General features: G+C 39.7%; 49 protein-coding genes (1 of these 49 only partly in view). 27 read left to right on the top strand and 22 right to left on the bottom strand.

All coding sequences use genetic code 11. From position 1 onward, the window contains the following. Positions 1–8 precede the first annotated feature (8 nt). Positions 9–863 (bottom strand): cupin-like domain-containing protein, encoded by an 855-nt coding sequence (locus IEE83_RS00475; protein WP_194118685.1) that lies wholly within the window; start codon positions 861–863, stop codon positions 9–11. 435 nt (positions 864–1,298) lie between these two features. Here IEE83_RS00475 and IEE83_RS00470 point away from each other — a divergent pair, with 435 nt between their 5' ends. From IEE83_RS00470 to IEE83_RS00435, 8 genes are all read left to right on the top strand, one after another. Next, positions 1,299–2,108: a helix-turn-helix transcriptional regulator gene (locus tag IEE83_RS00470; RefSeq protein ID WP_194118684.1), complete on the top strand. Its 810-nt coding sequence runs from the start codon at positions 1,299–1,301 to the stop codon at positions 2,106–2,108. 67 nt (positions 2,109–2,175) lie between these two features. Further along, on the top strand, positions 2,176–2,559 hold the full coding sequence (locus IEE83_RS00465; protein WP_194118683.1) for a VOC family protein: 384 nt from the start codon (positions 2,176–2,178) through the stop codon (positions 2,557–2,559). A 52-nt stretch (positions 2,560–2,611) separates the two neighbouring features. Next, entirely contained in the window at positions 2,612–3,178 is a 567-nt protein-coding gene (locus IEE83_RS00460; RefSeq protein WP_194118682.1) for a DUF1003 domain-containing protein, read from the top strand. A 29-nt stretch (positions 3,179–3,207) separates the two neighbouring features. Further along, entirely contained in the window at positions 3,208–3,546 is a 339-nt protein-coding gene (locus IEE83_RS00455) for an avidin-fold protein (RefSeq protein ID WP_194118681.1), read from the top strand. Between the two features lie 33 nt (positions 3,547–3,579). Beyond that, a complete protein-coding gene (locus tag IEE83_RS00450) occupies positions 3,580–4,110 on the top strand; it encodes a YceI family protein (protein ID WP_194118680.1) in 531 nt (176 codons plus the stop codon). A gap of 447 nt (positions 4,111–4,557) precedes the next feature. Beyond that, positions 4,558–6,825, top strand: a complete 2,268-nt coding sequence (locus tag IEE83_RS00445) for a TonB-dependent receptor (RefSeq protein WP_228101615.1) — start codon at positions 4,558–4,560, stop codon at positions 6,823–6,825. Positions 6,826–6,857: 32 nt separating this feature from the next. Next, a complete protein-coding gene (locus IEE83_RS00440; protein WP_194118679.1) occupies positions 6,858–8,255 on the top strand; it encodes an HmuY family protein in 1,398 nt (465 codons plus the stop codon). A gap of 84 nt (positions 8,256–8,339) precedes the next feature. Further along, a complete protein-coding gene (locus tag IEE83_RS00435; RefSeq protein ID WP_228101614.1) occupies positions 8,340–8,939 on the top strand; it encodes an HmuY family protein in 600 nt (199 codons plus the stop codon). Positions 8,940–9,031: 92 nt separating this feature from the next. Here the strand turns inward: IEE83_RS00435 and IEE83_RS00430 are convergent, their stop codons facing one another. Together IEE83_RS00430 and IEE83_RS00425 are read right to left on the bottom strand one after the other, a co-directional pair. Beyond that, entirely contained in the window at positions 9,032–9,649 is a 618-nt protein-coding gene (locus tag IEE83_RS00430) for a YdeI/OmpD-associated family protein (protein WP_194118678.1), read from the bottom strand. A gap of 91 nt (positions 9,650–9,740) precedes the next feature. Continuing rightward, a complete protein-coding gene (locus IEE83_RS00425; protein WP_194118677.1) occupies positions 9,741–10,781 on the bottom strand; it encodes a GNAT family N-acetyltransferase in 1,041 nt (346 codons plus the stop codon). Between the two features lie 282 nt (positions 10,782–11,063). Between IEE83_RS00425 and IEE83_RS00420 the strand changes: the two genes are divergently transcribed. From IEE83_RS00420 to IEE83_RS00395, 6 genes are all read left to right on the top strand, one after another. Beyond that, positions 11,064–12,803, top strand: a complete 1,740-nt coding sequence (locus tag IEE83_RS00420; RefSeq protein ID WP_194118676.1) for an ABC transporter ATP-binding protein — start codon at positions 11,064–11,066, stop codon at positions 12,801–12,803. Then, entirely contained in the window at positions 12,800–14,617 is a 1,818-nt protein-coding gene (locus tag IEE83_RS00415) for an ABC transporter ATP-binding protein (RefSeq protein WP_194118675.1), read from the top strand. The genes IEE83_RS00420 and IEE83_RS00415 overlap by 4 nt, the downstream gene beginning before the upstream one ends. A gap of 183 nt (positions 14,618–14,800) precedes the next feature. Continuing rightward, positions 14,801–15,220, top strand: a complete 420-nt coding sequence (locus tag IEE83_RS00410) for a hypothetical protein (RefSeq protein WP_194118674.1) — start codon at positions 14,801–14,803, stop codon at positions 15,218–15,220. Positions 15,221–15,436: 216 nt separating this feature from the next. Further along, positions 15,437–16,588 carry an efflux RND transporter periplasmic adaptor subunit gene (locus IEE83_RS00405; protein WP_194118673.1) on the top strand — a complete coding sequence of 384 codons (1,152 nt, stop codon included), beginning with the start codon at positions 15,437–15,439 and terminating at the stop codon, positions 16,586–16,588. Between the two features lie 29 nt (positions 16,589–16,617). Further along, on the top strand, positions 16,618–19,773 hold the full coding sequence (locus IEE83_RS00400) for an efflux RND transporter permease subunit (RefSeq protein WP_194118672.1): 3,156 nt from the start codon (positions 16,618–16,620) through the stop codon (positions 19,771–19,773). Between the two features lie 72 nt (positions 19,774–19,845). Further along, positions 19,846–21,288 carry a TolC family protein gene (locus IEE83_RS00395; protein WP_194118671.1) on the top strand — a complete coding sequence of 481 codons (1,443 nt, stop codon included), beginning with the start codon at positions 19,846–19,848 and terminating at the stop codon, positions 21,286–21,288. A gap of 259 nt (positions 21,289–21,547) precedes the next feature. Here IEE83_RS00395 and IEE83_RS00390 read toward each other — a convergent pair whose 3' ends face one another. Continuing rightward, a complete protein-coding gene (locus tag IEE83_RS00390; protein WP_194118670.1) occupies positions 21,548–23,671 on the bottom strand; it encodes a carboxy terminal-processing peptidase in 2,124 nt (707 codons plus the stop codon). Between the two features lie 18 nt (positions 23,672–23,689). Next, complete coding sequence (gene bamJ, locus IEE83_RS00385) at positions 23,690–24,448, bottom strand: BamJ family beta-barrel-assembly machinery protein (protein ID WP_194118669.1); 759 nt, start codon at positions 24,446–24,448, stop codon at positions 23,690–23,692. Positions 24,449–24,736: 288 nt separating this feature from the next. Here bamJ and atpA point away from each other — a divergent pair, with 288 nt between their 5' ends. The 7 genes from atpA (at position 24,737) to IEE83_RS00350 (ending at position 32,023) form a co-directional block, all read left to right on the top strand. Further along, positions 24,737–26,311 (top strand): F0F1 ATP synthase subunit alpha, encoded by a 1,575-nt coding sequence (gene atpA, locus IEE83_RS00380; RefSeq protein WP_194118668.1) that lies wholly within the window; start codon positions 24,737–24,739, stop codon positions 26,309–26,311. Positions 26,312–26,398: 87 nt separating this feature from the next. After that, positions 26,399–27,286: an ATP synthase F1 subunit gamma gene (atpG, locus tag IEE83_RS00375; RefSeq protein ID WP_194118667.1), complete on the top strand. Its 888-nt coding sequence runs from the start codon at positions 26,399–26,401 to the stop codon at positions 27,284–27,286. 355 nt (positions 27,287–27,641) lie between these two features. Continuing rightward, positions 27,642–28,379: an outer membrane lipoprotein-sorting protein gene (locus IEE83_RS00370; RefSeq protein WP_194118666.1), complete on the top strand. Its 738-nt coding sequence runs from the start codon at positions 27,642–27,644 to the stop codon at positions 28,377–28,379. Positions 28,380–28,530: 151 nt separating this feature from the next. Continuing rightward, positions 28,531–29,067, top strand: a complete 537-nt coding sequence (locus tag IEE83_RS00365) for a YceI family protein (protein WP_194118665.1) — start codon at positions 28,531–28,533, stop codon at positions 29,065–29,067. 219 nt (positions 29,068–29,286) lie between these two features. Further along, positions 29,287–30,282 carry a mevalonate kinase family protein gene (locus tag IEE83_RS00360; RefSeq protein ID WP_194118664.1) on the top strand — a complete coding sequence of 332 codons (996 nt, stop codon included), beginning with the start codon at positions 29,287–29,289 and terminating at the stop codon, positions 30,280–30,282. 163 nt (positions 30,283–30,445) lie between these two features. Further along, positions 30,446–31,309: a UTP--glucose-1-phosphate uridylyltransferase GalU gene (gene galU, locus IEE83_RS00355; RefSeq protein WP_194118663.1), complete on the top strand. Its 864-nt coding sequence runs from the start codon at positions 30,446–30,448 to the stop codon at positions 31,307–31,309. A 24-nt stretch (positions 31,310–31,333) separates the two neighbouring features. Continuing rightward, entirely contained in the window at positions 31,334–32,023 is a 690-nt protein-coding gene (locus IEE83_RS00350; protein ID WP_194118662.1) for an SDR family NAD(P)-dependent oxidoreductase, read from the top strand. A gap of 73 nt (positions 32,024–32,096) precedes the next feature. On the opposite strand, the gene IEE83_RS00345 is transcribed toward IEE83_RS00350, so the two are convergent. Beyond that, on the bottom strand, positions 32,097–32,453 hold the full coding sequence (locus IEE83_RS00345; RefSeq protein ID WP_194118661.1) for a hypothetical protein: 357 nt from the start codon (positions 32,451–32,453) through the stop codon (positions 32,097–32,099). Positions 32,454–32,565: 112 nt separating this feature from the next. Between IEE83_RS00345 and IEE83_RS00340 the strand changes: the two genes are divergently transcribed. Beyond that, positions 32,566–34,917 carry a PDZ domain-containing protein gene (locus IEE83_RS00340; protein WP_194118660.1) on the top strand — a complete coding sequence of 784 codons (2,352 nt, stop codon included), beginning with the start codon at positions 32,566–32,568 and terminating at the stop codon, positions 34,915–34,917. Between the two features lie 110 nt (positions 34,918–35,027). Here the strand turns inward: IEE83_RS00340 and IEE83_RS00335 are convergent, their stop codons facing one another. Then, a complete protein-coding gene (locus IEE83_RS00335) occupies positions 35,028–36,317 on the bottom strand; it encodes a hemolysin family protein (protein WP_194118659.1) in 1,290 nt (429 codons plus the stop codon). 151 nt (positions 36,318–36,468) lie between these two features. Further along, positions 36,469–36,714 carry a DUF1456 family protein gene (locus IEE83_RS00330; protein ID WP_137344076.1) on the bottom strand — a complete coding sequence of 82 codons (246 nt, stop codon included), beginning with the start codon at positions 36,712–36,714 and terminating at the stop codon, positions 36,469–36,471. Positions 36,715–36,820: 106 nt separating this feature from the next. On the opposite strand from IEE83_RS00330, the gene IEE83_RS00325 reads away from it, so the two are divergent. Further along, complete coding sequence (locus IEE83_RS00325) at positions 36,821–38,026, top strand: DUF763 domain-containing protein (protein WP_194118658.1); 1,206 nt, start codon at positions 36,821–36,823, stop codon at positions 38,024–38,026. Positions 38,027–38,046: 20 nt separating this feature from the next. Here IEE83_RS00325 and IEE83_RS00320 read toward each other — a convergent pair whose 3' ends face one another. From IEE83_RS00320 to IEE83_RS00275, 10 genes are all read right to left on the bottom strand, one after another. Beyond that, positions 38,047–39,444: a TonB-dependent receptor gene (locus IEE83_RS00320; protein WP_194118657.1), complete on the bottom strand. Its 1,398-nt coding sequence runs from the start codon at positions 39,442–39,444 to the stop codon at positions 38,047–38,049. Between the two features lie 18 nt (positions 39,445–39,462). Further along, positions 39,463–39,807 carry a heavy-metal-associated domain-containing protein gene (locus tag IEE83_RS00315; RefSeq protein ID WP_194118656.1) on the bottom strand — a complete coding sequence of 115 codons (345 nt, stop codon included), beginning with the start codon at positions 39,805–39,807 and terminating at the stop codon, positions 39,463–39,465. 31 nt (positions 39,808–39,838) lie between these two features. Further along, entirely contained in the window at positions 39,839–40,099 is a 261-nt protein-coding gene (locus tag IEE83_RS00310; RefSeq protein ID WP_194118655.1) for a heavy metal-binding domain-containing protein, read from the bottom strand. A gap of 32 nt (positions 40,100–40,131) precedes the next feature. Then, positions 40,132–40,713 (bottom strand): helix-turn-helix domain-containing protein, encoded by a 582-nt coding sequence (locus IEE83_RS00305; protein WP_194118654.1) that lies wholly within the window; start codon positions 40,711–40,713, stop codon positions 40,132–40,134. 61 nt (positions 40,714–40,774) lie between these two features. Then, positions 40,775–43,009, bottom strand: coding sequence for a TonB-dependent receptor (locus tag IEE83_RS00300; RefSeq protein WP_194118653.1), 2,235 nt, complete (start codon positions 43,007–43,009; stop codon positions 40,775–40,777). A gap of 85 nt (positions 43,010–43,094) precedes the next feature. Continuing rightward, entirely contained in the window at positions 43,095–43,559 is a 465-nt protein-coding gene (locus IEE83_RS00295) for an HYC_CC_PP family protein (protein WP_194118652.1), read from the bottom strand. Positions 43,560–43,609: 50 nt separating this feature from the next. Continuing rightward, the gene (locus IEE83_RS00290; protein ID WP_137344068.1) at positions 43,610–43,819 is read right to left on the bottom strand and encodes a heavy-metal-associated domain-containing protein; all 210 of its coding nucleotides are present in this window, start codon (positions 43,817–43,819) and stop codon (positions 43,610–43,612) included. Between the two features lie 137 nt (positions 43,820–43,956). Continuing rightward, complete coding sequence (locus tag IEE83_RS00285; RefSeq protein WP_194118651.1) at positions 43,957–44,544, bottom strand: Uma2 family endonuclease; 588 nt, start codon at positions 44,542–44,544, stop codon at positions 43,957–43,959. Between the two features lie 129 nt (positions 44,545–44,673). Further along, positions 44,674–46,911 carry a heavy metal translocating P-type ATPase gene (locus IEE83_RS00280; protein ID WP_194118650.1) on the bottom strand — a complete coding sequence of 746 codons (2,238 nt, stop codon included), beginning with the start codon at positions 46,909–46,911 and terminating at the stop codon, positions 44,674–44,676. 87 nt (positions 46,912–46,998) lie between these two features. Next, positions 46,999–47,337 carry a tRNA-binding protein gene (locus tag IEE83_RS00275; RefSeq protein WP_194118649.1) on the bottom strand — a complete coding sequence of 113 codons (339 nt, stop codon included), beginning with the start codon at positions 47,335–47,337 and terminating at the stop codon, positions 46,999–47,001. A 102-nt stretch (positions 47,338–47,439) separates the two neighbouring features. On the opposite strand from IEE83_RS00275, the gene IEE83_RS00270 reads away from it, so the two are divergent. Then, a complete protein-coding gene (locus IEE83_RS00270) occupies positions 47,440–48,543 on the top strand; it encodes a lactonase family protein (protein WP_194118648.1) in 1,104 nt (367 codons plus the stop codon). 65 nt (positions 48,544–48,608) lie between these two features. Here the strand turns inward: IEE83_RS00270 and IEE83_RS00265 are convergent, their stop codons facing one another. Continuing rightward, on the bottom strand, positions 48,609–50,018 hold the full coding sequence (locus IEE83_RS00265; protein WP_194118647.1) for a TlpA family protein disulfide reductase: 1,410 nt from the start codon (positions 50,016–50,018) through the stop codon (positions 48,609–48,611). Positions 50,019–50,124: 106 nt separating this feature from the next. Here IEE83_RS00265 and IEE83_RS00260 point away from each other — a divergent pair, with 106 nt between their 5' ends. Continuing rightward, positions 50,125–50,898, top strand: coding sequence for a YdcF family protein (locus IEE83_RS00260; RefSeq protein ID WP_194118646.1), 774 nt, complete (start codon positions 50,125–50,127; stop codon positions 50,896–50,898). A 100-nt stretch (positions 50,899–50,998) separates the two neighbouring features. Here IEE83_RS00260 and pfkA read toward each other — a convergent pair whose 3' ends face one another. Next, positions 50,999–51,973 (bottom strand): 6-phosphofructokinase, encoded by a 975-nt coding sequence (pfkA, locus tag IEE83_RS00255; RefSeq protein WP_194118645.1) that lies wholly within the window; start codon positions 51,971–51,973, stop codon positions 50,999–51,001. A gap of 318 nt (positions 51,974–52,291) precedes the next feature. Here pfkA and IEE83_RS00250 point away from each other — a divergent pair, with 318 nt between their 5' ends. Continuing rightward, the gene (locus IEE83_RS00250) at positions 52,292–54,769 is read left to right on the top strand and encodes a hypothetical protein (RefSeq protein WP_194118644.1); all 2,478 of its coding nucleotides are present in this window, start codon (positions 52,292–52,294) and stop codon (positions 54,767–54,769) included. Positions 54,770–54,863: 94 nt separating this feature from the next. On the opposite strand, the gene IEE83_RS00245 is transcribed toward IEE83_RS00250, so the two are convergent. Both IEE83_RS00245 and IEE83_RS00240 read right to left on the bottom strand, forming a co-directional pair. Further along, entirely contained in the window at positions 54,864–55,721 is an 858-nt protein-coding gene (locus IEE83_RS00245; RefSeq protein WP_194118643.1) for a prephenate dehydrogenase, read from the bottom strand. 63 nt (positions 55,722–55,784) lie between these two features. After that, positions 55,785–56,942, bottom strand: coding sequence for a pyridoxal phosphate-dependent aminotransferase (locus IEE83_RS00240; RefSeq protein ID WP_194118642.1), 1,158 nt, complete (start codon positions 56,940–56,942; stop codon positions 55,785–55,787). A gap of 334 nt (positions 56,943–57,276) precedes the next feature. Here IEE83_RS00240 and modA point away from each other — a divergent pair, with 334 nt between their 5' ends. Beyond that, positions 57,277–57,671, top strand: partial view of a molybdate ABC transporter substrate-binding protein gene (gene modA, locus IEE83_RS00235; RefSeq protein ID WP_194118641.1) — the 5' portion only. The gene runs 358 nt beyond the window's last position; the window shows 395 of its 753 coding nt (coding positions 1–395); its start codon is at positions 57,277–57,279; its stop codon lies beyond the right edge, outside the window.

Raw genomic sequence — 57,671 nt, 5'->3', positions numbered from 1 at the left:
AGATTCCTCTATGCTTCCTGAGCGATAAGTTGCTGTGCTTTTTCAACCGCTTTTTTCTCTTTCCAATGCTGCCATTCAATTCCTAAAAGAGAAGCCATTCCCTTATCCACCACCGTGTGACGAACAAGATTCATACCACCTCGAACGGCAGTAAAAACAGAATTATTAGCTCTCAAAGCAAGACTGAATCCTCCATCAATATATCGGATATAGTGCCACCAGAGTGAAGGAATAAATATCGTTTCGCCGTGAAGTAAAGTCGTTTCATAACCCACCGCACCTTTCATTGCCGGGAAGCGCTCGTAATCCGGATTAATCGGATCCACTTTGCTCATTACCGTAAATGGATGCTGATAAAGTCTTGTGCTTTCTTCTGGTGAGAATAAAATAACCTGTTTGCGTGTATGGAACTGCGTCAAAAATACATTTGAGCAATCCATATCATAGTGCAGGTTTGTAATGGAACCTTCACCACCAAAAAATACAAATTTATAATATTTCAAAAATCCGTCCATAATCGTTGGAAAACGGATATCTTCTGTCAGAGAAGGTGCTTTTTTGAAAATATCAAAAAGGAAAAGTCTTAAATCTGTCGGGCCCTTTTCGATTAATGAAAGGTATTCCCCAAATTTCATCGTTTTGGCGATCTGGAAATACTTATCGGCATCGTGCATGTGGTTATCCACCAATGGAATTTCAATTTGTCCGTGGTTTTCACGAAGCCATTCAAATGTCCATTTTTGCATCGCCGGCCAATCTTTTGCCAAATCTGTGAAAACAACCGGGCGACTTGGTTTAAGATAATTTTCAATAAATTCTTCACGGGTAAGTCCCGTACGCTTTTCTATTGGCACTAATTTCATGACAGAAACTGAGTATAATTAGTAATCGACTGAGTAAAGAAAACTGATTTTAATTTCTTCCGGCAAAGTTACCAGTTGTTATTAATAACAATTCTAATTTGGATAATAGTTCTAAAAAATCAGCATTTCAAAATTCCAATACTGCAAACACGCAGCTTTTGTTATTTGTTTTATCTGATCAATTTAAAATATTACCATGAATTATGATTCAAATGTATCAAAGGAATTTGGAAATGTACCTATTGATTTTTAGTACAAAAGTAATCATACTTTTCCATCCGTCTTATTTTACAGATAGTTATCTTTATATATTACCGTCAAAATTATAGCTATCAAGAACTATAAAAAATGACAGGAATCATTTCCAGCGTAATTCATAAACGTATCTTCTATTTCAAATATTGAAGGTTTCGGTTAACATCAACTTACGGACTTATGAAATATTTAACCATTTCTCCATCATCAAAACTTTCCGGATTTGTCAGATGCTTCTGGGTTTTGGAAGACGAAGTAAGTACGGAAAAACCCTACATTCATCGGGTTATGCCGGATGGATGCGCAGAAATGATTTTTCATTACCAAACTCCTTTTGATGAAATTTTCTCAAAAGATAAGATTGAAACATCCTTCAGCTCCGGTCTGCATGGTCAGTCTCAAAATTTTCGTCGTTTTATCGTACACCGAAATTTTGGGATTTTTGGCGCTTATCTCTATCCTTTTACGCTGCCACTATTGTTTTCAATGCCATCAGATGAATTAAGCAACGAAATGCCGGATCTTCCAACTTTGATGGGAAATGAGGGCAAAATTCTTGAAGAAAAAATGATGCTGGCAAAAACCAATGAAGAAAGAGTTATTATTATTTCGGCATTTCTTGAAGAAAAGATAAGCCGGAATTACAGACATGAACCTGCCGTATTTGCATCGATTTGCAATATCATTCAGTCAAGAGGCACTACGAATGTTCAACAAATGGCCGAAGAAAGTTTTTTATCAACCCGACAATTTGAAAGAAAATTTAAAGCGTTTTCAGGTTTCAGTCCCAAGTTATATGCCAGAATTGTCCGCTTTCAATCCGCATTAAATATGTATGGAGATTCTCAGAAATCACTTACTAAAATTGCCTACGAATGCGGATACTATGATCAGTCACATTTTATTCACGACTTCAAAGAATTCTCCGGTCAGCATCCGCGATCTTTCTTTTCCGGTAAAGCAGAAGGTGCTGAATATCGGGATGCATAATGTCGTGTTTTTCCAATTTCAGGTTTTTGAAGCTTATTACATTTGCCTAAACATAAATCAAAAAGCTATGAGCACTATAAAAATTCCAAACGGGCATCAAACGATAATGCCCTATTTAATGCTGGAATCAGCTGAAAAATTTATTGACTTTACCACCAAAGTTTTTAGCGCAGAAGTAACTTTCAAGAAAATGCGGGATGATACGGACGTTGTGATGCATTCCGAAATCCGGATCAATGGAAGTACAATCATGTTTTGTGACAGTACTGAGAAATGGAAAACGGAGACAGCCAATCTTTTTATTTATGTTGAAGATGCGGATGAGTCGTATCAAAAGGCACTTTCAGAAGGCGCAACAACGATTATGGAACCGGCAGACCAGGATTATGGAAGAAGCTGCGGAGTGACAGATCCGAGTGGAAATGTTTGGTGGGTTACTTCGGTGAAATAATTTGTAAGCCATCTTTAATTCGTACTTTTAAAATAAAACATCCGAATTAAAGATGGCCGAAGTTATTAATGAAGTTGACGACATTCTTGCCAACCAAAGCGAGCAGATTAAAAAATTACATGATATTGTCAACAAAGCGTTTCAGGAAGAGGAGCTCATTGTTGATAATCTGGCACATCCTCCACAAGAAATCCTGACGCAGGGACAGCGCGTTTCCGATAAGGTTGCCCGGTTTGGCGGCAGCTGGACATTCATTATTATTTTCAGCGTCATCCTTTTTATCTGGATCGTCTACAATTCATTTCTTCCCAAAGCGGAACAATTTGATCCATATCCTTTTATTTTGATGAACCTGGTACTTTCCTGCGTGGCTGCTATGCAGGCTCCTATCATTATGATGAGCCAAAATCGGCAGGAAGAAAAAGACAGAATCCGGGCAGAAAATGATTATCTGATCAATATGAAGGCGGAACTTGAAGTGCGTAGTTTGCATCAGAAAATGGATCTGCTTCTGGAAGAACAGATTAAAACTTTGTTTGATGTTCAGGCAAAACAACTTGATTTGTTGAAAAAACTAACTGAACGGGTGGACAGTTTGTGTGTAAAAAACAACCTTTAAACAATTGATTAATATACAATTAAGAAAGAATGATTAATTACGACGGCAAAATTTTTATTCCACTTTCCAACTCTGAAAACGGTGAAGTAGATTTGGGAATGCAGTTTCATTACAAACAATCGGGCAACCTTTTGACATCAGAATACGTAGGTGCTAATATCCGGCTGGGACATTTAATTGCTCTTGTTGACGAGAATGGTTGTCTGGATATGCGCTATCATCAAATAAATGATCGCGGAGAAATCACGACTGGCATTTGTAAATCAACACCAGAAATAAAATCTGACGGAAAGATACGTTTGTATGAAAAATGGCAATGGACATCGGGAGATTTATCGAAAGGAGATTCAATTCTTGATGAATTATAAAATCGTGTTGCCGTAAACTTTAAAGATTCGCTTATGAAATTTAAATTCGCAGTTTTAATCTTCGCAGTTCTGGCTTTTTACCAGGCTCACGCACAAACCTCGAAAGTGGTTTCCGGTTCAACTGATTTTAGTGTCAAGTTTATTCTAGGAACCTGTAAAGGTACGTTTGACGCCCCAAAAGGAGGAGCAATTTTTGATCCGAATAACCTGAATGCTTCGGCTTTTAATTTAACAATTGCTGCAAATTCTTTTAAAACCAATAGCGATGGAAGGGATAAGGACATGAAAAGTGATAAATATTTTGATGTTGCTAAATATCCCAATATTCATTTCAAATCGTCAAAGGTTGAAAAGAAAGGTGATCAATACCAGGCGATAGGAACGTTGACAATCAGAGACGTTTCCAAAACCGTTACGCTTCCATTTGATGCAAAGAAAAATGCTGATGGCAGTTATGCTGTTTCCAGCACTTTTGAAATTAACCGTCTGGATTATAAGGTTGGTGAAAGTAACTGGAAATTGAAAGATGTTGTTACTGTGACGATTAAGGCGGTGATTAACTAATATCCGGTAATAATAATATTTATCGATCGTGCCACGCATCCCCGGGTTAAAACCCGGCGCTACAATGTCGGTCGTGCCAATGGCACTGGTTCTTAAATTATAAATTTCGTTTTGTTGGATTTCGATTCCCAATATATTTCTGTTGGGAAAGCGTTTCCAACGCAGATATTTTAAAATGCCATCGGCATGACCAATTTAATAACCCCGGGTTTCAACCCGGGGAAAAGCCATTCCCAACCCAGATCTAAAATGCCGTAGGCATGACCGACATTGTAGCGCGGGGTTTCAACCCCGGGGAAATGTGTTTCCCAAATTAACCCCACAATTTCATCCGTAAATCAATCGAAACAGACGCAATAAATTATTTCTTCAAAAATTACTTTGTAATTAGTCTAATTAACCATTTATTTGCAAAATATAATTGGTCTAAATTGATATACCCTTCGAATGAAACATCTATTTACACTCATTTGGATTCTTTCCTTACTTGGCGCCAGTACGGTAATGGCTCAAAATGGAGAAATCAGAGGAAAGATTTTAACCCAGGACAATAAGTCTTTTGAAGGTGTAAACATTACTTTGAAAGACACCAAATATGGTAATATTACAAATGCTGACGGTAAATTTCAGTTAAAAGCTCCCAAAGGAAATTACACGCTTATCGTTAGCGTGTTGGGGAATGAGAAGAAAGAATTACCTGTTGAAATAACCGCTGGAAAAATCCTGACTCTCGAAAATATACAACTTCAGGAAAATGGAATTTCTCTTCAGGATGCAGTAGTTACCGGCCAATTTGGCAAACAATCGCTACGCAACTCAGTGTATCAAGTCCGCACAATTGATAGTGAACGCATCCGGGCGCGAGGAGCAACAAATATTCAGACAATCCTGAACACCGAATTAGGAATCAGATTTTCCAACGATCCGACTTTGGGAACTACCGATATCCAGCTGATGGGTATGACGGGACAAAGTGTAAAAATACTGCTCGATGGAATTCCATTAGTAGATCGTGGTGCAACACGTGAAAGTCTTGGACAAATTGATATAAATACCATTGAACGTATAGAGATCGTCGAAGGCCCAATGTCTGTGATTTATGGTACGGATGCTTTGGCAGGTGTTATCAATATTATTACAAAAAAAGGTGATGGAAGCGATAACTTATCCGTTTCCGCACGTCTTCAGGAAGAAACTGTTGGTGATGAGTATAACGCTTTTGACAAAAAAGGTACTCACAATGAAAACATTGGCATAACCTGGCAAAAAAACGGTTTTCAGCTAAATGGCGGCGTGACACGGAACAATTTTGGCGGCTGGCAAGGAGATTCCACAGGTCGGGTAAAAGCCTGGATGCCAAAAGAACAAATGTTGTTCAACGCTGGTATTGGCTATACAAAAGAAAAATGGAACGTTTGGTACCGATTTAACGGGACTGATGAAACCATTAAATATCTTGGAAATATTAACGTGGCAAACACAGCCGGCGACAAAGATTATATTACCAAAAGATGGTTTCACCAGGCTCAAGGCGAGTATCATGCAAGTGATAAACTGGGTTTTACTGGCGCACTTTCTTACACAGATTACAGCCGGAAAACACTAAGTACCAACATTGATTTCAATACCGGAAAACGTACACTTTCTCTGGATCCAGCGGCTCAGGATAAATCCATTTTCACTACTGTTTTTTTCAGAGGAACTGCTCTTTACAAAGTTTCGCCTAATGTATCTCTGCTGCCAGGAATTGAAATAAATAACAACAACGCCAGTGGGGCCAGGATAAAAGGTTCGCCGACAATCAACGAATATGCGTTTTTTGTTTCATCCGAATTGAAAGTAACGCCAGCTATTAAATTGAGTCCAGGTGTCCGTTTTATCAAAAATTCAGTTTATGATGCACCTCCGGTGATCCCGTCTTTGAATGCTAAAATCACGTTGAACAATGTTCTCGATTTGCGTATGGGTTATGCGCGCGGTTTCCGCTCGCCAGCTTTGCGTGAATTATATTTCGATTTTCATGACGCGTCGCACTCTATTAATGGTAATGAAAACCTGAAAGCTGAATATTCGAATAGCTTCAATACGTTTCTGGTTTGGCAGGTAAAACAACAATCTTCTTTAAAAGTTACTTCCACGCTGGGTGGTTTTTACAACATTTTCCATAACAGAATCGATACCGGATTTGACCCAAATAACCCGTCACAAACTACCTATCTGAATATCAGTTTATTCAAAACAACTGGTGTTAGCCTTGACAATAAATTTTACTGGAAAAATATTCAGGCGACTTTGGGAGCTACTTACATCGGAACTTATAACGACATTCTGGATGAGTCGGAAGGTGTAACAGAGGATTTGCCGGAATTTGTATGGTCGCCGGAAATCAATGCCAATTTTCTTTACAACTTCTCAAAAATTGGAGCAAGCATAAATTTCTTCTATAAATATACTGGCAAAAAACCTGCTTATGCACTCATCAGCGGCACACCGGTTACTGCAAGTTTGAGACAAATCAGCGGTTACAATATGGCTGATCTTACCGTCACCAAAACATTAGGAAAATACATCAACCTGATTGGCGGGGCGAAAAATCTTTTTGATTTAACATCGATCAAAAATACAACTATCGGTTCTGGTCATGATGCCACCGGACCAGGATTTAACGGTCGCTCTTACTTCCTCGGCATGAATATCCACTGGTCAAAAAAATAAGTTATTACCCTTTTAAATTAATCAAATCAATTATGAACAAATTATTCAAGCCTCTACTCATCATTGCCCTGTTGGGTATTTTCAATGCCTGTTCAGATGACGATCCTGCGTTGCCGGACAATACTGCCGCTTTTGAATCAACTGCGCAAGGATTTGACGGAGAATCTGTTGACGTTAAAATTGTATTGAGCAGAGCAGCGGAAACAGCAACAGCTATTTCGGTTTCATTGACACCTACTTTGGTAACTTACGGCACACAATTCACTACAACTCCTGCCGCTACTAATAACACATTGGCACTTACTGTTCCTGCCGGAGCAAGCAGCGTTACGTTTAAAGTACTTAAAACAGCAGGCGTACTTTTAAATGGTGATGAAAGTATCCAGTTCAAAATAACATCTGTTGCTTCACCCGTTTTGGTTGGTACAAATACTGACTTGAAACTTAGTTTCAAAGCCATCGTTTCAGACGGAACGAGCATTCAGCTAAACGGGATTGCGGGAACAGAAGCTGGATCAAGTGCTGCAAATTCAGTTTTTCTTGACCTTAGCGCGAACTTGCAAACACCTGTTTTACGTGATAGCTGGGATCTTGGATTTTACTCAGGAACTGATTTCAGAGTTACAATTAATACGAGTAACGGTGCTTCTGCCATTGCACTTGATAAATCTGATCTTACAACTGTAACTGCGGCCGATATTGACCTTACAAAACTGGCAATCGGACAAGGACAGGGAACGTTGGCATTATCGGATGGTTATTCAGGCAAACTTTCAGAAACACTTATTAAAGAAATTTCAGCAACCGATGCCGACAATAAAGTTTATATACTAAACCGTAAAGGTGGTTCTGCAACTGTTTTGCCTGCCGACCAGATTTACAAAATTCGTATCATCCGCAAAGGAACTACGGGTTACACTTTGCAATATGCCTTGTTGAATGACACTACTTTCAAAACACTTGATATTACGAAAGATGCGACCTACAACTTCCAGTTTGTTTCACTTGTAAAAGGTGCAACTGTTGCGGTTCAGCCTGCAAAAGCACGTTGGGATCTTGAATGGGGATATAGCATGTACTATACTGCCTCAGGAACAACAAATATTCCTTACGGATTCTCGGATCTTGTTTTCATCAATCACTTGGCTGGTGTAACAGCGGCAGAAGTTTTGACAACAACTGCAACGTACGATGCTTACGCAGAAAGCAATATCACTACAACGACTTTCAGTGCTGACCGTGACGTAATCGGTTCGAAATGGAGAGTAACATCTGGTGGTACTGTTGGTGTAAAAACGGACCGTTTCTATGTCATCAAAGATGCTGGCGGAAATGTTTACAAACTTAGATTCATAAGCTTCACATCGACAGATGGCGGAGAAAGAGGAAAGCCGAAACTGGAATACAAACTGGTTAAAAAAGGAGCTTAATCATTCCCTAATTATTTTATAGATCAGAGGGAACGGCCACAACGCCGTTTTCTCTGATCTATAGATTTAAACAGAATCTTAATCATGCTTACATCTCTTTTATTTATTTCAACATTAGTAACTTCGGTACCAGACGGGTCATCTTTTAGCCAACCTACTAAATTCGAATCCAATATGCGTAACGAAATTTCAAAAGCTGAGATCCATGTCATCAAAGATTTCAGTGCAGTAACACAAGCGAATACATACAATTATTTCAGCCTCACCAGCGAAAGCGAAGTAGCTGCGGCGGATGCTAAAACCACCAAATGGGATCTGGCTTTCAGTGGGACAACTATCCTGACAAACGGCGGAACCAGCGGATCAGGACAAGGCGGTGCAATTGTTGTTGAAAAACCATTTGATACCATTACCGAAGCCCCAAAAGATGGTTACAAAGTAGATGGCGGAAGCGGAAACGCCATTGCAAGCGGGAGTGGAAATTCCTGGTACAAATATGATATGAGCGTCCATGCAATCCTTCCGATTGTCGGCAGAACGATTATTGTAAAAACAGCAGAAGGCAAATTCGCCAAAATCGAATTTATAAGTTATTACAAAGGTGCGCCGGAAGATGTGCCAACGGAAGAATCAAAATACTATACTTTCAGATATGTACTGGCCGACGAAAACGGCAAATTCTAATTTTGGCTATCAGCTTTCGGCAGTCGGCTATCAATTAATTGACCAGATTTAATTCTGGCAAGTTCTGAAGGCCGACCGCTGACAGCCGATAACTATCTTTGATATTTCCAGTTCCTTGTCTTCCCCTCTTCTATCCATTCCACAGCTCGCTCCATTCTTTTCACTCTGGTCGTTTCGCTTTTTGCTTCAACAATCCAGTCGACATATTCCTTTTTTTGCGATAGCGTAAACTTTTTAAAATTTTCCAGCGCATCAGGGTTATCATCAATAGCTTCCAGAATATAATCCGGTATCACCAACTCCTTCACAACTTTCTTTGCGGGGTCTTTGGTAATTTTCACACCATTATCAATTAAAGACATGGCGTCGTGTATAAGGGCAATAATCTGCTCTTCTGATGGCAGTTCCTCAATTTTTGTAATCTTACCAAACTGTCCCATACCACTGTTTTCTCCATCTACTGAAAACAATTTATCCGGATCTTTCATCTTGGAGTAAAGCCAGAAATGGAATCCGCAATGATACTTAAAAGACGCCATACTACACAAATTGCCATTTTTGTACTCAAAAAATGGCATACTCCATTTCATGACTTCTTTGACATCCGGACAGGCTGCATGAACAAGTTCACGCCAATAATCTAAAATCGGAATTGCGAATTCAGCCGATTTAATAATATATTCATCTATTCGTGGTAGTCTGGTACCCATTTCAGATTGCTATTTTGTAAGAATTTTTTTTTGTTTGAAAGCAAAGAATATGTTGGTGAACATTCATAAATTCTTAGTAGAAACCAGAATACTATTTTTCCAAAATCTCTTTCAAGTTCTTCAATCCATTGGAAAAATCACTGCCTACAGATTTTTCCATACCCATAAACGGCAGCATCGCATTCATCGGATACGGCATTTTTCCTGAAAATCCCCATTTTACTTTTGTCTGGTTTTCGCCGGCATTTTCAGTAATCATGTAAGCATCATTCTTAGATTCAAAAGGTTCAATAAACCGTAATTCAGTATCAATGCGCTCTCCTTCGTCAATCTTTTTTATTTCCTGCTCCCCTTTCCCAACATCATCATTTCCCTCCCACATAGACGTAAAACCTATTGTCCCATCCGTGCCTTTATATGTCTTTTTTATATTAGGATCCATCCGCATCCAAACACTCCAGTTATCCTGATTTTTCAAGGATTTCAAATATTCGAAAACTTCGGCTTTCGGTTTATTAACCACTATTTCTCGTTCAACTGCATAATCTTTTGGCATAATGAAGGCTGCAATCAGGAAAATCCCGATGAGTCCAAGTAGAATGTAGAGCGCTTTTTTCATGATCGAGTTCGTTTTAGGTGAATAACTGAATTTGAATTTTTCTTCATCAATGTCTTCAATGCTTTCAACGTTTTCCATCCCGGCCTTTTCCAAAACTCTTATCGAAGCAGCATTGTGAATGTTCACAAATGCGATTACAGCAGTCGGATTAAATGTTTTAAGTGAAAACCGAATCAAGGATTTCGCTATGGAAGTGGCCACGCCTTTGCCCCAATATTCTTCCATAATCCTATATCCAATCTCCACTTCGGTTCCGTAAGGTTCCAGTTTTGCGGCGCCTACCAAAGCTCCTGTTTTTATTTCTTCAATTAAATATCTTCCAAAATAATCGTTGGTACCATTTTCCCGAAGAATCTGCGCCAGCATCTTGTCCGATTCCTCACGGCTTAGCGCAGCACCGGTCACAAATTTCATTACCTTATCGTTGTTACTCAGTCTGTAATATTTGTCGCTGTCAGCGCTCGTCATTTTTGTTAAAATGAACGTCGGGGTTTTAATCTGAAATACTTTCATAAAAATAGGAGTCCCTAAAATTAACGATTAACCATCGGATTTTCAATTCATTAACCTATCCGGAAATCGTTTTCGAAATATACATTTTCTATCTAAAAATATGAATTAATATACCATTATTTATTGATAAGTGACATTAACAAATTATTAGAAAAAACCAGGGCAGGATATTTGTAGCATCCGTAAAAAATTAAATATCTATTTTGCATACCTGTACACGCATAGCCAACAACGTCCGGTACTCTCTTTTCAAATTACCCAAAATCTGATGCATTTGTTCTGATGAAAAGATATCTTCAGTTTATAAAAAAATACCAGACGGCAATGATTCTCGGCCCATTCCTGGCCATCATTGATGTTTTTGGAGAAATTGTCCAGCCAATGCTGATGTCAGACATTGTGGATGTCGGAATAAAGAATCAGGACACGCATTACATACTGAAAATGGGTGCGCTCATGATTGGTTTGTCTCTGGTAGCAATCGTTGGCGGTATCGGAAATGTTTATTTTTCTTCCAAGTCATCCGTCGGTTTTGCCAGTGAATTACGACAAGGTTTGTTCAAAAAGATTCAGGAATTTTCTTTTTCAAATATTGATACTTACAGCAGCGCATCGTTGGTAACACGGTTAACAAATGACATAAATACCTTACAACAGGTAGTAATGATGTCTTTACGTTTGTTAATCCGTGCTCCGTTAATGCTGGTTTGCGCTGTAATTTTTGCTTTACAGATTAACCATCAATTAACCCTTATTATTGCCGTAGCGATTCCGGTTTTAAGTCTTGCCATTTTCATTATCATGAAAAAAGGCATTCCTTATTTTACCAAAATGCAGAAAAAACTGGATCGCGTTAATGCCGCAATTCAGGAAAACCTCACCAATATACGCGTTGTCAAATCTTTCGTCAGAAGTGATTTTGAAGAACAAAAATTTTCAGTCGCTAATAATGATCTTATGGAAATGTCAGTCAAGGCGTCAACAATTGTCATTTTGATCATGCCGGTGATGATGCTGATCATGAATGTTTCGATTGTCGCGGTTGTCTGGTTTGGCGGAAATAAAGTTATGACAGGCGATTTGCAGGTTGGGCAGCTAATGTCTTTCATAAGTTACATTACCCAGATCCTGATCGCGCTGATGTTACTTTCCATGACAATTATGATGTTTTCCCGTGCAAGTGCTTCCTCAAAAAGAATCATTGAAGTGCTTGATACCAAAATTGATATCAACGATACGCCATCCGCATTAGGCCAGAATTTACAAATTCATAAGGGAAAAGTGGAGTTCCGGGACGTGTGTTTCAAATATAAAACTGAAAGTGATCTTTTTGTTTTGAAAGACATCAGTTTCACCGCAGTTCCTGGTGAACTGATCGCTATTATCGGTGCGACAGGTTCTGCCAAAACAAGTCTGGTCCAGCTTATTCCAAGATTGTATGATGTTACCGAAGGGCAAGTTTTAATTGATGGCGTGGACGTCCGGGATTATTCGCTGAAACATTTGCGGGAAGCGACGGCAACGGTACTTCAAAAAAACGTTTTGTTTTCAGGAACAATAAAAAGTAATCTGAAATGGGGAAAGCCTGATGCCAGTGATGAAGAACTCATTTCAGCTGCAAAAGATGCCCAGGCGCATGACTTCATTATGTCGTTCCCTTTACAATACGAAACGATTCTCGGACAAGGTGGTGTAAATCTTTCCGGCGGTCAGCAGCAGAGATTATGTATCGCCCGAGCACTTTTGAAAAAACCAACCATTCTCATTCTGGATGATAGTACAAGTGCCGTTGATACAGCTACGGAGGCAAAAATCCGGACGGCTTTGCAGGAAAATCATAATAATACAACCACGTTTATCATCGCACAAAGAATCAGTTCCATCGAGTCTGTCGACAGGATTATTATTCTGGACGACGGACGGATTATCGGCGTCGGAACGCATGATGAACTGATGAAAACCAACGCGGTTTATCAGGAAATTTACCAGTCTCAACAGCAAAATGAAGCCATAGCCTCATGAGCGAAAATAACAAATCACAACCTTCGGCAGCTCCGGGCGGAATGCCGGGATCGGGTTCAGTAAGACGGTTTTCAGCAGAAAAACCAAAAAATATTAACCTGACGATGCGTCGGCTTTGGGGATATTTGCAAAAAAATAAACTGGGACTGCTCACTGTGGTTTTATTTATTTTGATCAATACATCCGCTTCTCTAACCGGATCTTATCTGCTTCGCCCGCTGATCAATGATTACATTATTCCAAAAGACGTAAACGGACTGATTCACATGCTCGGGATCATGCTGGTGATCTATGTAGCGGGCGCAACAGCAGCTTATCTGCAAAGTCGTTTCATGATTATTATTTCTCAAAAAACGGTTAACGAAATGAGAAATGATCTGTTCAAAAAGCTGCAATCGCTTCCTTTACAGTTTTTTGACACAAATAGTCATGGTGATTTAATGAGCCGTTTCACCAATGATGTAGATCTGATCAGCGAATCATTAAATAACAGTTTGACCCAGATTTTCACCAGCATCATTACGCTTACAGGAACATTTCTGCTCATGTTATACATTAGTCCGCTGCTGACTTTGGTAACGTTGGTGATGGTTCCGCTTATGCTTTTCCTGGCTTCCCAGGTTATCAAAAGAAGTAAAAATTATTTCATTGCCCAGCAAAAGGCAGTGGGGATAACGAATGGTTATATTGAAGAAATCATTACCGGAATCAAAGTCGTGAAAGTATTTGGTTATGAAGAAAAAGCAGAAGCCGATTTCGAAAAACTGAATTTCGATCTTCGTGATAAAGCAACAAAAGCACAAATGTTTTCGGGTATGATGATGCCGATTATGATCAACATGAGTACGATCAATTACGCTTTAACAGCGACAATCGGTGGAATTCTGGCCGTAACACGAGGTTTGGATATTGGCGGACTCGCTTCATTTCTTCAATATTCACGACAATTTGGAAGACCGATTAATGAATTATCCAGTCAGTTAAACAGTTTACAAGCTGCATTGGCCGGAGCTGAACGTGTTTTTGAAATGATGGATCAACTGCCAGAACCGGCAGATTCCGAAAACGCCGTAACACTTTCAAAAGTGCAAGGCGAAGTTCGTTTTGAAAATGTGACCTTCAGTTATAGCCCGGATAAGGTGATTTTGCACGATATAAACTTGTCCGTAAAACCAGGACATAAAATTGCTTTTGTAGGTTCTACAGGAGCAGGAAAAACAACGATCATTAATTTACTTCCAAGATTTTATGACATCCAATCAGGAAAAATCACGATTGATGGCATTGATATAAAAGACATTTCAAGAGAAAGTTTAAGAAAATCACTCGCCATCGTTTTACAGGATACGCATTTATTTACCGGAACCGTGATGGAAAATATTCGCTACGGAAGATTAACGGCTACGGATGAGGAAGTAATTCATGCGGCTGAACTTGCCAATGCACATTCTTTCATATCCAGGATGCCGCAAGGTTATAATACCGTTTTGGATGGCGATGGAAGTAATTTAAGTCAGGGACAAAGACAGTTACTGAACATTGCCCGCGCCACAGTTGCGGAAGCACCAATTTTAATTCTGGATGAGGCAACAAGTTCGATCGATACCAGAACGGAAAAGCTGATCGAGGAAGGAATGGATACCTTGATGAATGGTAAAACTACCTTTGTAATCGCTCACCGATTATCGACAGTCAGAAATGCGGATGAAATTATTGTGCTGGAATATGGACGTATCATTGAGCGGGGAAGCCACAATGATCTGATGTTGAAAAAGGGGAAATACTATCAGTTATACACCGGACAGTTTTCCTGAATTAGAAAAAAATTAAATTTCATTAACACGCATTAACAATTCAGAAAATTTGCTTTAAAAGCCCGAATTATTATATTTGAATTATTGGAACACAGTATTGCATTTCCAATAATTTAATTCCAATCATTCTTGAATTCATTATAAAAATATGAATTTTTCAATGTTTTGATAATAGTTAGCACCATGCTTAAAAGAACTTTTGTATTGTTTTTTTGCATCGGGCAAATCCTTGCCTCGGCACTGTTTTTCGGACAGGCGGAGGCGTCGTGCAGGACTAATTTTGGAATCGCTAACTTATCTCCTTTCAACAATAAATATTATCTCGAAGAAGATGAAGTCCTGGAAGTGGATGATTCCATTTGCCTGCATCAGACATTTATCAGTGCTGATGAATTCAAATGGAAAGAAAATCTTTCAAGCCTTTTACGCCACCGAACTTCTAATTACCGCTTCATTAGTCTTGAATCAGTCCTTTCAGAATATTTTCATTTTTCAGAAAAGTCAGTTTTCCAACATTACACCAGACAAGTTATCGGCTCCATGGAGGGGTTACTTACCTTGCCGGATTATTACAGCTTTCTTCATCGACTTTGCCCATTCTAGGCATTCATAAAGGCATCTGCCTTTACCTGTACATTTTAGCCGCAACATTATTAACGTATAATCTGACGTAGAAACGCCAGCATTTCAGCGCGTATTTTACATTTCAGCTTATGCTTTTTTCCCGTCCTGTAACTTTTACAGGCGATAAAACTGTGCGCTATATTCTATTCCTGATCTCATACAAAATATTAATTTTCAACCTGTTAACTACTCATCATGAAAAATTATCATTTGGCTGTATTACTTGGTATAAGCTTTTATACCTCCAGCTGTACTACCCAAAGCAAAGATACCGCAGAAAGCAAAGACTCGATTTTAACGATACCCGTTACCGTTTTAAAAACCCAGAATACAGAATTGCACCGGGAATATGTCGGTGATATTCATGCTGTAAAAAACGTAGAAATTTACGCCCGTGTAAAAGGATATCTTGAAGAAGTTTACGTGGATGAAGGCAAGGAAGTGAAAAAAGGACAAATACTTTTCCGCATAAACAGTGAAGAATATGCAGCAGAACTGGCCAAAGCCAATGCAAGTTTGCAAAGTGCTATTGCTGATGCAAAAGGAGCGGAACTGGAAATGGGCCGCGTGAAAATGCTGGTAGAAAAAAATGTAGTTTCAAAAACAGAACTTGACGTTGCCAAGGCTAAATATGCAGCCGTGACGGCAAGGATTGAAGAAGCGAAATCGATGAAATCAAATGCGGCCATTCTGCTTGCTCATACCCAGATTAAAGCTCCTTTTGACGGCATGATTGACAGGCTCCCTTTTAAAATCGGTAGTTTGATCAATGAAGGAACGTTATTGACTACCCTTTCGGATACTAAAAATGTTTTTGCATATTTCAATGTCTCTGAAAACGAATATCTGGAATATACAAAAGCAAAAGACGCAGCATCTAACCAAAATGCGATCGTAGAGCTCGAACTTGCGGACGGCTCTTTTTTCAAACATAAGGGAAAAATAGAAACAATGGAAGGAGCTTTCGATGAAGGAACGGGCTCTATTGCTTTCCGGGCACGTTTTGCAAATCCTGAAAAACTGTTAAAACATGGTTCAACCGGTACAATCAGATTGACAAATACTGTTGAAAATGCCCTTTTAATTCCTCAGAAAGCCGCCTTTGAAATTCAGGATAAAAGCTTTGTTTACGTTTTAGGAAAAGACAATAAAATAAAGACCAGAAGCTTCGTTCCCAAATCGAGGCTTTCAGGATATTACATTGTAAAGTCAGGGTTAGAGCCGGGAGAAACGATTATATATGAGGGACTTCAGGGATTGAAAGATGGCGTTACGATTAATCCAAAAATGATCACTTTGGATTCTGTTAAACCAGAAAAGAGCAACATCGAGCTTACAGCACGATAAAATCTTAATTCTCACCTGAATTTTAAATCATGTTTCAAAAATTTATAGAGCGACCGGTTCTGTCGCTAGTCATTTCCATTTTCATCATCCTGCTGGGGATTTTGGCTTTTATAGGACTACCCGTTTCTCAGTTCCCTGATATTGTCCCTCCTTCTGTTGTTGTAACTGCCACCTACACGGGTGCCAACTCGGAAGTTTGTGTAGATGCGGTTGCAGTCCCTCTGGAAAAGGCCATCAATGGGGTTCCTGGCATGACCTACATGACCAGTGTATCAGGTAACGATGGTGTTACCACGATCACTATTTCATTTAATGTAGGTGTGGATCCCGATTTGGCCGCTGTGAACGTACAAAACCGTGTTCAAACAGTTATTGATGAACTTCCGGAAGAAGTAATCAAAGCTGGGGTTACCACCGAAAAAGAGGTGAACAGTATGCTTATGTACCTGGATATCATGAGTACAGACACTACTGTGGGTGAAGACTTTGTATACAATTTTGCTGATATCAACATCCTGAAAGAGTTAAAAAGAATCGACGGTGTGGGTCGCGCGCAAATCATGGGAAGTAAGGATTACTCCATGCGTGTGTGGCTCAAACCCGATCGGATGAATACCTACAATGTTTCGGCAGATGAAGTTGTTCAGGCGATACGCGATCAAAATGTGGTTGCTGCACCGGGAAAAACAGGCGTAGCTTCTGGCCGCGAAACGCAGGTTTTGCAGTATGTTTTAAAATACACCGGCAAATTATTCGAGCCGGTTCAATATGAAAATATTGTATTGCGCTCCAATCCGGATGGTTCCATGTTGAAATTAAAGGACGTTGCTGACATTGAATTTGGAACACTGGAATATGACATGGCTTCCAAATCCAACGGAAAACCTTCGGCATCGATCATGATCAAACAGCGGCCGGGATCCAATGCCCAGGAGGTTATCAAAAATATCAAAAGCAAAGTAGCTGAATTGAAAGGTACAAGCTTTCCTCCTGGAATGGACTACTTTGTTTCCTATGACGTTTCGAGGTTTCTGGATGCTTCCATTCATGAGGTTGTCCGTACACTGATTGAAGCCTTTATTCTGGTAATTATTATTGTGTTTCTCTTTTTGCAGGATTGGCGTTCAACACTTATTCCCGCATTGGCTGTACCGGTTGCTTTGGTCGGAACTTTTGCTTTTATGCAATTATTCGGATTCTCAATTAATCTACTGACGCTTTTTGCATTAGTACTTGCCATTGGCATTGTGGTGGATAATGCCATTGTCGTCGTGGAAGCAGTTCATGCAAAAATGGCTGAGAAACATCTCGACGCAAAAGAAGCTACCATTGAATCAATGAAGGAAATGAGCGGAGCAATTATTGCGATCACGCTGGTCATGTCGGCCGTATTTGTTCCGGTTGCATTTATGTCAGGACCCGTCGGCGTTTTTTACAGGCAATTTTCAATAACGCTGGCAATTTCCATTGTTATATCCGGAATTAACGCATTGACACTCACTCCTGCACTTTGTGCATTAATGCTTAAAAATACCCATGGCCAGCCCTCTAAGAACACACCACTCGACCGGTTTTTCAGAGGATTTAATAAAGGCTATGATGGTATTTCTAATAAATACAGGAAATTACTATCACGCATCGCCAGCCGGAGAATGATAACCATAGGTCTTTTAGTGGCTTTTTGCATTGGAACATACGGAATCAATACCATATTACCAACCGGATTTATCCCAACAGAAGATCAGGGTGTGATCAATGTAAATGTCACAACGCCGGTTGCCGCTACCGTTGAAAGAACGGAAGCTGTACTGGATGAAATACAGAAAGTAGCAGAGTCACTGGAACCTGTCGAGTCTGTATCTTCCCTTTCGGGTTATAGTTTGATCACGGAATCTGCCGGTTCATCTTATGGTATGGCCATGATCAACCTCAAAGCCTGGGACCAGCGAAAAGAATCAGTAGAAGATATCATCGCGGAAATGGAACGAAAAACAAAGCATATTACCGATGCAAACATACAGTTTTTCCCTCCTCCAACTGTTCCCGGATTTGGTAATTCCAGTGGATTTGAACTTCGTGTTCAGGACAGAACAGGCAGTGACGACCTGCAAAAAACAGCCGAAATAACGAATCAATTTGTAAAGGCATTGATGGATACACCGGAAATCTCTAGTGCATTCAGCAGTTTTGATGCCAGCTTCCCACAGTATATGATCCATGTGGATGCGGATATTGCTTCCAAAAAAGGAGTTTCTGTTGATGTGGCTATGAGCACACTCCAAACCTTGATCGGGAGTTTATATGCTTCCAACTTCATCCGGTTTGGACAAATGTATAAGGTAATGGTGCAGGCTGACCCAAGTTTCCGTAAAACCCCGGAGGACATTTTGAAATTATATGTCAAAAATAATCGTGGCGAAATGGTTCCCTTTTCGACTTTCATACGATTAGAGCGGGTTTACGGACCGGAACTACTGACGCGCTACAACATGTTTACATCGGCAATGATCAATGGAGATGCCGCTCCTGGATTTAGTAGTGGAGATGCCATCAAGGCTGTTGAACGCGTTGCAAAAGAAAAGCTTCCAAAAGGATTTTCGTATGAATGGTCAGGTATGACGCGGGAGGAAATCCTTTCGGGCGACCAGGCAATGTATATCTTCGCTATTTGTCTGCTGTTTGTCTATCTCTTATTAGCAGCGCAATACGAAAGTTTTCTTCTTCCGTTACCCGTAATTCTTTCCCTGCCAACGGGAATTTTCGGAGCATTTTTAGCACTGAAACTTCTCGGTTTGGAAAACAATATTTACGCCCAGGTTTCGCTGGTAATGCTTATCGGACTTTTAGGAAAAAACGCGATCCTGATCGTTGAATATGCCATTCTTCGTCAAAAAGAAGGTCGAACTGTTTTTGAAGCTGCGCTGGAAGGAGCCACAGAAAGATTACGTCCGATTTTAATGACATCCTTTGCTTTCATAGCAGGTTTAATTCCGCTTTGTATTGCATCCGGCGCTGGTGCTTTGGGTAACAGGTCTATTGGTACGGCGGCGGCTGGCGGGATGTTAATTGGAACATTGTTCGGGGTAATTATTATTCCCGGGCTTTACGTCTTGTTCGCTACGCTTGCACTTCCTAAAAAACCTTCTGCACCAAAAATTGAGCGGGAAGAAGTTTTGCTCCACTGATTTTGAAAAAAGATTATCTGGCAGTCATGAATTACTCATGACTGCTACCTTTTACTAACTGCATTTTAATTAATGAAAACATATAAAAAAGCTTATCAAATCCTCCTGGCTGTAACTTTAATTTTCCTTGGCGGGTGTAAGGTGATGCAGCCCATCCAACACGCCTCTTCAATACGTACGCCGGAAGCCTTTGAAAGTCAAACAGACTCAACCGGTATTGGTTCAATGCAATGGAAATCATTTTTCAAAGATGCGAATCTGATTGCGTTGATCGATACTGCTCTACTGAATAATCCGGATTTAAGAATGGCTATTCAAAGAATTGAGATGGCTAAAACAAATATTTTGCTTGCAAAAGGAGCTTTGTTGCCAGCCGTAAACGCAGAAATTTCTGGTGGTGTACGCAAGTTTGGAGATTATACGATGGATGGGGTTGGAAATTACGACACCAATTTTTCAGAAAATATTGACAGTGACAGAAGACTTCCGGCACCGTTTATGCCCGATTATTTCGTAGGATTCAGAAGTACCTGGGAAGTTGATATCTGGGGAAAATTAAGAACACAGCGAAAAGCAGCTTACACGCGTTTTCTGGCCACACAAAAAGGTAGGAATCTAGTGGTAACAAGTCTGATCGCACAGGTAGCGCGACTGTATTATGAACTTTTAGCGATGGATTCGGAGCTTGCGATTATCCAGAAAAATATCACATTACAGCAATCCGCGGTTGAAAATATCAAGATCCAGAAAGAAGGTGGAAGAGCAAATGAATTGGGTGTAAGACAATTTACGGCTCAGTTACTGAATACGCAAAGTCTGGAAATTCAGATTAATCAACGCATTGTTGAAGCAGAAAATAACCTGAATCTTTTACTAGGCCGTTTCCCTCAAAAAATTACCCGAAGCGGAAGATTGAATGAAAATTTACCTGAGCGCGTCCAGGCAGGAATTCCTTCAAAAATGCTGATCAGGCGTCCGGATATCCAGCAGGCGGAATTAGAATTATTAGCAAATCATGCGGATTTACAAGCAGTAAGATTGGCTTTTTTGCCTTCGCTAAACATCACAGGCTTATTAGGTTTTAATGCTTTCAAAGGTTCTTTACTATTTAATTCCGGTTCATTAGCGTATTCCGCACTAGGTGGATTGGCTGCTCCAATTTTCAATAGAAAAGCCCTTAAAGCCGGTCAAAAACGTTTTGAAGCCGCAAGTATTGAATCGCTTTATGCTTATAACAAGGCGATCTTGACGGGTTTTCAGGAGGTGAGTACCAGTTTGAAAAAAATTGAAAACACGAAAAAAATCTCGGATTTTAAGAAGCAGGAAGTTGATGTTTTGCAACTTGCAGTGGTTACTTCACGGGATTTATTCCTGACGGGTTATGCTACTTATCTTGAAATAATTGCAGCGCAGAAAAATGTTCTGGAAGCGGAACTGGCGTTAACAGAAGTTCAAAAAGACCAGCATTTAGCTTTGGTGGATTTGTATAGGTCGCTTGGTGGTGGGTGGGAATAAAACTAGTTTTTTGCCAATTTAATCGGTCATGCCTACGGCATTTTATTGCGATACATTCGTCCCAAATCCCCCGGGTTAAAACCCGGGGCTACAATGTCGGTCATGCCTACGGCATTAATAAGTCAGTATCACGCACTATTAACTTAGCGCCAACGGCGCGATAATATCTTAACCCCGGGTTTCTACCTGAGGATGCTTCCCAACAAAAAATAAGACAGTCTGCATTTGCAAACTGTCTTATTTTTTATTCAACTTAAAATTACTTCTTCTTAGCCCCAGCCAAACTTGGTTCTTTCGAAATAACGATCAAATCAGCAAGCATACGACCTGTTTCAGTAATATAGATATCCTTTTTCTTCTTAACCTCTTTCGTAGCTTCAGCAGTTTTTGGTTTTGCGTCAGCAGAGTCTTCGTCTTCATCATCAGACTCCTCGCCAAGCTGTTTCATCGCAGCACGTTTCTTTTCAGCTTCATCACGTTCTACTTTACGTTTTGATTCCAACAGAGAAACAACTTTGTTTTCACGCGCTTTTTTGAATTCATCCATTGTTTTCGCCAATGCTTTCAACTCTTCATCTGATTTCAAACGATGATTATGTTTGTCGCGAAGCTGACTTACGATTTTCTCGTTGATATCATTTGTAGCTTCATATTTCGAAGACGCAATCTGATCCCAAGGCAATGCACTTGGCTGAGAACCTTCACCATATTCGTTTACTTTGAAAGCGGTTGGCATTTCAAGATCAGGCATTACACCTTTCAACTGCGTGCTGCTTCCGTTGATACGATAGAACTTGGCAACAGTCAATTTAACTTGTCCTAACTGATCAGTTTCCTTTGGAACCCATTGGTTAAGATCGATCAGAGTCTGAACTGTTCCTTTACCATAAGTTTGTTCACCTACGATAATTCCACGTTTATAATCCTGAATAGCCGCCGCAAAAATTTCGGAAGCAGAAGCACTGAAACGGTTCACCATAACAGCCATTGGACCATTATAAGCAACAGTCGGGTCATTATCAGACTGAACCTCAACTTCGCCCTGTCCTTCTTTAACCTGAACAACCGGGCCTCTGTTAATAAACAAACCAGTAAGAGAAACTGCTTCGGTTAATGAACCACCACCATTGTTACGAAGGTCAATTACGATACCATCAACATTTTCAGTCTGCAATTCAGTGATGATTTTCTGAACATCACGGGTAGTGCTTGAAAATTCTTTTTCCTTTTGTTGCGCACCCTCAAAATCACGGTAGAACAACGGAACATCGATCACACCGATTTTATAATCTTTACCTCCGTTATTTACTGAAACAATTTCCTTCTTGGCACGAGAATCTTCAAGTTTAATTTTCTCACGAACCAGTCTAATTTCCTTTGGAGGCGTGCTTGAAAGCGCATCAGCTGAAACAATCTGCAAGCGAACCACAGTTCCTTTTGGGCCTTTGATCAGTTTCACAGCATCATCAACAAACCAACCTACCAGGTCAACAAACTTACCATCATCACCTTGGGCAACGCCGATAATCTTATCTTCTTTTTTAAGCTGCTTACCTTTAAATGCTGGTCCACCAGGAATTACTTCAACAATTTTGATATAATTATCTTCCTCACGAAGTAACGCACCGATACCTTCAACCGACTGGCTCATTTCCTGTTTGAAACGATCCGCAGAAGTTGGCGCCATGTAACTCGTATGCGGATCCAAAGATTCTGCGTAAGCATTCATAAACATTTGGAAAACCTGCTCTGTACGAATGCGGCTCAAACCACGGTCACGGTTTTTATACCGGTCGCTCATTGTTTTGACAACAGAAGAATCCGCTTTTCCGGCAAGTTTCAAATCAAGCGCTTCGCTTTTAAGATACTTTCTCCAGGTATCATTCAGTTCTTCATTTGATTTCGCCCAGGCCACTTTTTCGCGGTCTGTATTTAGCGATTCATCAACAGTATAATCAAACGGTTTTGGCGTTTTCAGAAGTGTCTGGATATATTCGCTTCTTTCCTGATAACGCTTTCTAAAAAGATTATACATATTGAAAGGAACGTCCAGCTCTCTTTTTTGTAAAAAGTCGTCGAAAGAGTACCTGTACTTTTCAAATTCCGCCATGTCAGAGGCAAGATAGTACAGTCGACCGTGGTCGATACCATCAATATATTTATCAAAAATCGCTGACGACAACGAATCATTCAGTTTCGTTTTACGATAGTGATAATTTGATAGTATTCGCGTCGAAAGCTCTTCCGCCTTATACTGAGCTGCCGTCGGTTTGATATCTTCCGCTAGTGAAGTTTCCGTAGTGACGATTGCATTTTGCTGTACGGGACCTCGCTGCCAGCCAAGTAATACAACAGGAATAAGAGTGATCAGGTATTTTTTCATTCGTCGAATTTTTGTTAACTATTTAACAATTTCTAATAATTCAACTTCAAAGACTAAAGCTGAATAAGCTGGGATTTGTGGACCTGCTGCACGTTCGCCATAAGCCAGCTGATATGGAATATACAATTTCCATTTTGAGCCAACCGGCATAAGCTGCAATGCCTCTGTCCATCCTTTTATTACGCCATTTACCGGAAACTCAACCGGCTCACCGCGATCAACAGAACTGTCAAAAACTGTTCCATTGGTTAAAGTGCCGTGATAATGTGTTTTTACTTTATCTGTTGCAGAAGGCTTGGGACCATCGCCCATTTTAATCACAGAGTACTGCAAACCGCTCTCTGTTGTTGTTACGCCCGCCTTTTTCTTGTTTTCTTCCAAAAACTTTTCTCCCTCTATTTTCACGACTGCTCCTTTTTCTTCCATCATTTTTTGAAAATATTCACCGATAAATTTATTTGCTTCTTCTGATGAAAATAAAGTTTTCTCTCCTTTAAGCGCAGCAGTAATGGTTTTTGTCAAAATATCAGTATTGATATCATTGATTCCCTGAGATGATAACGAATTAGAAAAACTTACACCGATAGCCGCTGATAGTGAATCCAACTTATTCCTAAGTACATTTGATGATGGTGCTGCTTTTGCTGCTGTAACCGAAGTCTTTTTTGTTGTTGCGGCTGGTTTGGTAACTTTTTTGGGTGCTTGCGCAAATCCCTGAGAAGCAGCTAAACCGATACATAAAACTGAGGCTAAAATGGTTTTTTCTAATTTGTACATTCTACTTAAGGATGGTCTGAAAATTAAATTTTTAATATGTAATTGTTATTAACGAACTCAATTACAACAAAAACACAATTAGTACCTAAAAAAGTTTTAAAAACCTTTTAAATGCCTGAATTTCCATATTTTTGCATCGCTATAATAGCGTAGTGAGGCAAACTTGGAAAAATCTAATTTTTATGGCGTAGTTTTTTAAGTGAAGTATTCTTTATTTAAAGAATTAACCCTACATTTGCGGCTGATTTCAAAAACTTACTACTATACTCTAAATAAGTCAATTATACTATGGTATCTGTTAGACCGGACGAAGTTTCGGCCATCCTGCGCGAACAACTTGCAGGCGCTAAATCTGAAGCAGAACTCGAAGAAGTAGGAACCGTCCTTCAGGTGGGAGACGGTGTTGCCCGTATTTATGGCCTTTCACAGGTTCAGGCGGGTGAATTGCTAGTTTTCGAGAATGGCTTAAAGGCCCTCGCATTGAACCTCGAGGAAGATAACGTTGGAGCCGTTTTGCTTGGTGATTCAAGTGAAATCAAAGAAGGCGACACAGTGAAGCGTACGAAAGAGATCGCTTCAGTAAAAGTTGGTGAAGGTATTGTAGGCCGTGTTGTGAACACACTTGCTGAACCAATCGACGGAATGGGCCCAATTCAGGGTGAAACATTCGAAATGCCACTTGAGCGTAAGGCTCCGGGGGTAATTTTCCGTCAGCCTGTAACCGAGCCACTTCAAACTGGTATCAAAGCAATCGATGCGATGATTCCTATCGGACGTGGACAACGTGAGTTGATTATCGGTGACCGCCAGACTGGAAAGACTGCTGTTGCTATTGATACTATCATCAATCAAAGAGAATATTACGATAAAGGCGAACCTGTATTCTGTATCTACGTTGCTTGCGGCCAGAAGGCTTCAACAATCAAAGGTATCGAAGCAACACTTCGTCGTTATGGTGCAATGGACTATACAGTAATTGTAGCAGCCGGAGCATCTGATCCATCACCAATGCAATTCTATGCTCCTTTTACAGGTGCTGCAATCGGTGAATATTTCCGTGATACTGGTCGTCCTGCACTTATTGTTTATGATGACCTTTCAAAACAAGCGGTTTCTTACCGTGAAGTTTCCCTGCTACTTCGTCGCCCTCCGGGACGTGAAGCTTATCCTGGAGACGTATTCTATCTTCACAGCCGTCTTTTGGAAAGAGCTGCGAAGATCATCAATGACGATAGCATTGCAGCAAACATGAACGATCTTCCTCCTTCCCTTAAAGGCAAGGTTAAAGGTGGTGGCTCACTGACTGCACTTCCGATCATTGAAACACAAGCTGGTGACGTTTCTGCCTATATCCCGACGAACGTAATTTCTATTACCGACGGACAGATATTCCTAGAATCTAACTTGTTCAACTCTGGTATCCGTCCTGCGATCAACGTAGGTATCTCGGTATCACGTGTGGGTGGTAACGCTCAGATCAAGTCGATGAAAAAGGTATCAGGTACGTTAAAACTTGATCAGGCTCAATTCCGTGAATTGGAAGCTTTTGCAAAATTCGGTTCGGATCTTGATGCTTCTACTAAACTTGCTATTGACCGTGGACGCCGTAATCAGGAAGTATTGAAACAACCTCAATATGCTCCGGTACCGGTTGAACAACAAGTTGCAACAGTTTATGCATCTACAAAAGGATTATTAGACAGAGTTCCTGTTGAAAAAGTAAAAGAATTCGATAAAGAATTCCTTACTATTCTTTCCGCACAATACAGCGAAACACTTGCAGCACTTCGTGCAGGCAAGCTTGATAACAGCGTAACTGATGTTATTGACAAAGTAGCGAGAGAACTTTCAGCTAAATATTAATAGAGAAACTTTAAGTCAGAGATCGAAGTAATTTTCGATTTCTGACTTCTTGATTACCTCAGGCGGACCGCATTTAATTTCCCTAAGATGGCAAGCTTAAAAGAAGTACGTAACCGGATTATTTCGGTTAATTCAACCCAGCAGATAACCAAAGCCATGAAAATGGTGGCAGCTGCTAAATTGCGCAGAGCTCAGGATAATATCCTGCAAATGCGTCCTTATGCCCAGAAATTGGGACAAATGCTTTCGACAGTATCAGCAGGTTCTGAAAGTTCAGTGGACAGCCCATTGAAAACAGTTCGTTTTGCTGAAAAAATATTGATCGTTGTTGTTACTTCCGATCGTGGATTGTGCGGTGCTTTCAATACGAATATTATTAAGGCTACTATGGCGCTGATTGAAGAAAAATATTCAGTGCAGGCTGCCAAAGGACATGTTGAGATTTTTGCTATTGGTAAAAAAGGTGCAGAAGCATTCAACCGCAGAGGTTTTACTGTGAACACAACTTATACCGATTTATTTACAAGACTTAAATTTGTCAATGTAAAGGAAGCAGCAGAAAAAATCATGAAGGACTTTTCAGAAGGCCGTTATGATGTTGTTGATCTTGTTTATAACGAGTTCAAAAACGTTGCTACGCAAATCATCCACACAGATCCATATTTACCAATCGTTGCCGATACTGCTACTCAGAAAGTAAAAGCACCGGAGGTTAACTATATATTTGAACCAAACGAGGAAGAAATTCTTGCTGAATTAATTCCAAAATCGTTGAAAATCATGTTATACCGTGCCGTTCTTGAATCAAATGCTTCGGAACAAGGTGCTCGTATGACGGCGATGGATAAGGCAACTGAAAATGCTCAGGAACTTTTGAAAGAGCTGAAATTGATTTATAACAGAACACGTCAGGCAGCTATTACAACGGAAATTCTTGAAATCGTTGGAGGTGCCGAAGCGTTAAAAGGCGCATAATTAGTTTTAAGAACTTATATATTTTGGCGAGCGGATCATCTTTTGGTTCGTTCGCTTTTTTTGTGGGGAGTTTGAAAATTAAGTGTCTGGCTTGAATAGATTTTTAATCCGTCCGACGGGTAAATTTTTATGCAAAGTTTGAATAATACTACCTCGCTCGAACAACTTTTTAATATCCGTCAGACGGCGGAAAAAGCCGTCGGACGGAATGAGCGACCCCGTCGGTCGGCTTTTTTGCCGTCCAACGGGTAATCAATCTTAATCACTCAGCAGCCATTATATCCACTCCTCCTTAATCAAATTCACAATTAAATTAATATTCCCTAGTTTTACACTATATCAAAACAAACTCCACATGCTCAAAAAAACTTATTTCAAGTCGCTGTTACTTCTAATCATTTCAGGAATATTCTCTTCGGCATTTGCACAAAAAACACTTGAAGAAATCGTCGCGCTACATTTGACTGCAATGGGTGGCAAAGAAAAATTGTCGAAGCTGAAAAGTGTGAAAATTACTGCTGAAATGGAAGTGATGAAAATGCAGATTCCTGTTACAACAACCATCGTTCAGGATCGCGGCTTTCGCAGTGAAACGGTAGTTCAGGGATCAACCATCACGCAGGTAATTGATAATGACAAAGGCTGGTCCATAAATCCAATGGCGGGACAAACAAAAGCTACTCCCCTTCCAGACGAAGTAGTGAAATCGCTTTCTGCGGAAACAGATCTTACAGGTTTATACAATTACAAAGAAAAAGGACAGACGTTGACTTTGGACGGAGAAGATGATCTTGGCGGAGCGAAAGTTTACAAGGTTACACAAAACCTAAAAAACGGATCAAAACGAACCAATTACATTTCAAAGGATACTTATTTTATTTTAAAAGTTGTAGCCTCAGTTACAGTTCAGGGACAACAAATTGAATCCAAAAATACACAATCTGATTTCAGACAAGTCGACGGAATAACCTATCCGTTTACATCAGAAGTAGAAACTTCAGCCATGCCAGGTGCTTCTATGACGATGAAAATTAAAACACTTGAAGTTAATCCTAAAATTGATGAAGCGATTTTTGTTATGCCAAAAGAATAAAAATATTTTTCAATAAATATCTTATTATCAACACTTTAATTCTCAATCCAAAAAGATTGAGAATTTTTTTTGCTATACATTAAACTTTTTGCAGCATTTACATGTATATACATTAAATGTAGAAACATATTAATTAAAACGATCATATATCATGTCAACCAAAACATCATGGGTTATTGACCCAACGCATTCAGAAATTCAGTTTAAAGTAAAACACCTTGTAATTTCAACAGTAACAGGTTCATTCAAAACTTTCGAAGGAACAGTTGAAACTGATGGTGACGATTTGACAACTGCTAACATTCAGTTTTCTGCTGACGTAGCAAGTATCGATACAAATCAGACTCAACGTGACGAACACCTTCGTTCAGGAGATTTCTTTGATGCTGAAAACTATCCTAAATTGACTTTCGCTTCAACGGGTCTGGAAAAAACGGGTGAAGACACTTATAAATTGAAAGGTAATTTGACTATTAAAGGTATTACAAACCCAGTTGTTCTTGACGCGGAATATGGTGGAGCAATGACCGACTTTTACGGTCAAAACAAAGCTGGCTTTGAAATTAACGGTAAAATCAGCCGTAAAGAATTTGGCTTAACGTGGAGCGCAACAACAGAAGCAGGTGGCGTAGTTGTAGGTGACGAAATTAAACTGGTAATCAACATCCAGTTGATTAAACAAGCTTAATTTTTAAAATTGTAAGTTTGAAGTGGTCAGACAGAAGTAAGTATAAACTTCTGTCTGACCACTTTTTCATTTTCTAACGATATTTATTAATAACTCTTCGGATCAAAAAACGCGTAACAATATTTCGATTTTGCACTTTAACCATTACATTTATTTAAGGGACAAAAGTGAAAAGAGTCGTCAATTAGTTACTATTTTTGAAGCAAAAAAATACTCACATTGATCATTGAAACGCGCGCATACGCCCGGGCCGGGCTGCTGGGAAATCCTTCTGATGGCTTTTTTGGAAAAACAATATCAATTTCTGTCCGGAATTTCGGAGCATCCATTTCTTTATACGAATCTCCCGAGCTCCACATAGAGCCCGAGCCACAGGATGGCAGCACCTTCCGGAGTATATTTCATCTGCGCGAATCTGTGAGCATGCTGGGTTATAATGGCGGTATCCCGCTTATTAAAGCTGGTATCAAGAAATTTGCTGATTACTGCGAAGAAAATAATATTAAGTTACCAAACCGGAATTTTACGGTTAGATATCGTTCTTCCATTCCCCGCCAGGTTGGTATGTCAGGATCAAGTGCTATCGTGGTAGCGCTTTTCCGGGCGTTGATGCAGTTTTACAAAGTTGAAATTCCAATTGAAATATTGCCGCAGCTTGTGATGGTTTCTGAAACGGAAGAACTGGGGATCGCCGCCGGTTTGCAGGATCGTGTCATTCAATGTTATGAAGGCTGCGTTTACATGGATTTTGATAAAACATTGATTGAAAAACAGGGACATGGACTTTATGAAAGAATAAATCCAGCCCTGCTTCCGAAACTTTATGTTGCTTACAATACAAATCTGAGCAAGGTTTCAGGAAAAGTCCATAGTGATGTACGCGCAAGATTTGACCGAGGCGAACAGGATGTAATTGATGTTCTGGGACAAATCGGCCAGAAAGCAAAAGAAGGATTTACAGCTTTACAAGAAGGAAGACCCGACGATCTGCACGAATTAATGAACGAAAATTTCAACCTTCGCTGCAAAATTTATAATGTTCCGGAATCCAATAAAAGATTGATTAACGCTGCCAGAGAATGCGGAGCATCAGCAAAATTTGCTGGTTCAGGCGGAACAATCATCGGAATTTATAAAGACGACGATATGCTCAACCAGCTTTTTGTCAAACTAAAAAAACATAATGCAAGAGTGATTAAGCCATTTGTAGTCTAGCTATCGGCCGGCCGCCGGGCGGCGTACCGCTTTCGGCAGTCACTAGCGGGCCAAGATAACATTTACTAAGACTTGAAGTAATATAACTATATCTAAAAACTTAACTAACTGGCAAAACGCTACCAACTGAAAGCCGATAGCCGACCGCCGAAAGCCAAAACTTATGATTCGTAAAGCTGTAATTCCTGCCGCCGGACTTGGAACCCGATTTTTACCGGCAACCAAATCGATGCCTAAGGAAATGTTGCCAATTATTGACATTCCTACTATTCAATATGTTGTACAAGAGGCTGTTGATTCAGGGATTGAGGATATTCTGATTATTTCCGGCAAAGGGAAACGTGCCATTGAAGATCATTTTGACAGAAATGTTGAACTGGAATCCCGTCTGGAAGAAAAAGAAGACATGATCTGGTTCAATGAAATGCGTCGTCTGGCGGATATGGCGAATGTGCATTTTGTTCGTCAGAAAGAAGCGAATGGTTTGGGGGATGCGATTTATTATGCAAGACATCATGTTGGAAATGAACCATTTGCAGTTTTATTGGGCGATACCATTATGGATTCTGTGATTCCGGTTACGCAGCAATTAATGGATACTTATGAACAATATGGCGGATCAGTTATTGCGGTGGAACAAGTGCCAGCCAATAAGGTAAACCGCTATGGAATTGTTGGTGGAAATTCTTTGAGTGATACTATTCTGGAATTGACCACCTTGGTAGAAAAACCTGCTATCGAACTTGCACCTTCCAATCTGGCCATTGCGGGAAGATACATTTTAACACCGGAAATTTTTAATACCATAGAACAAACACCAAAAGGAAAAAATAATGAAATTCAGCTAACAGATTCGTTATTGCTTCTTTTGAAACGTGAAAATATTTACGCCCATCATATTGAAGGAAAACGCCACGATATCGGCGACAAGCTTGATTATCTTAAAACAACAGTAGAATTCGCTCTGAAAAGAAAAGAGTTCGCTGAGCCTTTCAGAAAGTTTTTGATTGAGCTTTTGAACAAATAGTTTTAAATCAACTGAACAAAACGTATGTCAAAAAACATAATCATCAGCGGCGCATCCGGAGGACTTGGACAAGATGTTGTTAAAAAACTTTCCGATCCCGGAAATGCTTTATACGTTACGTTTGGTAAGAAAAACACGAATTCCTTTGACGCATTTAGCAATGTGAAAGGCCAGGTTGTGGATTTGACAAATAGTGAAGAATCTCTAAATTTTATTAACACAACACTGGAAAAGGCTAAAACAATTCAGGCAGGAATTTTCCTTGTAGGTGCCTATGCGCCGGGAAGTCTTCATGATACAGACGATGCATTGCTTGAAAAAATGTTCAGTCTCAATTTCTTTACAACTTTCCATCTGGTAAAACCCTTGATGGAACATTTTAAAGCAAATGGCGGCGGACAATTTATTTTCGTTGGTGCAAGACCTGCGCTGGAAGCGGAACAGGGAATGGGAAATTTTGCATATGCACTTTCCAAATCGCTTTTATTCAAAATGGCAGAATTTATAAATGCAGAAGGGAAATCAGATAATATTACGGCGACGGTAATTGTCCCAAGTACGATTGATACACCCACAAATCGTGCAGCAATGCCGGATGCCGATTTTACCAAATGGATTTCAGCTGCTGATATTGCAGAAAGTATTGCATTCGTATTATCCGAAAGCGGACAAAAATTAAGAGAACCTATTTTGAAAATATATAACAATGCGTAATTCCGTTGGAGATTTAAACAAGAAAGTCCGCAAACGTCATAGTTCGCGGACTTTCTTGTTTAAATAGTGGAGTTTATTTCTTCTTCTTTTTATTTTTTTCTTTATTCTCAGAACCCATATTCAAATCAGTCTTCTTTTCCCTTTCAATAATCTTGAATGTTTCTGATGGTACTTTAATCTCGCCTGTTTTATTAATTCTTATGGAACCATCCGAATTGATCTGATTGGACACCGGTGCTTTTCCACCCGGAAATTCATGTATTCCTTCTTTATTTGTCGGCATTCCATAGTCGGTCATTTCAGAAAACTTAGGTTTAACCTGTGAATTGACAAAAACAGAATCCGAAGATTTTTTCGTTTGCCCAAAAGTAACCTGACTAAGGAAACTCTGAACTAATACTGTAATCAAAATTTTGGAATAAGCTTTCATGACAGTGAGATTTGGATGATGAAAATATCTAAAAACAGGTAGATTGACAAGAGAAAACTCTTAAATTGAAAATGATAATATTAAGTTAAATTCTCACTTCAACGTTGACAGTATGCGGATTAGATATTTCTACAAAGTTTTGGTTTGTTTTCAGTTTATCTTCCTTCCGCTTCTGGCTCAAAATAACCTGTACGTTTCTCCCACCGGAAATGATGCAAACAAAGGAACAATCCTGTCTCCGTTAAAAACACCAGCCGCCGCCATTTCTAAAATTAGTAGAATCAAACAAACCCATGTAACAATTCATTTACGCAAAGGCACTTATAATCTTGATCAGCCTTTATTGCTCAATATTGATGAATTGAATGGAAAATCAGTCACAATCGAGGCTCTTAAAAATGAGAAAGTAGTCCTGAGTGCCGGACGAAAAATACCCGCAAAGTGGGAAAAACACACGAATAATATCTGGAAAACAAAAGTTGAAGGTCCCGATTTTGAAAGTCTGTTTATCAACGAAAAACCTCAAATTCTAGCGCGATATCCAAATTACGATTCGACGGCCAGAGTTTTTAACGGTACCGCTGAAGATGCTATTTCTCCTGAAAGAATAGCAAAATGGGAAAATCCCGCAGGCGGATATTTTCATGCTTTGCATCAGGGAGAATGGGGAAGTTTTCATTATCGCATCAAAGAAATTAAAGATGGAAAACCGGTTTTGGAAGGCGGCTGGCAGAATAATCGGCCGGCTCCATTACATCTAAAATACCGTTTTGTTGAAAATATGTTTGAAGAACTTGACGCACCTGGCGAATGGTATTATGACAAAACGAACAAAACTTTATTTGTTTTTCCCCACAATGGAATTGATCTCACTACCGCAGAGATTGAAGTTTCAAATTTGAAACATATCATTGAAATAAAGGGAACGCCAGAAAAACCAATTCACAATGTCACAGTAAAAGGAATCCATTTTCAGCATACGGAGCGAACGATTATGGATCATTACGAACCGCTTTTACGAAGCGACTGGATGATTTATCGTGGCGGCGCGGTGTTGATGGAAAATACAGAAAACTGTGTGATTGAAGATTCTGAATTTTCCAATCTTGGTGGAAATGCGGTCATGATAAGCGGTCATAACCATGCTTCGGGTGTAACTAGTTCTTATTTTCACGACATTGGATCCAGCGCCATTTGTTTTGTAGGCGATAGCTCTGCGGTTCGTTCTGCTGCCTTTGGTTATGACAATTTCGTTCCTTATGCGAAAATGGATAAAACGCCAGGTCCGAAAAATAACCGTTATCCATCCAATTGTTTCGCTGAAAATAATCTCATTCACAACATTGGTCAGATTGAAAAACAGTCGACTGGCGTAGAAATTGAAATGGCGTCAGAAATTCTGGTCAGGCATAATACCATTTACCGGGTTCCACGGGCCGGAATTAATATTGGTGATGGCTGCTGGGGCGGACATTTGATTGAAAATAATGACATTTTTGAAACCGTAATGGAAACGGGAGATCACGGTGCATTCAATTCCTGGGGCCGCGATCGTTTCTGGCATCCGAACCGTAAAGTGATGGATAGTCTGGTAGCGGCACATCCGCAACTCATTTTACTGGATGCTCAGAAAACCATCGTCATGCGCAATAACCGTTTCCGCTGTGACCATGGCTGGGATATAGACCTGGACGATGGCAGCAGTAATTACCATATTTATAACAACGTTTGTTTGAGTGGAGGATTGAAATTCCGCGAAGGATTCAAGCGCACCGCAGAAAATAATATCCTGATCAATAATTCCTTTCATCCGCATGTCTGGTTCAAAAATGATGGTGATATTTTCAGGCATAACATCGTCATGCGTCCTTATTTTCCTATTCTGGTGAATGATTGGGGACAGGAAGTGGATCATAATCTTTTTCCTGATCAAACTGCACTAAAAAGCGCGCAAGCCTTTGGTATCGATAAAAACAGCCGTTTTGGTGATGCCGAATTTGTCGATGCTAAGAATGGAAATTATCAGGTTAAAACATCCAGTCCGGCGCTAAATATTGGTTTCAAAAACTTTCCGATGGACGATTTTGGCGTTACAAAACAAAGTTTGAAAGCGATTTCGGAGAAGGTTCAGTTACCTGTTTTGCTTAATGCATCTTTGGAAAAAGAATTACAGGAAACAACCTGGCTTGGCGCAAAGATCCGGAATGTACAAGGTCTAGGAGATCGGTCAGCTTTTGGCTTGCCGGATGAAAAAGGCGTCATACTTGTAGAAATTCCGTCGACAAGTATATTGACAAAAAGTAAATTACAAGCCGGCGATGTGATCAGAATGGCCAACAAAGAAGCTGCTGATAATGTAGTCAGACTCGAAGCAATCCGTCAGCAATATAACTGGACCGGGAATATGGAAGTTGAGATTTTAAGAAATCAAAAACCGTTAACGATAAAAGTTGATTTGAAATAACCGCTCGATAGAGCCGTCCTGATTATAGAAAAACCAAAATCCTAAATCAAGACCTGACTTCCAAGACCTGACTTCTTAAGAGATTCCTGATTGCGCATATTTTCTATTCCTTATTCTTCCAAAGCAGTAATCTGCACCAATGAAATCGTACTCCGCTGCTTTTTCATGACCATAAATTCATAATCTTTCGTGCGGACTTTTTCGCCGATGGAAGGAATACGGTTAAATTTGGAAATCAGGAAGCCGGCTAATGTTTCGTAGTCGCCCTCTTTGGAAATATCGTTTGGCAAATGTTCATTGATATCACTGATCGAGGCAGAACCTAATACCAGATAATTTCCGTTTTCATTCTTAACAATCGGCGTTTCATTATCGTATTCATCCTGAATTTCACCAACGAGTTCTTCCAGAATATCTTCCATGGTCACAATTCCTTCAACGCCACCATATTCATTCACAATCACGGCCATTTGCTGGCGACTTAATTGAAAGTCACGTAAAATAGCTCCGATTGGTTTGGATTCCGGCACCATCGAAATTGGCCTTACAAGTTCGGAAAGCACAATTTCACTTCCTTTACGCATTTTCATCAACAGATCTTTTAAGTGCAAAACACCGATAATCTGGTCCATGGAATCCTCGTAAACCGGAATTCTGGAATATCCTTCTTCAATTATTTTTTCAAGATCCGCTTCGGTGAAATCATTGATATCAACACCCACGACTTTGGTCCGCGGGATCATCACCTGTCTTGCAATACGTTCTGAAAAGTTGAAAGCATTTTTGATAAGATCATAATCAGCTGCTTCAATCATTCCGCTTTCTTTTTGCTGCTGAACCAGATAACGTAATTCATCGCTGCTATGAACCTCACTTCCATGTGTAGGCGTAATACCAAGAAGACCCAAAATAAAGTTGGCAATGCCATTCAAAATCCAGACAATCGGACGGAAAACAAGGAAAAATGCGTGTAAAGGATATGACAGAAATAAAGTAGTTGCTTCCGGACGCTGAATTGCGATCGATTTTGGCGCGAGTTCTCCGAAAACAATGTGGAGAACTGTTATGATAGCAAACGCCGCAGGTAACGCAATTTGGTGTGCTAAAACAGGATCAAGCGATATGCCGACCAGTTCCATTCCACCAATCAATATTTTTGAAACAACAGGCTCGCCGATCCAACCCAAACCAAGACTTGCCAGGGTTATACCAAATTGTGTGGCAGCCAGATATCCATCAAGATTCCCGACAATCTGTTTAGACAAAATGGCCATTTTATTACCTTCCTGTGCTTTTTGTTCTAATTGTGATGCCCGGATTTTAACGATAGCAAATTCGGCAGCTACAAAAAAACCATTCAGAAGTACGAGAACAAGGGTAATAATAACCTGAATTAACATTTTTTATTATTTAAGTGATTTGGTTTTAAAATGCAGAAAATATCAACGGATTATCAAAATAATAAAACCTGGTAACTCAAAGATATAAAAAATGAGAGGATCAGAAAGTTTTTGTTTGATGACTGGTCAATTTAAACGCATTTTTTGCGTTTTAAGCCTCGTCACGGATTTTTCCGTCTTCGGCAGGTCCGCGCATATGAATGATCAAGCCATTTAGAAAATTGCGTAAAAGTTGATCACCGCAAGGCTTGTAATTTTCGTGTCCTTCTTTACGAAATAGTGCACCCAGCTCACTTGCAGTCACTTTAAAATCAACAAGCGCAAGAATTTGAATTATTTCATCATTTCTCAAATGAAGCGCCACACGTAATTTTTTAAGAATATCGTTATTAGTCATCTTGTTCGGTTTGATTCTTTTAATTTAAATATCTGCAAATATCGCCCTTGTTTTGCTCTTGTCTTTCCTAAAATAAAAAAAACTAAATTTTGAGTAACTTACATCTATGAAAAGCGGACATGCGGATTTGCCTTTGCACTATGGAAGAGTGCCGGAATGGCTGGCTCAGCGAATGAGTTTATTAGGAGGAGCCATTGTGGAATCCATCGTGATTGAGTACGGACGGGATGTTTTACTTCAAAAATTGAGTGATCCATTTTGGTTTCAATCTTTGGGCTGCGTCTTAGGAATGGACTGGCATTCATCCGGAATTACAACTTCCGTCATGAACGCTTTAAAACGCTCAGTCAATAAAAGATCCGCGGACCTTGGAATTTATATTTGCGGAGGAAGAGGAAAACAATCCCGACAAACACCAGCAGAATTACTGGCAATAGCGGACAAAACCGGATTGGACGGAAATCTTTTAGTTCACAACAGCCGCCTTTCAGCAAAGGTTGATAATACGGCGATTCAGGATGGATTTCAACTTTATCTGCATTCTTTTGTCGTTTCAAAAGAAGGAAATTGGGCAGTCGTTCAACAGGGAATGAATACGGATGAAAAAATGGCGAGGCGTTATCACTGGCATTCTCCCAGCATCAAATCATTTATTGAAGAACCGCATACATCAATCTATGGCAAAAATCAGGGAATAATATTAAATCTTACCGACAAAGCTGCCGCCCCGACACGCTCAGGAATTTTAGAGTTAACAACTGAAAATCCGGATAAAATCATGCGGGAAGTTCGTAAGTTGATTATGCCCGAACATCACGATGTACGTGCGGAAGATGTGAATCTAAAAAGATTAGGATCTGTTTTAGCACTGGCGCACGACAATCCGGTTCAGAATATGGAATCATTGCTTTTGTTAGAAGGGGTTGGTCCGAGAACAATTCAATCATTAACATTAGTAAGTGAAATCATCCACAGCACGCCTTCAAGATTTTCAGATCCGGCAAGATTCTCTTTCGCACACGGCGGAAAAGACGGGCATCCATTCCCGGTACCGATCACGATTTATGACGAATCAATTCAAATTCTGGATAAGGCCGTTCAAAAAGCGAGATTAGGTGATAACGACAAATCCGAAGCACTTAAAAACTTATCAAAGGTATCCGCTCAATTGGAAAAAGATTTTCAACCCAACAACCGCTTCGACGACCTGATTCAGGAAGAAAGAAATAATTCCTGGAAATACGAAGGCCGGACCGTAATGGGAAAAGCAAAAAAACCAAAAGGAAACAACGGCCAGCTCGAATTATTCTGAAAAGTATTGTATAAACTAAATCACATACGCATTAGTCCGGGCGTCAGACGAAGATAAATTTGTCCTGAAAGAGGATTTTTCCCATATATACCACCTAAACTTTTATTAATTGTATACAAGCTTCCTTGAATTCCAGCTTGTACAAGTGTGTTTGAAAAGGAAAAAATCTGACGATTTAAACCCAAAGTAAAAGATGAAATTGGAAATTTTTTGGTTGGTAGTTCATCAAAACCAAGTTCCTCGGCACTTTTCTGAATCCATTCATACCGTCCATAAACTGACCAGATATTAAGCTGTAAATTAGACTCCGCCAACAAGGAACTTTCTTTATGATTTTCTCCTGAATCATTTAATCCATAAACAAGCGAAGAAGAAATCCACCGGTTTTTTGAACCCAAAATCATACTATGCTGGGCAGAAGCAGTAGTTCGGTTAACATTTTCTTCGGGATGATTTGACTCAGGACTTTTGATATAACCATGAGAAGCCTGGAATGCCCAGTTTGCAGATGGATTGAATAAAAGCCGGTAGCTGTAAGAATCAAAACGAGGTTTATCAAAGTTGAATCGGTTCTCGTTTGGCTCACGTCCGGTAAAAGTGGAAGCTTCAACTTTAAATTTCCCATACCGAAAACCAGCTGTCACCACGCCAAACGTAATATGTGTTGCATCCTGCCAATGATGTCCGAGTGCGGCATCAGGATTATTAAATGCAGACATTCGGTGCATAAAAGCTGTTGGCCCCAGGGCAGGTTCTCCCGGATATCCGGCATAAATGGTCACATCCATTTTCCGGTTAATACGTTGTGTATAAGCAACTGCCAATTCAGAAACCAGATCATGCGGGTGCTGGCGATCCACCAGTGCTTTTCCTTTCCAGGTTTCACCAGATTGAAATAAAAGCGGATAACCGGAACCGCCATCAAAAATCCGGTCAAGCGAAACCATGGAACGGATCGTTAATAAACCATTTTTTCCAACCTGCCGCTGAGCCATTCCCATGACATAATTGGGCAAACTTACTTTTTCACCAAAACCTCTTCGGGTTATATGATTAAGATTTTGACGAATGTACCGTAGATACAAACTTCCATGCAACATATAATTCCACTTGCTGCCATGTTTCATATAAGCATACATTGGCGTCGCATCCGGTTGCCAGCCTGTCCCAGAGCCATTACGGTTCATGGGCAGACTTAACGAAAACGAATGATTCATGTGCATTTCCATCCCTCCGGTTGAATCTGACATATTCATATTTTTCATATCGTGCATGTCCATCTTTTCATGATCATGCATTTCCTGTTTTGCAGAATCCTTCTTCATCGGCATATCCATATGATTATGCTGTGCAGAAGCGGATTGTGTCAAAAGAAATAAACTGCCAGAAAAGAGGAAAATCAAGTGTTTCACTTTCATAAGCTCAATGTTTAGTTATCAATGAGCCGCAGCAGTTTTCCGGCAGCAGCTTGGCAATTTATCGTGTGCTTTTTGATTGGCAACTGACAAATCCGCGTCATATCCTGTGTTATTGATGGTGGCTTTAATTGCTTCTTCCGTCGTTTTATCAGGATTATATTTAACCGTTACCACCTTATCTGACAAATCCAGATTTGATTCTTTAACTCCTTTTGATAAACCAAGGTTACGTTCAATACGCGCCTTACACATTTCACAAATCGCAGAAGTTTTGAACTTTACTTCTTTGTCTTTGCCATCAGCGTTGACAAAATTTACACTTAAAAAAAGTGCTGCTACGAATAAAAAAACTGTCTTTTTCATGATTTTGTTTTGATTAATAGTAAGTGAAAAATTAATGTTTGTGAGCCGTAGAATCTGTTTCTACAAAAGCAACTTCCTGTAAATCCATTTTACAAATCGGACATTTTCCAGCCTGTGCATAAGTTTTTTCTCCCTCACATTGCATTGGACAAGCGTATTTTTTTGCGGCGGTACTATCCGCTGAAACTGTTTCGGCCACAGCTGGTTGTTCTGTTGTTTCCTTGGCTTTTTCCTGATTTCCTGAACACGCGAAAAGTAACGCTAATGGTAAAGCAAAAAGAAATTTTCTCATTGTATATTTTAGATTTATATGGACTATATAGTTTAAATTTTCGAAACTCCTACCCGATCCAGTGATTTTCTTGGAAGGGAATTTCCTTTTTTAAATTCTCCGGGTGTCATCCCGGTTACTTTTTTGAACTGATTACTTAAATGCGCAGCACTGCTGTAAGACAATCGCCAGGCCATTTCGCTAAGACTTAATTCATTATAAGAAAGCCATTCTTTCACCTTCTCCACTTTTTGCGCAATGATATACTGTTCAATGGTTTGTCCGGTTTCAGAGGAAAACAGACTGCTCAAATATGAATATTCGTACCCTGTTTTTTGAGAAAGATAATCTGAAAAATTAACGGCTGCCGGTTTATGCCCTTTCAAATATTGCACTTCTTCGATAATCAGCGTTTTTATGTTTTCTGCCAAAGCAGCACGCTTATCGTCCAATAATTCAAATCCATTTGATTCAAGCGTTCTCTTAACTTGAATTAATTTTTCAGCGCTCAGTTCAGATTTTGTTTCAATTTCTCCCAATTCAATATGGTTTAACTTGATATCCAGTTTGTCAAGTTCTTCTCTGACAACCTTGATACAGCGATCGCAAACCATATTTTTGATGAATAACCTCATTTTTAATTGTTAATTATTAATTGTTAAGGGTTAATTGGCCGGTGATTTGAGATTTCATTTTTCAGCGGATGATTTTGTATCTGATGCCGGCGTAGATCATTCTTCCAACCACTGGTCCCCAGGCCATTCCTGCGTCGAATTGCTTTCCGAAAGGATCGTTTGCCGCGTAAATCGGGTTTTTCTGGCGGAAATTATTTAGATTTTCACCACCCAGGTATATATCCCATTTTGGAAAAGTCCTTGTGATCTGTGCATTGACGTTGAAATATGAAGGTGCCTCAGTTGACATAAAAGATGAATTATCACCATGGCCTAACATCCCGTACATCGGATCCATATTTGGTAAACGGCGTTTTCCGTTCCATTGAACCGTCGCATCAAATTTCCATTTATCATAAGGTAAAGCATAACCGGCGTTGAACACAACCCGATCACGACTTACCAGCATTTTTGGAAGCAGTATGTTTTCATTGTTCAATCCATAAACTGTTTGTTTTACATCAAATAAACGGTAAGCCAGCTTAAAATCCAGTCGTTTTCTTGGTGTCAGATTAACCTCAGCCTGAAAACTGTTGGCGTATGCTTTTCCTTTCAAATTGTAAAAACGGATATATTTTGGATTTTCAAAATCAGCTACGAGCTGATTTTGAAAATTGGTTCTATAAAAATCTGTCACAAATGTTCCCTGCATATCCCCGATTTTGAATTCCTGCGTCAGACTTGCACCGTAATTCCAGGAAACTTCGGGGCGTAGTTTTTCAAGAAAAACAACCTGGCGCGAACTAACAAGATTTCCATAATATTCCGCTAACGGATTCGCTACCCGGAAACCTCTGCCCGCCGATGCCCGTAACGTTGTGTTACCTGTCAGACTGTATTTCATATGCAAACGAGGCGTAAATTGTGTTCCGTAAAGGTTATGAAAATCGACTCGTGAGCCGGCAACCAGCACAAATTTATCGAGATTATTATAGGTGTATTCAACAAAAACGCCCGGCACAGATTCCCTTCTCAGTAAAGTTGTGTCTTTGTATTTTTCGTTATAATTATCAAGCATATAACTAACGCCTGCTTTATAAGAATGATTCGTACTACCCAGAATCGACTGGTAAATCAGATTTCCATACAAAGTTTCCTGGCGACCGTTGTAATTTGTCAGGCCAAAATAGGATTTGGAATCATGAAGTGAAGCATTGACGATTAAGCCTAAACCTTTGTATGGTTTTTCTGGATAAAGCCGGGCTATTTTGGAAAAAAATTCATACCGATTCACATTTGCACCAAAACCATATGCCTGCGTTGTTCCTTTCATTTCTTCCCGAAAATCGGTTTGTCCACCTAACCTGTCTTCATGCAGTGCTTTCAAGCCCAACTGAACCATCGTTCTTTCACTCTGATATTTCCAGCGGTTAATTACATTATATTGATTATAAAGCGGCAAATCCAGAAATCCGTCGCCATTTTTATCAATTCTGTTTCTCAATGTGCTGGCGTGCGTCAATAATCCTGTGCTCCATTTGTCAGATAATTTGGTTGCAACATTCAGGTTCATTTCTGCGCGTCCAAAATTGTTGACGTATGTATTAAAATAAAGTTTTTCGCGTGTATCCGGTTTTTGCAGCTCCACATTAATTTGTCCGGTCATGGATTCGTAACCATTTACCACCGAGCCCGCACCTTTTCCTACGTCGATGGATTGAATCCACGCTCCGGGAACAAAATTCATCCCAAAAGTGGAAGCCAGACCACGAATCGTTGGAATATTTTCAATGTTGGTTTGAATATAGGTTCCATTCAAACCTAACATCTGAATTTGTTTTGCGCCCGTCACCGCGTCACTGTAAGAAACAGAAACGGAGGCATTTGTTTCAAAACTTTCGGAAAGATTACAGCAGGCCGCTTTTGCCAAAGCACGGGTTGTGATGATTTCGGTTTGATGCGGGGATAATCTGTCAATGGTTGAAGAACCAGCTTTCACAACGACTTCATTCAAAGTCTGGTCGCTTTTCAAAACCACTTCCAATTCACTTTCAGCACCGATTTTGACTGTATCATTTTTAAAACCGACAAAACTGATCACCAGTTTATTGGATTGCGTAATACGTGGAATTGAGAATTTTCCGCTTGTATCCGTTGCAGAAGATTGCGAAGTTCCGGCCCAGTAAACATTAGCACCGGTAAGCGGTTTTAATTTTTTCTCCCCCGTCAACTGCTCGAAAACTTTCCCGGTTATTCGTTGCGCAAAGGAAAATTGCACACATAGAAGCAGAATTGCTCCAATTAAATATCTTTTCATTATTGACTAAATCACGATGTAAGAAAAACCAATGTTTCATCTCAAAAAATGAGACATAAACATTAAAAATCTCGTAGCCAGTGACTTATATCAAAAAAGACTGTACAAAAGAGAGCATACTTCTCCCATGAAAGAGCGAGGAGAATGATATGGCTTGAAGTGAAGTGTTTGCAGGTTGAGAAACCCATTCCTGCATAAGAAATACGAAAGATTGTACAGACCAAAGATCGCCGTCAGCAACCATTTTCAGGGCTTTGGCGTGCATTTGAGCAAGTGATGATACAACATCAACTTTTTCAAATTTCTGCTGATCCTTACAGCATTCTGTCTTTTTGAAGAAATTTTTCTTTGACTCTTTTAACGCTTTACTTTTAGCGCAACAGGAAGAAACTACTTTTTCCTTACAGGAATCAGCCTTTTTTTCTTTAACAAATTTCATAGTCATCCCCTGCATCAGACACTGATGCTCCGTCAGTCCGAATCCTGTGCTGCTTACCAGCACCAGAACGGCCATCAGAATGGTTATGGATCTATGAAGTTTGTTTTTCATTTTTAGCTTTTACTAATCAGCCAGATTTACGATGGCAAAGTTATTAATAATCAGGCAATTTCCGTTGCCAGGTAACCTGCCTTTTTCACAACATCAGCAACTTCTTCCGCTGATTTATCAGTTTCAACGGATAAAATACGATCCGGGCTTTGCAAATCCACAGCCCATTTTTCTATTCCGTTTTCAGTTGTTAAAAAAGGAGTAACGGCGGCAATGCAGCCTCCGCATTTTATATTGGTTTTAAATTTTATCGTTTCCATTGAATGAAATGCTATTTGACAGAGATCCTTTATTTTTCTCTTTGCAAAGATCGGCATGAAAGATTTAAAAGTATTACAGAATTTGGAGTTGGTATTGTATAGTTATTGGTTTTTGGGAAGATTATATATCAAGTGTTTCAGAAACCAGGAAACTCATTTCCCGTCAGCTCAACTTTATTATATATGTCTTCCAACAAAATGACACAATCCCCAATGACAACTTTTTCATCATCGTTTTTATACATATGACTTAACCATTCAGCATCACTTAACTTTTTATTTACCTCAACTTTCTTCTGTTTCGAAGATACCAATACGTATTCTCTGAAAGAAGGAATTGTTTTATAACAATCAAATTTTTCCGAGCGATCATAATCCATCGTGGAATCCGACAAAACTTCAATGATTATTTCAGGATTTTCAAGCGCGTTTAATCCCTGTGGAGATTTCTCATAAGCAGGTCTGTCGCATACAATCACTAAATCCGGAAAAGTATATCGATCACATTCTTCAATTTTTATTAACTGATCACTTGTGAAAACAATACACCCTTTTCTTTTGAGACAATGAACTAATTCACCAATTAAATTCGCTGCTATTATATTATGCGCTGGTTGCGCCCCGGCCATAGCAAGAATCTCTCCTCCATGATATTCGAGTTTTACGTCAGATTTTACCAATAAGTCAAAATATTCTTCGTGCGTCACCTTTGTAATTGTTTGCATAAATGAAATTTGGTAGTGTGTGGATTACCAAATTTAACTTATTATCGAGTTAGCAGCAATTGAAAAAATGCTTTAATCAATATTTGAATAATCACTTAACTTTTCATTGACGACCAAATTTCCAGATGATTACAATTTCAACCCACGCAATCTCAAACTATTCGTCACAACAGAAACCGAACTCAGTGCCATAGCCGCTCCTGCAATCATCGGATTTAACAAAAATCCATTAATCGGATATAAAATTCCAGCCGCAATTGGTATTCCAATCAGGTTATAAATGAACGCCCAGAAAAGATTTTGTTTGATCGTTGCCACCGTTTTTCTGGAAAGTTGCAACGCCTTTGGCAAAACCATCAGATCAGAAGTGATCAGCGTCATTTTCGCGACATCCATGGCTATATCCGATCCTTTTCCCATCGCTATACTGACGTCCGCCTGCACCAATGCCTGAGAATCATTAACGCCGTCTCCAACCATCGCAACGATTTTTCCTTCTGATTGCAGTTTTTGTATAAATTGCATTTTGTCATCCGGTTTTACTTCTGCCAGGTAATTTTTTATGCCAACCTGTTTCGCAACAGCCGCCGCAGTTTGTTCATTATCACCCGTCAGCATATAAACTTCAATGCCTTGTTCCTGCAATTTTTGAACAGCTTCGGCTGAGGTGGATTTCAACTGATCTGCAATTGAAATTAATGCAATTTGAACTTGGTTTAAACTTACTCCGATTACAGTTTGTGCAGCGTTCCGTTGAATTTCTGCAAATTTTTGCAATTCAAGATTCAACACGGCTCCTTCTTTTTCCAGAAAAGAAAGTGTTCCAATTATATAATTTTCTCCATTAACATTTCCTTTTACTCCATTTCCTGTAACGGATTCAAATTTTTCAATTTTACCATTATGATTTGTATTAACAAATTTCACAACCGCCTGTGCTAATGGATGTTCTGAACGAGATTCAAGCAACCCGATTGCAGCAGCATGCTGTTCCTGGTTTTGAATATTTCCCGCCCACTCCCAGTTTGTAACTTCCGGATGTCCTTGTGTTAAAGTTCCGGTTTTATCCAAAACAACTACATTGACTTCTTTTGCTTTTTCAAGACTTTCGGCGTCACGGATCAATATATTATTTTCTGCTCCTTTTCCTACGCCTACCATAATCGCTGTCGGAGTTGCGAGTCCAAGTGCACACGGACAGGCAATAACCAAAACAGATACCGAAGCCAGAAGTGCTTGCGTCAGTGCATTTTCTCCGCCAAAAAACATCCAGACGCAAAATGTCATCACTGCAATTCCGATTACTACCGGCACAAAAATCCCTGCTATTTTATCAACCAAACGTTGCACAGGAGCTTTACTTCCCTGCGCTGCCTGAACGGTTTTTATGATTTGAGCCAGAACCGTATTTTTACCAATTTTTTCAGCCGAAAAAGTAAAACTTCCCTGCTGATTAATTGTTCCTGCGAAAACCTGTGAGTCTGTCATTTTTTCAGCTGGGATCGGTTCTCCGGTCATCAGACTTTCATCAACAAAAGAATTTCCACTGATCACTTTTCCGTCAACCGGAATTTTTTCACCTGACCGGATAATGATTTCGTCATGCAGCTGGACGTCCTTAACCGAAATTTCAATTTCCTTTTGATCACGAATTACTTTTACCGTTTTTGGTTGTAATCCAATTAACTTTTTTAGTGCATCAGAAGTATTTGTTTTGGCTTTTTCTTCGAGTAGTTTTCCTAGCAAAATAAAGAAAATAATGACCGTTGCCGCTTCAAAATATACATGTGGATGAACGCCGCGTGAATGCCAGAATTGTGGATTTAAAGTATTAAAAGCGCTGAAAAGAAATGCAATCCCTGTACTTAATGCGACCAGCGTATCCATGTTCGACTTTCCATGTCTTGCCTGTTTGAAGGCATTGACAAAAAAATCTTTTCCGAAAATAAATAAAACCGGAATGGTTAAGGCCATCATAACGTAATTACCGTAAGGCAAATCCATAAAAAACATTCCGATTATGACTACTGGGACAGCCAATATTCCGGTAAGCATTGTTTTTCTTTTCAGGTCATTATAATGTTCAAGCTGGATTTTCTCCTGCTCGGCAATCGCTTCGTCATCGTCGTCATTAATGATAAAGCCATATCCAATACTTTCTAAAACTTTGTCTAGCGTTTCCAGATTGGTTGCCTTTGGATCAAATTCTACGAAAGCGGACTGGTTAGCATAATTCACGCCGGCATTTTCCACACCGGAAGTATTTTTCAACATCGATTCCACACTCACCGCACAAGCTGCACAGGACATGCCTGTAACCGGGACTGTAACTTTTTTTGTATTGATAACTTTATGATCAGCTTCCATGGTTTCTAATTCTTTGATACAAAGTTAACTCATCCTGAAACCGTTAACATTACAGAATTAAGGCTGAGACTTGCAAGATTCCCCTGATCAGGCAAGACGAGTTCCATTGGGCAAAACTTTATCCGGACAAGCCAGAATAACTTCTCCGTCTGACAAAATAAAACCTGTCGTTAAAACTTCTGAGCGAAAATCAGCGATTTGTTTTATTGGAAAATTAACGACGCACAAAACCTGTTTTCCTACCAATTCCTCTTTTGTATAAAGTCTGGTAATTTGCGCCGAGCTTTGTTTGATTCCAATTTCTTCACCAAGATCAATCCAGAGTTTATAGGCTGGTTTTCGTGCTTTTGGAAAATCTTCAACACGAATTATTGTGCCTGCCCTTTGATCCACTTTTTCAAAATCCTGCCAGGTTATCGGGTCCATTTTATTTTTGAGGTTTGTTTCAATATATAATTCATTTCATCATTAAAAAGTTACAAAAAGCTGCTTTCCTGATTTAATGCTCATTTATCAAATTACAACCTTATGAGAAAATTACTAAGTCTAACGCTGATCCTCATTTTGGGCTTTTCAGCAATTTCTTTCAAAGAGAAAACGGTTTTGTTTTATATCGGAAGTCAGGATAAAACTGAAAATGCTTCCATTTCTTTGTGTGAGCTGGATCTGGCGACGGGAAAAATTACTTTGAAAGAAAATTTCAAGACAAGTCCGGGACCTGGTTATGTCAGTATTTCTCCAAACAAAAAAAATCTGTACGCGGTAACTTCTGATAATAAAATTTCTTCCTACGCTATCGGAGCTGATCAAAAACTGACTTTTCTAAACAACCAGCCTTCTGAAGGTTTAAATCCTTGTCATGTTTCCGTTGATCCTTACGGGAAAATGGCTTTTGTTTCCAATTACACAGGCGGAAGTTTTGCGGCTTATACTTTGGCAGCGGATGGAAAAGTAAATCCTGCCACTTATTCACAGCAATTTACAGGAACCGGCCCAAATGAAAAGCGTCAGGAAAAAGCACATGCGCATTTTACATCGACTACGCCAAACGGGAAATATGCCTATGTAGTTGATTTGGGAACAGATCACGTCATGAACTATGAAGTCAATACGCAGACTGGTGAATTAAAACCAAATCCAGCGCAAGCATCTTTTAACGCCAAACCAGGCTCAGGCCCAAGACATTTTGTTATTAGCCCATCCGGAAAATACATGTATTTGCTTAACGAACTTGACCTGACAGTAACAGCTTGTTCCATCAGCGAAAACGGCGTGATAACAGCGCTTAAAAGCTATCAAACTGTTCCTGCTGATTTCAAAGATCCTAGCACGAGCGCAGCAATTCATTTACATCCTAACGGAAAATTTGTATATACTTCCAACCGCGGACATAATAGTATCAGCGCTTTCCAAATCAAGGCAAATGGTGAATTGGAAAAAGTTGATGAAGTGACGCAGTCGATTAAAACACCGCGTGATTTCAATATCGATCCAACCGGAAAATATATGATTGTCGCCAATCAGGATAAAGACAATCTGGTGGTTTATGAGATCAATCCAAAAACTGGTAAACTCACATTTAAACATGAAAGTATTGCGGTGAAGCTACCCATATGCGTTGCATTTTTATAAGCTTAAAACACAGAATCCACAATAATCGAATATTGTGGATTCTGTAAATTGAAATATAATTTCTTCTACTTAGCTGATGCTAATTGTTTCTTTTTGTAATAATTAAGAAAATCATCCAGCTGCTCTACCGGCATTTTTCTTGCAATTATCTTCTTGTTTTTATCCAGAACATAAATCGTCGGTGTTGTTACCACATCATATTTTCTGTTAAAATCAATCTGGTTTAACGGATCAAAACCATTGATCATTTCATCAAGATGATAGGTAGATACAAAAGATTTCCATTCTTCCGCATTGTGCTCAGTATCAATTGCGATAACTTTTACACCGTCTGCTTTATTTTTATCGTAAAACTTTTTTAAAACAGGTGAAGCTTCCTTACAATGCCCGCAAGTGGCGGCGTAGAAAAACAATACGGTATAATTTGCATTAACTGTTTGTAAATCAACTTTTTTACCGGCCGGATCTGTAACAGCTAATGTTGGGAAAGTTTTGTTTACCAGCAAATATTTCAAAGTATTGACCTTTTCAGCAATCCGCTTTTTAGTATCTTCTGAAACGCCCATTTCGCCCGACAAATAATATTTATTGGCCATATGTACCCAAAGCGCTTCGGTTCCAACCGTTTTCGGATTTTCATATTGATTGATAATGTAAAAAACCACGTACGATTTCACTTCTTTGTTCGCAGTAGCTTTCGCCACCAGCCAATCCGTATCTTTTATTAATGAATCCGGCGTTTGCACAACAAGGTTTTTTATGTATCGGTCCAGTTTTGTTTCAAGAAAAGGCGTGCGTAAAATCCGTTCGTCAGCAAAATCGACATTGTCCCAATAATGTGACTTGTAATAATTAAAGACCCAAAGTGAATCCGTTTTTCCGTTAGCCAGTTTCGGAGCAGCGGGCACTTCCGGATCACCGGACATTTTCAATAATTTGGCTGTAAAAGTATCTCCGTTATCTTTTATAAACTTGTCGCGATAATTTTTGAACTGATCCTGCGCCTGTTTCAGTTTTACAGAAACATCGGCCGATTGTGTTTTGTTTAAATTTTCAATTTCTTTAACACGGCTTTTCAATTCTTTTTGATAAGCATAAAAAAGCTGGTTTTCCTTTGAGCCCTTCACTTCCATGGCGCCAACAAAATCTGCTGTATCAGTTGCCATTGAAAAATTGGTTTCCTTACCTGAATACACAAATTCCAGCCATCGTTGATTACCAGGCAAAAGGAGCAAATAAAGTCCGCCCGGAAGATTTGTTTTTCCTTCAAAAACCATTTTTCCGTTTCCATCTGCTTTGGCGGTGTCTTTGGCAACAAATTGTTTGTTGCTATAACTCCAATGGCCCAAAACACAGGAACTGTCTTTTAGACCCTTCAATGTTGCTTCAATATGATAACCCTGGCCGAAAGAATAAGTAACTAAACTGAGGACAAAAAAAGAAATCAAAATGGCCGTGTGCGTTCTTTTTTTCATTTGAAAATGATGTGATAATTATGAACTGTTTAATTATTAAGCTAAATCGTGGCTGAGAATACAAAATTAAACTCAAAACGCTTACATCTACCAGCTTCGTACCCAAATGTTTTATTTTCTCTCCAAAACAATTGACTTTTTGTTGATGCCTTTTAGTATAAGTCTGATACTTATTCTTTATGCCTTGATGACAAAAAATGCCCGCAGAAAAAGAATTGCGGTGATTTCTTCCTTCGCAATACTCTATTTAATTTCCAATTCATTTTTAATAAACAAAGCTTTCAACTGGTGGGAATATAAGCCCTTCAATATCAGCAAAGTTAACAAAACCTATGACGTTGGAATATTACTAACAGGAGGAATGATCAGTACGCCTGATTTGACGATAGATCATCCGAATTTTGGTCCTCATGCAGACAGATTTTTACAAGCTTATCTCCTTTATAAAAACGGCAAGATCAAAAAAATACTAATTACAGGTGCCAGCCCAAAAGACCTCGTTGACGCAGGAAAAAGTGAAGTGCAGCAAGTTTCATCCTTGCTAATTCAATGGGGTGTAAAACCTGAGGATATTCTGTTAGAGCCAAAAGCCAAAAATACCAGGGAGAATGCTGTATTTACCGAAGAGATTTTGCGGAAAAAGTTTCCCGGAAAAAATTATGTTCTGATCACTTCCTCCTTCCATTTAAGACGTGCCTTGGCTTGCTTTAAAAAAGTCGGCGTTTCTACCGATGTATTTCCAGCGGATTTTTACGGAGGCGCAGGTAGTTCGAAAATAAAAGATATGATCATTCCTGACCCGGAAGTGGTAGGATATTCGCAACCTTTGTTCCGCGAATGGGTCGGAATTATTATTTATAAAATTATGGGATATTGCTGATCACTGCCGCAAGTCAGGTAATTGTCATTTATTGCCATTGCGAGTATTGCTACAACAATCGACAACAAGTGACTATTCCTGACAACCAATCCAATATTCTCTAAACGCTTAATATTTTAACCATTCTCAACAAATCATCGCTGATTGGTTTTGGCAAGCGGATTGTATCTTCAAACGGTGTGTAAACAAGTTCATTGTTGATAATTCCAGCCATTACATTTTTTTGTCCGCCCAATAATCCTTCCAAAGCGCCAAGGCCCAAACGGCTGGCAAGGATACGATCGTAAGCTGACGGAGAACCTCCGCGCTGGGTATGTCCAAGTGTTGTTACACGGATATCCGCGTTTTCATCCACCTGCGATTTAATTTTTTCTGCTACTTCAACGGCACTTCCTGCTTCGTCACCTTCTGCCACTACAATAATCGAAGATGATTTTGAACGGCTCCAACCTTGTTTCAATGTTTCTACAACTTCTGAAAGCGGCGTCAATACTTCCGGCACCATCACCAATTCTGCGCCACCGGCAATACCTGATTGTACGGCGATATAACCTGAATCACGGCCCATTACTTCAATAAAGAAAATCCTGTCGTGAGAACTGGCTGTATCACGGATACGGTCAATCGCATCCAAAGCTGTATTTACTGCTGTATCAAAACCAATAGTATAATCGGTTCCGTATAAATCGTTATCAATTGTTCCGGGAGCTCCTACGGTAGGAATTCCATATTCGTTACCAAAGATCATAGCACCTGTAAAAGTACCATTTCCGCCGATGGCAACCATTCCTTCAATTCCGTGTGCGTTTAATGAGTCAAAAGCTTTTTTCCTTCCTTCCGGCGTCATGAATTCTTTACTCCGCGCTGATTTCAGGATCGTACCACCTCTTTGAACAATATTACTAACCGAGTGAGATTCCATTTTGTAAACATCACCGGCAATCATTCCGCTATATCCTCTTCTGATTCCAAAAACTTCTATTCCATGGTATACTGCTCCGCGCACCACAGCACGGATACAAGCGTTCATTCCGGGTGCATCTCCTCCTGAGGTGAAAACTCCAATTCTTTTCATTTATCTATCGGGTTACTACTAATCAATTCTTAATACAGTTGTGTTTCTAACTTAAGGCACAATTTCTGCAAATTTATCGGGTATTTTCTTAAATTTTACTTCCTATTTCTGATTTCTATCAAAAAAATACTAAAACAAGATTCAGATTTTACATCCCAAACATATATCAATACTTTTATATTTGCGCTCGTTAACAAAAATTTAACGTGCAAGAATAGATGTTCTTTGTGAGTATCATGAAAGAAAAGTCATATTTGTACGTATTATTGACATTATAATATCATATTTTCAAATACCCGTCGGCTTATTATTATCAAAATGAAAAATTTATTATCCTGGCAACAAATCCGGCCGCATTTTTTCGCGGTGATAGGTTTTATATTTTTGTCATTAATCTATGCATTTCCAGTCTTGGAAGGCAAAAAGCTGAATCAGCATGATGATGTACAGGCAAAAGCCGCTGCCCATGAGGTGGTGACCTATCATGAAAAAACCGGGGAATGGTCAAACTGGACCAACAGCATGTTTGCCGGAATGCCAGCCTATATGATTGCGGGTGATTATCCGACGAGCATTTCGACAAAGATGGGACAGATTGTTAATAAAATTCTACCAGCACCTGCAAATTATTTCCTCATCGGGTGCGTAAGTGCCTATATATTGTTTCTGGTAGCCGGCGCGAGCGTCTGGCTTTCAGTTTTTGGAGCCGTGGCTTTTGGTTTTGCAGCCTGGAATCTGGTAAGTCTGGAAGCAGGGCACGTTTCCAAAATGCTGGCTATTTATTACGCTCCGGGCGTTCTGGCGGGTGTGATTTTGGCTTTTAGAAAAAATTGGCTTGCCGGAGCAGCGGTTACAGCCATATTTTTATCTCTCGAACTTTATGCCAACCACGTTCAGATTACCTACTATCTGGGCATTGGAATTATCGTTTTGGTTATTATTGAAAGTTTGCCATATTTGAAAAACGGGCAGATTAAAAAACTCGCTTTCATCCTTGTTGGACTTGCTTTTGCAGCTACCGTTTCTGTGGGTACGCACACCACAAGACTCTGGAATGCATATGATTATACCAAAGAAACAATTCGCGGCAAACCGGAACTCAGTGTTTCAAATGGAGCAAAAACAAATGACAAACAAGACGGTCTGGATAAGGAATATGCATTTTCTTATAGTTACGGAATTGGTGAAACGTTAACTTTTCTTATCCCGAACGCTTACGGCGGTTCAAGTCCGGGCGCACTTTCCAATACTTCTGAAACATATAAAATACTTGTTAACCGAGGTTTAGATTCGGCAACTGCTAATAATGTTGTTCAGCAATTACCTTTATACTGGGGAGATCAGCCTATCGTAAGCGGACCGGTTTATGCAGGTGCTATTATTCTCTTCCTGTTTATTTTAGGTTTATTTATTGTTAAAAGTCCGCTAAAAAACTGGGCAGCTGGCGTTATTGTTCTTTATATTTTCTGGGCCTGGGGAAAGAATTTTGCCACATTTAATTATCTGTTCTACGATTATTTCCCAATGTTCAACAAGTTTCGGGCCGTCACGATGGTACTCGCGCTTGTACAGCTTCTGATGGTTTTTGTAGCCGTTCTGGCACTAAATACAATTGCTAAAAAAGAAATTTTGTGGAAAGATCTGCAAAAGCCATTTTTAATAAGTTTGGGTATTACGGGTGGAATTTCACTGATCCTGGCTTTGATGCCTACTGTCTTTTTCAATTTTCAGGGACTCAGCGACGCAGCAGTTGCAAATGACTATTCCCAAATGGCCAAGGATCCCGCATTTGGGCAGCAAATAGTATCAGCAATTGTACAAGACCGTGCAGGTTTGATGCGCAGTGATGCTTTCCGTAGCCTATTTTTCATTCTGGTTACAGCAGGATTAATCTGGCTTTGGATGAAAGATAAAATCAAAACAGCTTTGCTTTATCCGGTTTTGATCTTGCTAATGATCATTGACATGTTTGGTATCGACAAACGTTATTTGAACAATGCCGATTTTATTGGTAAAAGCGCATCACTTGCAGCTCTTGCACCAAGTGCAGCTGATGAGAAAATCCTAACGGATACTGATCCGGATTTTAGAGTGTATGACCTTTCAACTTCACCATTCCAAAGTGCAGCAGCATCCTATTTCCACAAATCATTGGGCGGATATCACGGTGCTAAACTGAGACGTTATCAGGAGTTGTATGAGCATCAGATGAACAAACAAAATCCCAATTTTGGGATTTTTAATATGTTGAATACCAAGTATTTTATTACGGCTGATCAACAAGGAAATAAAATTGCACAGCAAAATCCGGATGCCTTCGGACATGCGTGGTTTGTTCAGGAATATAAAATTGTCCCAAATGCTGATGCTGAAATGGCCGCATTGGATTCTTTGAAACCAAAACAGACAGCAGTAATTGACCAGCGTTTTGCTGATAAATTGACGGGATTAACACTTCGGGCAGATTCGACAGATAAGATTAGTCTGATCACTTATAAGCCAAATGAATTGATCTACGAAAGCAATTCAAAAGCAGAAGGCCTTGCTGTTTTCTCAGAAATATATTATAACGTTCGGGATGAGTGGAAAGTGACAATTGATGGCAAACCTGCGGATTTGCTTCGTGCGGATTACGTACTGCGTGCACTTCGCGTTCCTGCCGGGAAACATTCGATAACTTTTAAATTTGAACCTGTTTCGGTTGCGACAGGGAAAACGGTTGATTTGATCAGTTCACTATTATTGGTAGGATTGATTGTGGGAGCTGTTTTTGTTGAGGTGAGGAAGAAGCGTTAGAAAACAATTATTACGAGATAGCAAAAAAGTCCGGCAGATAACTGTCGGACTTTTTTGTTACCAAATTAAATATCAAGCTTGTGGAAAAAACGAATTACTTTTTCTCAATTCCACTCAAAATCCTGCCAATGTCATTTGCTTTTGACATAAAATCCAGGCTTGTTGTTAAATCTTTGCTATCAATCGCTTCCTTGAATTTCTTTAAAAATTCGATATAATCGCCAAGTGCTTTTGAGACATTGGTTTTATTCTGGTCAAAAATCGGCGCCCACATTTGCGGTGAACTTTTAGCCAGACGCACGGTTGAAGAAAATCCGGTACTGGCCATATCAAAAATTGCTTTTTCGTCACGTTCTTTTTCCAAAACAGTTAATCCCAAGGCAAAAGAACTGATGTGGCTTAGGTGTGAAACATAGGCCAAATGTAAGTCGTGCTCGACAGGCGTCATGTAGTGAATTTTCATTCCAACATCACGTAAGAAAGTATCTACGAGAGTCAAAGAATCCGGATGACTTTTTTCTTTGTCACAGATAATTACGTTTTTCCCCGGCAGCAATTCCTTGAAAGCCGCTCCCGGACCAGAATTTTCAGTTCCAGCCATTGGATGAACGGCAACAAACTGTGCACGTTTCGGATGCGCATCAGCCACTTTACAGATCAATTCTTTGGTAGAACCAAAATCCATGACGGTACGGCCTTCCGGAAGGTGATCCAATAATTTTGGAAGTAAGGCTGTGATTGCATCCACAGGAGTAGCCAAAACGTTAAGCTCAGCAGCCTGCAAAGCCTCTTCCAATGTCATGATTTCATCAACAATCCCTTTTGCAAGCGCAATTTTTTGATTAACCAGAGACTGATCAACGCCGACAAATTTGACATGCGGGTATTTTTCCCGTAGTGATAATGCGAATGAGCCGCCAAGAAGGCCAACTCCTATAATACTGATTATCATATATAAAATAAATTTCGGGTCAGAATCTCTTCCAACCCAAAATAAGATTTAGTGTTAAGAAAATTATTTTTTCAGTCTTTCAACCGCTTCCCAGATTCTTTCTTTTGGCATACAAAGAGAAAGCCGTATATAACGCTGTCCTTTGGGTCCGAAAATAAATCCGGGCGCTATGAATACATGTTTTTCTGTAAGAAGATTATTAACCATTTTTTCCGCAGATTCGACGGATTCCGGTAATTTGCCCCATAAGAACATACCTTCCTGCTTTTTGTCCCAGGTACAGCCAACAGCATTTAAAAAAGCCTCAGAAGCTTCCAAACGACCTTGATAAACAGCATTTCTCTGATCATGCCATTCCTGTGGATTTCCTAGCGCAGCAACAGCCGCTTCCTGCAACGCCCAGAACATTCCTGAATCAACATTGCTTTTTATTGTTAAAACAGCATCGATATATGGTTTCGCTCCGGCAAGCCATCCTAAACGCCAACCTGCCATATTATGCGATTTACTCATAGAATTAAGTTCTATCGCAACGTCTTTCGCTCCTTCAATCGACAATAAACTGATCGGTTCTTTTTTGTTCAAAACCAGACTATATGGATTATCGTGACAAAGCAGGATTTTATGTTTTTTGGCAAAAGCTACCGCGGCTTCGAATAATTGTTTTGTTGCAGGTGCTCCTGTTGGCATATGCGGATAGTTCAGCCACAATAATTTAGTACGCGGCGAAACCAGACTTTCCATCACTTCCCAGTCAGGCTGCCACCCATGCTCTTCGCGCAAAGGATATTCTTTTACCTTCGCACCAACCATTTGACTCACAGCACGGTAAGCCGGGTAGCCTAATTCCGGCACCAAAACTTCATCTTCCGGATCAAGAAAAGTTAAAGAAATATGTGTAATTCCCTCTTTTGAGCCGATTAATGGCAAAATTTCCGTAGCCGGATTTAGTGTTACTCCATAGGTTCTTTGATAATATTCTGCAATTGCATTCCGAAAAGCCACTGTTCCTACATACGGTTGATAACCATGTGCCTGAGGCTTTAAAGCCGCCTCTGAAAGTGTTGTAAGTGTTTGCTCAGAAGGCATCATGTCCGGATTTCCAATCCCAAGATTGATCACGTCATGTCCTTCGGCTACTAGTTTTCTTACTTCGGCCAGCTTTACTGAAAAGTAATACTCGGACGTTTGCCGGGTGCGCTGGGCAGTTTCTATTATCATTGTTTAATGCATTAATTATGATTTCCGGCTAAGCCGGTCAAAATGGGACGCAATTTACGATATTTAACCGCAATGGGCATAATGGTTTAAACATCAACCAAAAAGATTTGCGGCCGGAGCCCTGAAAGGGCGTTATATTTTAAGATAGGGCGTTGCCCTATCTTACACGACCATGTCATGAATTTGCCGAATTTTCAGAGTCGGAACCCCGGATCCCGCGATCCCGGGTATCATAGGGCGATGCCCTATGTTAAGATATGACGCCCTTTCAGGGCTAAAAATTGGTTCTAAACATTTTTTGTATCAATCCATAGTAATGCATTAATTTAGCAAAATGAACATAAAACGTATTTTCTTTCCGGTTTTGATTTTTTTGAGTGGTTGTTCCAAACCATCCGAAAAAATTATTGTGGCCACAGCGGCCAACGTGCAATATGTCATGAAAGAATTAAAAACGGAATTTGAAAAAGAAACAGGGAAAGAAATAGAAGTTGTCGTTAGCTCGTCTGGAAAATTAACCGCCCAAATACGTGAAGGAGCTCCATTTGATGTATTTGTTTCTGCCGACACAAAATATCCCGAAGAAATATTCAGCAAAGGCGGATCAGACGAAAAACCAAAAATTTACGCATACGGTACCTTAGCATTATGGTCGCTATCAATTCCGGAAAATGAATTAAATCTCAAAGTTTTAAATACTGATAAAGTAAAAAAAATAGCTGTTCCAAA

It is taken from the genome of Dyadobacter subterraneus, assembly GCF_015221875.1.
In the GTDB taxonomy this organism is placed as follows: domain Bacteria; phylum Bacteroidota; class Bacteroidia; order Cytophagales; family Spirosomataceae; genus Dyadobacter; species Dyadobacter subterraneus.
Note: the sequence above shows the minus strand (reverse complement) of the source record. Positions and strands in the feature narration are given on the sequence as shown.

What these genes read in the sequence shown, in the direction of transcription:
- IEE83_RS00365 (WP_194118665.1), top strand. Translation starts at nt 28,531, where the DNA reads ATGTCAACCAAAACATCATGGGTTATTGACCCAACGCATTCAGAAATT.
- IEE83_RS00430 (WP_194118678.1), bottom strand. Translation starts at nt 9,649, where the DNA reads ATGGGTACCAGACTACCACGAATAGATGAATATATTATTAAATCGGCT.
- IEE83_RS00405 (WP_194118673.1), top strand. Translation starts at nt 15,437, where the DNA reads ATGAAAAATTATCATTTGGCTGTATTACTTGGTATAAGCTTTTATACC.
- atpG (WP_194118667.1), top strand. Translation starts at nt 26,399, where the DNA reads ATGGCAAGCTTAAAAGAAGTACGTAACCGGATTATTTCGGTTAATTCA.
- IEE83_RS00390 (WP_194118670.1), bottom strand. Translation starts at nt 23,671, where the DNA reads ATGAAAAAATACCTGATCACTCTTATTCCTGTTGTATTACTTGGCTGG.
- IEE83_RS00290 (WP_137344068.1), bottom strand. Translation starts at nt 43,819, where the DNA reads ATGGAAACGATAAAATTTAAAACCAATATAAAATGCGGAGGCTGCATT.
- IEE83_RS00300 (WP_194118653.1), bottom strand. Translation starts at nt 43,009, where the DNA reads ATGAAAAGATATTTAATTGGAGCAATTCTGCTTCTATGTGTGCAATTT.
- IEE83_RS00350 (WP_194118662.1), top strand. Translation starts at nt 31,334, where the DNA reads ATGTCAAAAAACATAATCATCAGCGGCGCATCCGGAGGACTTGGACAA.
- IEE83_RS00470 (WP_194118684.1), top strand. Translation starts at nt 1,299, where the DNA reads ATGAAATATTTAACCATTTCTCCATCATCAAAACTTTCCGGATTTGTC.
- IEE83_RS00250 (WP_194118644.1), top strand. Translation starts at nt 52,292, where the DNA reads ATGAAAAATTTATTATCCTGGCAACAAATCCGGCCGCATTTTTTCGCG.
- IEE83_RS00435 (WP_228101614.1), top strand. Translation starts at nt 8,340, where the DNA reads ATGCTTACATCTCTTTTATTTATTTCAACATTAGTAACTTCGGTACCA.
- IEE83_RS00395 (WP_194118671.1), top strand. Translation starts at nt 19,846, where the DNA reads ATGAAAACATATAAAAAAGCTTATCAAATCCTCCTGGCTGTAACTTTA.
- IEE83_RS00275 (WP_194118649.1), bottom strand. Translation starts at nt 47,337, where the DNA reads ATGGACCCGATAACCTGGCAGGATTTTGAAAAAGTGGATCAAAGGGCA.
- IEE83_RS00330 (WP_137344076.1), bottom strand. Translation starts at nt 36,714, where the DNA reads ATGACTAATAACGATATTCTTAAAAAATTACGTGTGGCGCTTCATTTG.
- IEE83_RS00265 (WP_194118647.1), bottom strand. Translation starts at nt 50,018, where the DNA reads ATGAAAAAAAGAACGCACACGGCCATTTTGATTTCTTTTTTTGTCCTC.
- IEE83_RS00445 (WP_228101615.1), top strand. Translation starts at nt 4,558, where the DNA reads ATGAAACATCTATTTACACTCATTTGGATTCTTTCCTTACTTGGCGCC.
- IEE83_RS00455 (WP_194118681.1), top strand. Translation starts at nt 3,208, where the DNA reads ATGATTAATTACGACGGCAAAATTTTTATTCCACTTTCCAACTCTGAA.
- IEE83_RS00345 (WP_194118661.1), bottom strand. Translation starts at nt 32,453, where the DNA reads ATGAAAGCTTATTCCAAAATTTTGATTACAGTATTAGTTCAGAGTTTC.
- IEE83_RS00370 (WP_194118666.1), top strand. Translation starts at nt 27,642, where the DNA reads ATGCTCAAAAAAACTTATTTCAAGTCGCTGTTACTTCTAATCATTTCA.
- bamJ (WP_194118669.1), bottom strand. Translation starts at nt 24,448, where the DNA reads ATGTACAAATTAGAAAAAACCATTTTAGCCTCAGTTTTATGTATCGGT.
- IEE83_RS00325 (WP_194118658.1), top strand. Translation starts at nt 36,821, where the DNA reads ATGAAAAGCGGACATGCGGATTTGCCTTTGCACTATGGAAGAGTGCCG.
- atpA (WP_194118668.1), top strand. Translation starts at nt 24,737, where the DNA reads ATGGTATCTGTTAGACCGGACGAAGTTTCGGCCATCCTGCGCGAACAA.
- IEE83_RS00340 (WP_194118660.1), top strand. Translation starts at nt 32,566, where the DNA reads ATGCGGATTAGATATTTCTACAAAGTTTTGGTTTGTTTTCAGTTTATC.
- IEE83_RS00295 (WP_194118652.1), bottom strand. Translation starts at nt 43,559, where the DNA reads ATGAAAAACAAACTTCATAGATCCATAACCATTCTGATGGCCGTTCTG.
- galU (WP_194118663.1), top strand. Translation starts at nt 30,446, where the DNA reads ATGATTCGTAAAGCTGTAATTCCTGCCGCCGGACTTGGAACCCGATTT.
- IEE83_RS00315 (WP_194118656.1), bottom strand. Translation starts at nt 39,807, where the DNA reads ATGAAAAAGACAGTTTTTTTATTCGTAGCAGCACTTTTTTTAAGTGTA.
- IEE83_RS00440 (WP_194118679.1), top strand. Translation starts at nt 6,858, where the DNA reads ATGAACAAATTATTCAAGCCTCTACTCATCATTGCCCTGTTGGGTATT.
- IEE83_RS00415 (WP_194118675.1), top strand. Translation starts at nt 12,800, where the DNA reads ATGAGCGAAAATAACAAATCACAACCTTCGGCAGCTCCGGGCGGAATG.
- IEE83_RS00475 (WP_194118685.1), bottom strand. Translation starts at nt 863, where the DNA reads ATGAAATTAGTGCCAATAGAAAAGCGTACGGGACTTACCCGTGAAGAA.
- IEE83_RS00280 (WP_194118650.1), bottom strand. Translation starts at nt 46,911, where the DNA reads ATGGAAGCTGATCATAAAGTTATCAATACAAAAAAAGTTACAGTCCCG.
- IEE83_RS00285 (WP_194118651.1), bottom strand. Translation starts at nt 44,544, where the DNA reads ATGCAAACAATTACAAAGGTGACGCACGAAGAATATTTTGACTTATTG.
- IEE83_RS00320 (WP_194118657.1), bottom strand. Translation starts at nt 39,444, where the DNA reads ATGAAAGTGAAACACTTGATTTTCCTCTTTTCTGGCAGTTTATTTCTT.
- IEE83_RS00245 (WP_194118643.1), bottom strand. Translation starts at nt 55,721, where the DNA reads ATGATAATCAGTATTATAGGAGTTGGCCTTCTTGGCGGCTCATTCGCA.
- IEE83_RS00410 (WP_194118674.1), top strand. Translation starts at nt 14,801, where the DNA reads ATGCTTAAAAGAACTTTTGTATTGTTTTTTTGCATCGGGCAAATCCTT.
- IEE83_RS00400 (WP_194118672.1), top strand. Translation starts at nt 16,618, where the DNA reads ATGTTTCAAAAATTTATAGAGCGACCGGTTCTGTCGCTAGTCATTTCC.
- IEE83_RS00240 (WP_194118642.1), bottom strand. Translation starts at nt 56,942, where the DNA reads ATGATAATAGAAACTGCCCAGCGCACCCGGCAAACGTCCGAGTATTAC.
- IEE83_RS00260 (WP_194118646.1), top strand. Translation starts at nt 50,125, where the DNA reads ATGTTTTATTTTCTCTCCAAAACAATTGACTTTTTGTTGATGCCTTTT.
- pfkA (WP_194118645.1), bottom strand. Translation starts at nt 51,973, where the DNA reads ATGAAAAGAATTGGAGTTTTCACCTCAGGAGGAGATGCACCCGGAATG.
- IEE83_RS00465 (WP_194118683.1), top strand. Translation starts at nt 2,176, where the DNA reads ATGAGCACTATAAAAATTCCAAACGGGCATCAAACGATAATGCCCTAT.
- IEE83_RS00335 (WP_194118659.1), bottom strand. Translation starts at nt 36,317, where the DNA reads ATGTTAATTCAGGTTATTATTACCCTTGTTCTCGTACTTCTGAATGGT.
- IEE83_RS00305 (WP_194118654.1), bottom strand. Translation starts at nt 40,713, where the DNA reads ATGAGGTTATTCATCAAAAATATGGTTTGCGATCGCTGTATCAAGGTT.
- IEE83_RS00310 (WP_194118655.1), bottom strand. Translation starts at nt 40,099, where the DNA reads ATGAGAAAATTTCTTTTTGCTTTACCATTAGCGTTACTTTTCGCGTGT.
- IEE83_RS00450 (WP_194118680.1), top strand. Translation starts at nt 3,580, where the DNA reads ATGAAATTTAAATTCGCAGTTTTAATCTTCGCAGTTCTGGCTTTTTAC.
- IEE83_RS00270 (WP_194118648.1), top strand. Translation starts at nt 47,440, where the DNA reads ATGAGAAAATTACTAAGTCTAACGCTGATCCTCATTTTGGGCTTTTCA.
- IEE83_RS00420 (WP_194118676.1), top strand. Translation starts at nt 11,064, where the DNA reads ATGAAAAGATATCTTCAGTTTATAAAAAAATACCAGACGGCAATGATT.
- IEE83_RS00425 (WP_194118677.1), bottom strand. Translation starts at nt 10,781, where the DNA reads ATGAAAGTATTTCAGATTAAAACCCCGACGTTCATTTTAACAAAAATG.
- IEE83_RS00460 (WP_194118682.1), top strand. Translation starts at nt 2,612, where the DNA reads ATGGCCGAAGTTATTAATGAAGTTGACGACATTCTTGCCAACCAAAGC.